Source organism: Phyllobacterium sp. SB3, assembly GCF_040009165.1.
In the GTDB taxonomy this organism is placed as follows: Bacteria; Pseudomonadota; Alphaproteobacteria; order Rhizobiales; family Rhizobiaceae; genus Phyllobacterium.
Genome location: NZ_JBDYKI010000002.1, coordinates 286,942 through 344,612, shown reverse-complemented (window position 1 = coordinate 344,612; position 57,671 = coordinate 286,942). Strand labels below are relative to the sequence as shown.

At 54.9% G+C, this 57,671-nt stretch carries 49 protein-coding genes and 4 pseudogenes (1 of these 53 running past the window's edge); 30 read left to right on the top strand and 23 right to left on the bottom strand.

The features are described 5' to 3' along the window. A protein-coding gene (locus ABKW30_RS08115) for a thiamine pyrophosphate-binding protein (protein ID WP_348598981.1) crosses the window boundary here: on the top strand, nucleotides 1-1,043 show its 3' portion. Its footprint begins 82 nt before the window's first position; the window shows 1,043 of its 1,125 coding nt (coding positions 83-1,125); the start codon falls outside the window, past its left edge; the stop codon is at nucleotides 1,041-1,043. 92 nt (nucleotides 1,044-1,135) lie between these two features. Here ABKW30_RS08115 and repC read toward each other — a convergent pair whose 3' ends face one another. The 3 genes from repC to repA form a co-directional block, all read right to left on the bottom strand. Further along, nucleotides 1,136-2,443, bottom strand: coding sequence for a plasmid replication protein RepC (repC, locus tag ABKW30_RS08110; RefSeq protein WP_348598175.1), 1,308 nt, complete (start codon nucleotides 2,441-2,443; stop codon nucleotides 1,136-1,138). A 249-nt stretch (nucleotides 2,444-2,692) separates the two neighbouring features. After that, nucleotides 2,693-3,763: a plasmid partitioning protein RepB gene (repB, locus tag ABKW30_RS08105; protein ID WP_348598173.1), complete on the bottom strand. Its 1,071-nt coding sequence runs from the start codon at nucleotides 3,761-3,763 to the stop codon at nucleotides 2,693-2,695. Between the two features lie 7 nt (nucleotides 3,764-3,770). Continuing rightward, complete coding sequence (gene repA / locus ABKW30_RS08100) at nucleotides 3,771-5,003, bottom strand: plasmid partitioning protein RepA (RefSeq protein ID WP_348598980.1); 1,233 nt, start codon at nucleotides 5,001-5,003, stop codon at nucleotides 3,771-3,773. 706 nt (nucleotides 5,004-5,709) lie between these two features. Here repA and ABKW30_RS08095 point away from each other — a divergent pair. Continuing rightward, complete coding sequence (locus tag ABKW30_RS08095; protein WP_348598171.1) at nucleotides 5,710-6,759, top strand: Fic family protein; 1,050 nt, start codon at nucleotides 5,710-5,712, stop codon at nucleotides 6,757-6,759. A gap of 387 nt (nucleotides 6,760-7,146) precedes the next feature. Here the strand turns inward: ABKW30_RS08095 and ABKW30_RS08090 are convergent. Next, nucleotides 7,147-7,988 (bottom strand): annotated as a pseudogene (locus tag ABKW30_RS08090) (IS110 family transposase); the annotation flags it as partial. Between the two features lie 459 nt (nucleotides 7,989-8,447). Here ABKW30_RS08090 and ABKW30_RS08085 point away from each other — a divergent pair. The 6 genes and pseudogenes from ABKW30_RS08085 to ABKW30_RS08060 all read left to right on the top strand — a co-directional run. Then, nucleotides 8,448-8,852 carry a DUF3088 domain-containing protein gene (locus ABKW30_RS08085; RefSeq protein ID WP_348598169.1) on the top strand — a complete coding sequence of 135 codons (405 nt, stop codon included), beginning with the start codon at nucleotides 8,448-8,450 and terminating at the stop codon, nucleotides 8,850-8,852. A 55-nt stretch (nucleotides 8,853-8,907) separates the two neighbouring features. After that, nucleotides 8,908-10,593 carry an ABC transporter substrate-binding protein gene (locus ABKW30_RS08080; RefSeq protein WP_348598168.1) on the top strand — a complete coding sequence of 562 codons (1,686 nt, stop codon included), beginning with the start codon at nucleotides 8,908-8,910 and terminating at the stop codon, nucleotides 10,591-10,593. 1 nt (nucleotide 10,594) lies between these two features. Then, a complete protein-coding gene (locus ABKW30_RS08075) occupies nucleotides 10,595-11,524 on the top strand; it encodes an ABC transporter permease (protein WP_348598166.1) in 930 nt (309 codons plus the stop codon). After that, nucleotides 11,521-12,384, top strand: coding sequence for an ABC transporter permease (locus tag ABKW30_RS08070; RefSeq protein ID WP_348598165.1), 864 nt, complete (start codon nucleotides 11,521-11,523; stop codon nucleotides 12,382-12,384). The genes ABKW30_RS08075 and ABKW30_RS08070 overlap by 4 nt, the downstream gene beginning before the upstream one ends. 31 nt (nucleotides 12,385-12,415) lie before the next feature. Next, nucleotides 12,416-14,155 (top strand): ABC transporter ATP-binding protein, encoded by a 1,740-nt coding sequence (locus ABKW30_RS08065; protein WP_348598163.1) that lies wholly within the window; start codon nucleotides 12,416-12,418, stop codon nucleotides 14,153-14,155. Between the two features lie 202 nt (nucleotides 14,156-14,357). After that, nucleotides 14,358-14,590 (top strand): annotated as a pseudogene (locus tag ABKW30_RS08060) (tyrosine-type recombinase/integrase); the annotation flags it as partial. Nucleotides 14,591-14,831: 241 nt separating this feature from the next. Here ABKW30_RS08060 and ABKW30_RS08055 read toward each other — a convergent pair. The 4 genes and pseudogenes from ABKW30_RS08055 to ABKW30_RS08040 form a co-directional block, all read right to left on the bottom strand. Beyond that, nucleotides 14,832-15,950, bottom strand: a complete 1,119-nt coding sequence (locus ABKW30_RS08055; protein ID WP_348598162.1) for an ankyrin repeat domain-containing protein — start codon at nucleotides 15,948-15,950, stop codon at nucleotides 14,832-14,834. 342 nt (nucleotides 15,951-16,292) lie between these two features. Next, nucleotides 16,293-16,901 (bottom strand): hypothetical protein, encoded by a 609-nt coding sequence (locus tag ABKW30_RS08050; RefSeq protein WP_348598161.1) that lies wholly within the window; start codon nucleotides 16,899-16,901, stop codon nucleotides 16,293-16,295. Between the two features lie 637 nt (nucleotides 16,902-17,538). Next, nucleotides 17,539-17,729 (bottom strand): annotated as a pseudogene (locus ABKW30_RS08045) (hypothetical protein); the annotation flags it as partial. 100 nt (nucleotides 17,730-17,829) lie between these two features. Beyond that, nucleotides 17,830-18,813, bottom strand: a complete 984-nt coding sequence (locus ABKW30_RS08040) for an AraC family transcriptional regulator (protein WP_348598159.1) — start codon at nucleotides 18,811-18,813, stop codon at nucleotides 17,830-17,832. A gap of 238 nt (nucleotides 18,814-19,051) precedes the next feature. On the opposite strand from ABKW30_RS08040, the gene ABKW30_RS08035 reads away from it, so the two are divergent. Next, nucleotides 19,052-21,205, top strand: a complete 2,154-nt coding sequence (locus ABKW30_RS08035) for a TonB-dependent receptor (protein ID WP_348598157.1) — start codon at nucleotides 19,052-19,054, stop codon at nucleotides 21,203-21,205. 110 nt (nucleotides 21,206-21,315) lie between these two features. Here ABKW30_RS08035 and ABKW30_RS08030 read toward each other — a convergent pair whose 3' ends face one another. The 8 genes from ABKW30_RS08030 to ABKW30_RS07995 form a co-directional block, all read right to left on the bottom strand. Continuing rightward, nucleotides 21,316-23,046 (bottom strand): ABC transporter ATP-binding protein, encoded by a 1,731-nt coding sequence (locus ABKW30_RS08030; protein ID WP_348598155.1) that lies wholly within the window; start codon nucleotides 23,044-23,046, stop codon nucleotides 21,316-21,318. Beyond that, nucleotides 23,043-25,607, bottom strand: coding sequence for an ATP-binding cassette domain-containing protein (locus ABKW30_RS08025; protein WP_348598153.1), 2,565 nt, complete (start codon nucleotides 25,605-25,607; stop codon nucleotides 23,043-23,045). The genes ABKW30_RS08030 and ABKW30_RS08025 overlap by 4 nt, the downstream gene beginning before the upstream one ends. 180 nt (nucleotides 25,608-25,787) lie before the next feature. Continuing rightward, nucleotides 25,788-26,417, bottom strand: coding sequence for an FMN-binding negative transcriptional regulator (locus tag ABKW30_RS08020; RefSeq protein WP_348598151.1), 630 nt, complete (start codon nucleotides 26,415-26,417; stop codon nucleotides 25,788-25,790). Between the two features lies 1 nt (nucleotide 26,418). Further along, a complete protein-coding gene (locus ABKW30_RS08015) occupies nucleotides 26,419-27,294 on the bottom strand; it encodes a branched-chain amino acid ABC transporter permease (protein WP_348598149.1) in 876 nt (291 codons plus the stop codon). Between the two features lie 13 nt (nucleotides 27,295-27,307). Continuing rightward, a complete protein-coding gene (locus ABKW30_RS08010) occupies nucleotides 27,308-28,012 on the bottom strand; it encodes an ABC transporter ATP-binding protein (protein WP_348598147.1) in 705 nt (234 codons plus the stop codon). Between the two features lie 20 nt (nucleotides 28,013-28,032). Continuing rightward, a complete protein-coding gene (locus ABKW30_RS08005) occupies nucleotides 28,033-29,205 on the bottom strand; it encodes an ABC transporter substrate-binding protein (RefSeq protein ID WP_348598145.1) in 1,173 nt (390 codons plus the stop codon). After that, nucleotides 29,198-31,072 (bottom strand): branched-chain amino acid ABC transporter ATP-binding protein/permease, encoded by a 1,875-nt coding sequence (locus ABKW30_RS08000; RefSeq protein WP_348598143.1) that lies wholly within the window; start codon nucleotides 31,070-31,072, stop codon nucleotides 29,198-29,200. Before ABKW30_RS08000 ends, ABKW30_RS08005 begins: the two co-directional genes overlap by 8 nt. Continuing rightward, nucleotides 31,072-32,241: an FAD-dependent oxidoreductase gene (locus ABKW30_RS07995; RefSeq protein WP_348598142.1), complete on the bottom strand. Its 1,170-nt coding sequence runs from the start codon at nucleotides 32,239-32,241 to the stop codon at nucleotides 31,072-31,074. The genes ABKW30_RS08000 and ABKW30_RS07995 overlap by 1 nt, the downstream gene beginning before the upstream one ends. A 156-nt stretch (nucleotides 32,242-32,397) precedes the next feature. On the opposite strand from ABKW30_RS07995, the gene ABKW30_RS07990 reads away from it, so the two are divergent. Genes ABKW30_RS07990 through ABKW30_RS07970 form a run of 5 tightly spaced genes read left to right on the top strand, consistent with a single transcriptional unit; the run spans nucleotide 32,398 to nucleotide 37,415 of the window. Next, nucleotides 32,398-33,348 (top strand): MurR/RpiR family transcriptional regulator, encoded by a 951-nt coding sequence (locus ABKW30_RS07990; protein ID WP_348598140.1) that lies wholly within the window; start codon nucleotides 32,398-32,400, stop codon nucleotides 33,346-33,348. A 2-nt stretch (nucleotides 33,349-33,350) separates the two neighbouring features. Beyond that, a complete protein-coding gene (locus tag ABKW30_RS07985; RefSeq protein WP_348598138.1) occupies nucleotides 33,351-33,998 on the top strand; it encodes an isochorismatase family cysteine hydrolase in 648 nt (215 codons plus the stop codon). After that, nucleotides 33,995-35,317, top strand: coding sequence for a glutamine synthetase family protein (locus ABKW30_RS07980; protein WP_348598137.1), 1,323 nt, complete (start codon nucleotides 33,995-33,997; stop codon nucleotides 35,315-35,317). The genes ABKW30_RS07985 and ABKW30_RS07980 overlap by 4 nt, the downstream gene beginning before the upstream one ends. Beyond that, nucleotides 35,317-36,096: an N-formylglutamate amidohydrolase gene (locus ABKW30_RS07975; protein WP_348598136.1), complete on the top strand. Its 780-nt coding sequence runs from the start codon at nucleotides 35,317-35,319 to the stop codon at nucleotides 36,094-36,096. The genes ABKW30_RS07980 and ABKW30_RS07975 overlap by 1 nt, the downstream gene beginning before the upstream one ends. After that, nucleotides 36,093-37,415, top strand: a complete 1,323-nt coding sequence (locus ABKW30_RS07970) for an aspartate aminotransferase family protein (protein WP_348598134.1) — start codon at nucleotides 36,093-36,095, stop codon at nucleotides 37,413-37,415. Before ABKW30_RS07975 ends, ABKW30_RS07970 begins: the two co-directional genes overlap by 4 nt. 644 nt (nucleotides 37,416-38,059) lie before the next feature. On the opposite strand, the gene ABKW30_RS07965 is transcribed toward ABKW30_RS07970, so the two are convergent. The 5 genes from ABKW30_RS07965 to ABKW30_RS07945 form a co-directional block, all read right to left on the bottom strand. Then, a complete protein-coding gene (locus ABKW30_RS07965; RefSeq protein WP_348598133.1) occupies nucleotides 38,060-38,401 on the bottom strand; it encodes a universal stress protein in 342 nt (113 codons plus the stop codon). A gap of 708 nt (nucleotides 38,402-39,109) precedes the next feature. Continuing rightward, the gene (locus ABKW30_RS07960) at nucleotides 39,110-40,822 is read right to left on the bottom strand and encodes an ATP-binding protein (protein WP_348598131.1); all 1,713 of its coding nucleotides are present in this window, start codon (nucleotides 40,820-40,822) and stop codon (nucleotides 39,110-39,112) included. Between the two features lie 86 nt (nucleotides 40,823-40,908). Then, nucleotides 40,909-41,286, bottom strand: a complete 378-nt coding sequence (locus ABKW30_RS07955) for a response regulator (protein ID WP_348598129.1) — start codon at nucleotides 41,284-41,286, stop codon at nucleotides 40,909-40,911. 83 nt (nucleotides 41,287-41,369) lie between these two features. Beyond that, a complete protein-coding gene (locus ABKW30_RS07950) occupies nucleotides 41,370-42,050 on the bottom strand; it encodes a response regulator transcription factor (RefSeq protein ID WP_348598127.1) in 681 nt (226 codons plus the stop codon). Next, nucleotides 42,047-42,727 (bottom strand): Rrf2 family transcriptional regulator, encoded by a 681-nt coding sequence (locus ABKW30_RS07945; protein ID WP_348598126.1) that lies wholly within the window; start codon nucleotides 42,725-42,727, stop codon nucleotides 42,047-42,049. The genes ABKW30_RS07950 and ABKW30_RS07945 overlap by 4 nt, the downstream gene beginning before the upstream one ends. Before the next feature lie 219 nt (nucleotides 42,728-42,946). On the opposite strand from ABKW30_RS07945, the gene ABKW30_RS07940 reads away from it, so the two are divergent. The 4 genes from ABKW30_RS07940 (at nucleotide 42,947) to ABKW30_RS07925 (ending at nucleotide 46,080) form a co-directional block, all read left to right on the top strand. Next, the gene (locus tag ABKW30_RS07940) at nucleotides 42,947-43,396 is read left to right on the top strand and encodes a carboxymuconolactone decarboxylase family protein (RefSeq protein WP_348598124.1); all 450 of its coding nucleotides are present in this window, start codon (nucleotides 42,947-42,949) and stop codon (nucleotides 43,394-43,396) included. A gap of 1,085 nt (nucleotides 43,397-44,481) precedes the next feature. Next, complete coding sequence (locus ABKW30_RS07935) at nucleotides 44,482-45,237, top strand: SDR family oxidoreductase (protein WP_348598122.1); 756 nt, start codon at nucleotides 44,482-44,484, stop codon at nucleotides 45,235-45,237. A 79-nt stretch (nucleotides 45,238-45,316) separates the two neighbouring features. Next, entirely contained in the window at nucleotides 45,317-45,730 is a 414-nt protein-coding gene (locus ABKW30_RS07930) for a cupin domain-containing protein (protein ID WP_348598120.1), read from the top strand. 128 nt (nucleotides 45,731-45,858) lie between these two features. Further along, on the top strand, nucleotides 45,859-46,080 hold the full coding sequence (locus ABKW30_RS07925; RefSeq protein WP_348598119.1) for a hypothetical protein: 222 nt from the start codon (nucleotides 45,859-45,861) through the stop codon (nucleotides 46,078-46,080). 69 nt (nucleotides 46,081-46,149) lie between these two features. On the opposite strand, the gene ABKW30_RS07920 is transcribed toward ABKW30_RS07925, so the two are convergent. After that, nucleotides 46,150-47,058: an AraC family transcriptional regulator gene (locus tag ABKW30_RS07920; RefSeq protein WP_348598118.1), complete on the bottom strand. Its 909-nt coding sequence runs from the start codon at nucleotides 47,056-47,058 to the stop codon at nucleotides 46,150-46,152. Nucleotides 47,059-47,148: 90 nt separating this feature from the next. Between ABKW30_RS07920 and ABKW30_RS07915 the strand changes: the two genes are divergently transcribed. From ABKW30_RS07915 to ABKW30_RS07900, 4 genes are all read left to right on the top strand, one after another. Further along, on the top strand, nucleotides 47,149-48,120 hold the full coding sequence (locus ABKW30_RS07915) for an SDR family NAD(P)-dependent oxidoreductase (RefSeq protein WP_348598117.1): 972 nt from the start codon (nucleotides 47,149-47,151) through the stop codon (nucleotides 48,118-48,120). A gap of 183 nt (nucleotides 48,121-48,303) precedes the next feature. Beyond that, on the top strand, nucleotides 48,304-48,546 hold the full coding sequence (locus ABKW30_RS07910; RefSeq protein ID WP_348598116.1) for a LysR family transcriptional regulator: 243 nt from the start codon (nucleotides 48,304-48,306) through the stop codon (nucleotides 48,544-48,546). A 316-nt stretch (nucleotides 48,547-48,862) separates the two neighbouring features. Beyond that, nucleotides 48,863-49,684 carry an alpha/beta hydrolase gene (locus tag ABKW30_RS07905; protein WP_348598115.1) on the top strand — a complete coding sequence of 274 codons (822 nt, stop codon included), beginning with the start codon at nucleotides 48,863-48,865 and terminating at the stop codon, nucleotides 49,682-49,684. Between the two features lie 45 nt (nucleotides 49,685-49,729). Beyond that, complete coding sequence (locus ABKW30_RS07900; protein ID WP_348598114.1) at nucleotides 49,730-50,503, top strand: alpha/beta hydrolase; 774 nt, start codon at nucleotides 49,730-49,732, stop codon at nucleotides 50,501-50,503. A 65-nt stretch (nucleotides 50,504-50,568) separates the two neighbouring features. Here the strand turns inward: ABKW30_RS07900 and ABKW30_RS07895 are convergent, their stop codons facing one another. Next, entirely contained in the window at nucleotides 50,569-51,462 is an 894-nt protein-coding gene (locus tag ABKW30_RS07895) for a LysR family transcriptional regulator (RefSeq protein WP_348598112.1), read from the bottom strand. A 96-nt stretch (nucleotides 51,463-51,558) separates the two neighbouring features. Between ABKW30_RS07895 and ABKW30_RS07890 the strand changes: the two genes are divergently transcribed. From ABKW30_RS07890 to ABKW30_RS07855, 8 genes and pseudogenes are all read left to right on the top strand, one after another. Beyond that, nucleotides 51,559-52,308 carry an SDR family oxidoreductase gene (locus ABKW30_RS07890; RefSeq protein ID WP_348598110.1) on the top strand — a complete coding sequence of 250 codons (750 nt, stop codon included), beginning with the start codon at nucleotides 51,559-51,561 and terminating at the stop codon, nucleotides 52,306-52,308. Nucleotides 52,309-53,484: 1,176 nt separating this feature from the next. Then, nucleotides 53,485-53,814, top strand: coding sequence for a hypothetical protein (locus ABKW30_RS07885; protein WP_348599018.1), 330 nt, complete (start codon nucleotides 53,485-53,487; stop codon nucleotides 53,812-53,814). Continuing rightward, nucleotides 53,711-54,082 carry a PAS domain-containing protein gene (locus ABKW30_RS07880; protein ID WP_348598979.1) on the top strand — a complete coding sequence of 124 codons (372 nt, stop codon included), beginning with the start codon at nucleotides 53,711-53,713 and terminating at the stop codon, nucleotides 54,080-54,082. The genes ABKW30_RS07885 and ABKW30_RS07880 overlap by 104 nt, the downstream gene beginning before the upstream one ends. Before the next feature lie 189 nt (nucleotides 54,083-54,271). Then, nucleotides 54,272-54,949, top strand: a complete 678-nt coding sequence (locus ABKW30_RS07875) for a polymorphic toxin type 15 domain-containing protein (protein WP_348598108.1) — start codon at nucleotides 54,272-54,274, stop codon at nucleotides 54,947-54,949. 36 nt (nucleotides 54,950-54,985) lie between these two features. Then, entirely contained in the window at nucleotides 54,986-55,645 is a 660-nt protein-coding gene (locus tag ABKW30_RS07870) for a GAD-like domain-containing protein (protein ID WP_348598106.1), read from the top strand. 48 nt (nucleotides 55,646-55,693) lie between these two features. Further along, nucleotides 55,694-55,996, top strand: coding sequence for a PAAR domain-containing protein (locus ABKW30_RS07865; protein ID WP_348598105.1), 303 nt, complete (start codon nucleotides 55,694-55,696; stop codon nucleotides 55,994-55,996). Between the two features lie 420 nt (nucleotides 55,997-56,416). Beyond that, entirely contained in the window at nucleotides 56,417-57,334 is a 918-nt protein-coding gene (locus tag ABKW30_RS07860; RefSeq protein ID WP_348598103.1) for an MBL fold metallo-hydrolase, read from the top strand. 173 nt (nucleotides 57,335-57,507) lie between these two features. Beyond that, nucleotides 57,508-57,651: pseudogene (locus tag ABKW30_RS07855) on the top strand (branched-chain amino acid ABC transporter permease); the annotation flags it as partial. Nucleotides 57,652-57,671 lie beyond the last annotated feature (20 nt).

Sequence of the window (57,671 nt, the reverse complement as noted above, 5' to 3'; positions counted from 1 at the left end):
TGCCTATCTATGATGAACTTTTCCGGCAGACCGACATCAGGCACATACTGGTACGCCACGAACAGGGTGCGGGCCACGCCGCAGAGGGCTATGCCCGTTCGACAGGCAAAGTTGGCGTCATGCTGGTAACGTCCGGACCCGGCGCGACAAATGCGGTTACTCCGCTTCAGAATGCGATGTCGGATTGCGTGCCTATCGTTTGCCTGTCCGGACAGGTGGCAACCGCGCTTATCGGTACCGACGCATTTCAGGAATGCGATACTGTTGGCATCACGCGGCCGTGCACGAAGAATAGCTGGCTTGTTACCGACGTGAGTGAACTCTCCACCACAATCCATAAAGCGTTCCGGCTGGCACGGTCGGGTCGACCTGGACCGGTACTCGTCGACATACCGAAAGATATTCTCGTCCGGACTGCCTGTTACACGCCTGTTTCCGCTGTTGCCTGGCCGGAGCACTACAATCCCCCTGAGGGTGGAACCGACAAGCGAATGGAAATCGCTCATCATGGACCATCATCAGATGAGACAATCATTGCGCGCAAGTACGCACTTGACCGGCTCTATGAACTGACCCGCGATCATGCACCGTATGTTGCCATCGATATGCATTGGCACAGGGAATGTGCTGCCCGGTTCAATCACGCCGGTCAGTCCAGTCGCTGGATAGCCCCGAGCGGATTCGGTACTATGGGATATGGCTTGCCAGCGGCGATAGGCACACAAATCGCCCATCCTGAAAGCCTGGTTATTGATATTGCCGACGCGTCATCTGTGCAAACGACAATGAAGGAACTTTCCACGGCGATTCAGTACGATGCCCCGATCAAGGTTTTCATACTGAACAACGGAAGCACGGAGTTTGGCGGGTATCTGAAGAGTCTTTATCGCTCCTGCTTGAACTCTCTACCCGATTTCGTAAAACTGGCGGAGGCTTTCGGCGCCGTTGGCATCAGGTGCGACAAGCCCGACGATCTCGACGAAACGATAGGAGAAATGCTGGCAGTAAGACGGCCTGTGCTGTTCGATTGCCGGGTTGCGTGATTTGCCGATTTCTCTGCAATATAATCGGGTAATACAATCGTGTATGCTTGTTGCCTTCCATCGCAGCCACATGCGACAAAGTGCTTGCCATATCAAGCACGCCCTTCCCCATTCAATGCCTTGATAACCGGAAGGATAGAATACTGGCCGATTTCAGCCCGGTCGGTCAGAGCCCGCAAATATCCACCCGGTGAGCGTATTTCACCAACACGTTCCAGAATTGCAGCAATCGTTATCGAGGCATTGATATCGCCCATGGCATCACGCGCTCTCTCCCATGCATCCGGCGAAACACCAAGCATCGAGCGGACCAATCCGGCCGTTTGCATCAAATCACGCCAGTCCCGAATCCCATCTCGAGCATAGTCCCGGATTTGCGGACAGGCCGCGAGCACAGCATCAAGCCGCATGGGTATCGATTTCGTTTCAAGCTTTGGCCAATCATCGGGTGTACCGACAGATTTTACAGTGCGACGGGCGCTATCCAGCCTTTGTCGTAGTTTATCGATTGCTGCCGTACGGCCTGGCACTGGTTTAGCAGGCGTTGGTTCGCCATTTCGCCTCTGGCCCTTTTCGGGGGCTCTTTCAAAATTAGGTTCTATATCTGAATTCTGAATATGGTGCTCAAAGGAAGAGTCAGTGCCGCTCATTTCTGTGTCAGATAATGTATCCAGAAATGCTTTTTCAACCTTTATACGGAGTTTGGCCAATGCTTCACAACGTGTCCTGAGGGTTTCCAGGGGCAGATGTCTGCTAACCCGTCCTGATAAAGCAGCAAGATCGTCTGCATATCCGCTCCAGTCACCGGCGCGCTCCTCACTGAGGCCTGCATCAATGGTCTTGGACACGTCACGCAAGTGAATGGTGATTTCGCTGCGGACACGGTGGATAGCACGCGCCAGATCGCGTGCCTGTGCCGCATGTGCCTCGATCTCACCAGCTCGCAGCGCCAGGGGTGACAGATCAAAGCCGAATGCATGCTCGATCTCGCCGCTTTCACCACGACGGGCATAGCGCTTGCCGTTTGGACTATCGCGGCGAATAATTAGTCCTGTCTCTACCAGAGCTGCCAGATGCCGGCGAATTGTCGCGGATGACATGCCGCGTGTGCGCAATGACAGCTCGGTATTGGACGGAAAGACGATCAACGGCGCGCTGCCATCCAGTAAAGTCTCCGGATAGAAGCTAAGCAATGCTTCAAGCACTGCAATTGTACGGTCTGAAAGGAAAAACGCTGTGCGCGCTTCGGTTAATGAACGCAGCAAAGCCCATTTTTCCGGCTGGCTTCCCCCGGTTTCATTCAGTTTTTCTCGCGCTCGCGCTGTCTTTTCCTGTACCGCAATCATGGCGTGCGACAACGATCGCCTGCCAAATGGCGACGTTGCAAAACGGTCGGTCATGTTCTTCACCTCAATTTGAGGCAATCAAAAAGTATGCCGGAACGCGTCCGACTCTTGACAAGTCAGGGTGGAAGTGATTCTCTAAAATTGCTACATTGAAGAGGGCTTCCGGGGCGGTAACGTTCTGGGGGCCTTTTTTCTTGCCGCTGTTTCCTTCTCTTTTGTCTCTAGAAACGGCTCTCGACGAACCGGCTGATCAACGCTTACTCACACTGACCGGCTTTGTGACCACGTGGACAAGTCACCACGCTATTTGTCACTTGTCCGGCTGTTGTAACGGGCGAGCAGTGTTTCAAGCTCCTCCGTCACGAAGACCGCAAACCCTTGCGGTATATGCTCGGCGAAGGTCAGGGTCTGCCTTCCCTTGTCCGAATTCAATTGTGCAATCGAGGCTGTGCCCGTGGATTTTTTATCCGCGACAGGGGTGATGTTACGCGGCGCCAGGGCGACCGGTTCAACACGTTTTAGCAACCGTTCGAAAATGCGGTTGAAGCGCGTATTGCTGTCGGCAGTGCTGAAAGGCTCCAGCGTGATTTCATTCAGGGCTGCTGCCTGCGCTTCGCTGGACTTCAGTAATTCTGCGAACCTGACCCAGCGCGGGCGGCCGATCTTCGGTGCCGGACCGATAGCCCGCACGATTGGATAAGGCACAGCAGCCGCCACCTGGAGGAAACGCGTCATCTCCGCCTTGTCGATCGACAGGGCATCCTGAACGAGCCCACGCTCAAAGCCGCGCTCGACAAGGTTGCGTGCGAAGAAGGCCCGCTCGATAAAGGAAAGATCTCGCCGCTCGGTGTTTTCCTTGCCTTGTGCCAATACAAGCTGCACATCGCTAAGCTCGCGGACAATTGCCTGCACCGGCTTGCCGATGCGCAGTGCAGCGCGCAGGCGACGATGACCATAGGCCGTCTGGTAGTAGCCCGGCTTTTCCGGGTGCGGGCGCACGAGAACCGGCACCTGCTGGCCGTTCTGACGGATGCTCTCAACCAGATTTTCAAAATCCTCATCAAGCCCGGCCGCATGACTGAGCCGGTCCTCGACGAATGAGGTTTCAACGAGCGCAGGATCAAGCTCGATCACCCGCTCGAGACCTGCAAGGCTCTCTTTAAGGCGGCGCGCATCCTCGATCTCGCGCGACATGCCACCAAGCGAGAGCCCCATGGCCTTTACCGCGCCCGATGCCGTGCGTGGCTTTTGCGTTTCGCTTGCGGCATTTGGAGCAGGCACGGATTCGACCGGCTTCTGCTCTGGCGCGGGAATGCTCTCCACGGTTCCGAACAATGCCTTGAGCTGATCCCTGCGATTATTGCCTGTCATCATCGCGCCCTCACTCCGGCCTGTTCCAGGCCTTGTAAATCAAGCCCTGGATTTCGGAGTTGACTGACGTCAGCGATTCAATTGCACGGTCATAGGTCGCGCGGGTGAAGCTGTCACGGGATACTTCATAAAGTGTCTGCTTGGTCAGACCAGCATCGGAGAAAGCCGTCGATTTGACCACCGACGAGGTCAATACACGATCTCCGAAAAGCGAACGCAGGAAGCCCGCAATCTGCTGCTGTGGCGCATCATTCGGCTCGAAGCGTGTAATCAGGTAGCGCATGAAATCGAAATTGAGTTCACCGCCAGCCTCGCGCACAACAGCGAGAAGGTCGGCGGTCATGAACAGGAACTGGCTCATCGAGGCGACGTCAAGCATTTGCGGATGAACAGTTACAAGCACCGATGTAGCAGCGCAAAGCGCCGAGAGCGTCAAAAAGCCAAGCTGCGGCGGGCAGTCGATGACCACGACATCGTAATCGTCGGACACCGTGTCGAGGGCGGCCTGCACGCGGGCGAAGAACAATTGCTGTTCGACAGTCTGTGCAGCGCCATGTTGCCGGTCCGCCAGCATTTGCGGCGTGGTATGTTCGAACTCCTGCAATTCCAGATTGCCGGGTATGAGGTCGAGGCCGTCAAAATAGGTCTTGCAAATGATATCGCGTAGCGGACGGCGTTCGCCATCATAGCGAATTGCACCGTAGAGCGTATCATTGCCGGTGAGATCCAGCTCCGGCTGATAACCAAACAGCGCTGACATCGAAGCCTGGGGATCGAGATCGACGGCCAGCACGCGGAAACCGGACATCGCCAAATGCTGCGCAAGATGCGCGCTTGTCGTGGTCTTGCCGGAACCGCCCTTGAAGTTGGTAACCGCGATGACCTGCATGTGTTCATTGGCGGTTGGATCACGATGCGGCAGATAGGTCTTTGCCTTGGCTCCGCCGGCCTCTGCCAGATGATGACGCAGCGCGTTGATTTCGGCCAGCGTATAGAGCCTGCGCCCGCCACTTCCGGTTTCCGGTTGTGGACCCTCTCCCGCGATGGAAAGCTGACGCAAATAACCGTCCGAGACTCCAATGAGTTTGGCAGCTTCGCCACTCGTAAACCTGCGCAATGCTTTCATTGCCGTTGGCGGGAAGAGCCGGTTGCGCATTGCCTGCAGCTGAGCTGAGAGCATTTCTGCATCCGCTGCGATTGCCCTGTCGGCCGACAAAGCAACAGGCAAAGAGGCATCGCCCATCAGAGTCGGGTCTTGTTGATTTGCCTGTGCTACATGCATCATAGTCAAGGTGATATCCTGTACGTCCGTTAAGTCATTTTGCAACGCTGGCAGAACATGCGCCGATTCGACATAAAAACCAACGGGGTAACGCTGGACAGAGATTTAACGCTGCAAGTCAGCACTAACACCGCCTGACCTTGGTAACGTTTATTCCACCGCAATCCCCTTAAAGCCGTAACTAGGGTGCTGAAATATACGAGTCGCGTCAAGAGCCTTATAGTTAAGGCAAATTAGCCAATTGCGCACCGGCCCTCGGTTACAGAAAAACTGTTGTGAATCGGCACCGAGAGAATGTCCTTTTTACCCTTCTCTTGGCCCGACTGCGGCCCTTGGCGTTGAAGGTCATGTTCAGGCTCCAGAAATCGACGGCAGGCGCAGCGGATCGACGGTCGAAAACGGCCGCGCAAAGATCAGAGCTGTATGCGTATCATCCTGAACATGACCCAGGTTCTTACCTGGCCGCGGGAGTCGATCGAGGAAAAATCGGATGGTTAACGGAAGCGGCTACCTTCCTCTGGCTCGTTTGCCCCTTGAACTTCAACGGGAAGGCCGAGAATCTATTCGGGTATAATCTGGCGTTTAATCTGGTCGTCTCCGGTAATCCGGTGTAATCTGGCAAATAATCTGGTTGATCAATCAGGTTCAATCCGGTATTCAATCTGGTATGATCAATACAGACACCATACATATTACGCCTGAGGTACTAACTCTCGTCGCTGAAATTGACGAATTCAAGGGGGCATGGCGCGCGTTGGGTACGCTTGCGCCAGAGCGCTTGAAAGCGTTGCGAATGATCGCGACCATTGAAAGCATTGGCTCTTCGACACGCATCGAAGGAAGCAAGCTAACCGACAGGGAAGTCGAACATCTCCTTGCCAATCTGGAAATCAAACGCTTCACAAGTCGCGACGAACAGGAAGTCGCTGGCTACGCCGAGGCGATGGAAACGATATTTCAAGCGTGGGAAGATATTCCACCAACGGAAAATCACATCAAACAACTTCATCGCGATCTTCTCCGGCACAGCTCAAAGGACGAGCGTCATCGGGGCGAATACAAGACATTGCGAAACGATGTAGGTGCCTTTGATAAGGAGGGAAAAATGATCGGGGTTGTCTTCGAGACGGCCACACCCTTCGACACGCCACGACGGATGCAAGAGCTTGTCACTTGGCTGAAGGACGCGCGTGAGCTTGGTCGTCTACATCCACTAATAATTGTTGCCGTGTTTACCGTCGTATTCTTGGAAATCCATCCTTTCCAGGACGGAAACGGTCGCCTCAGCCGGATATTGACCACGTTGCTGCTCCTCCAAGCCGGATACGCTTATGTGCCATACTCTTCTTTGGAAAGCGTGGTTGAGAACAGCAAAGAAGGCTACTACTTGGCACTACGCCAGACTCAAAAGACCATTCGAACCGAAACCCCTAATTGGCAACCATGGCTCCTTTTCTTCTTTCGCGCCCTACAACAACAAAAGCGCCGCCTTGCGGCAAAGGTCGAACGGGAGAAGACTGCTCTAGCCGTCCTTCCAGAATTGGCACTCAAAATCCTTGATTATGCGCGTGACCATGGCCGCGTCACATCGCGTGACATGGTGCGCGAAGCTGGCGCGAGTCCTAATACGCTTAAAGCCACGTTTACGTCCCTGGTAACGAAAGGAATGCTTGTGCGTAATGGAGGCGGTCGTTCGACTTGGTACGCGCTACCCTGAATAGCCGACACTGGGGAAATTTGAGCGATAATGTCACTTCAGTTCAGAGACATAAATCCCTTTTGGTGGTTTTTGCTACCTCACATGGGAATATTTGAGTCAAGAGTATATTGAGCACCGGTTGCCATCTGGCGAAGTTTAATTAGATCCATGGTCCGAGCCCGTTGCATGATACGGTCTGCAAGCAAACCTATCCACCTCACATACGGTCGCCGCTCGCAGCGGCCGCACCAAAATCCCGCTTGCGGCGGTCGGGCTCAGGAGACGGAACCATTCTAATTCTCGGCTTGTAAAGCCATAGTAGCAAGCGGTCCGTCGCCTGGATCCACCAGGACTGATCGGGTCCTGGAAGATTGCAGAATTCGACGTATGTATTGTCAGATGGTCTTTCATCACAGCACCTTCGATGACGACACCGGCGGTCACATATTTCCACAGGGCAACCAGCAATTTTCGCGCCAGTGCCACGATCGCACTCTTCTTCATGCGGCCGCCGTTGGATTGGACCCGCGCTGTAAACCAGAGACTGAGCGCTGATTTCGGTTGATGGCGCAACCATAGCCAAGACAGTTGTACCATTGTAGTGCGCAGTCGTGGATTGCCTGCCTTCGACACGCCTTGTTCGTGATCAATGGTTCCGCTCTGCCAGGGCGTCGGTGCCAGCCCAGCATAGGCAGCAACCTGTCGCCGGTTGTCAAAATGGCGGAACAGCCCTTCGGTCCACAGAATAGCTGCAATTCCAGACCAATGCCTTTGATATCGCACAACATTGCCGCAGCCGGGGTCAGTGTTGCCACCGCGCTATCCTTTTGCGCTGTCAGTAGTGTATTCCGCTCGTTCTCCACCGTGGTAATTTGCTCAAGCAACAGTTCGAGCCGCTCAAGTTCACGAGTCACTTGCGCCTTGAGGTGTGCTGGTAAAGGACGGCCATCGCCTGTTTGAAGTTCGTCCAGTCGTTTGCGCCGGTCTTTACGCAGCGGTTCGTAATCGCTGATGCCTTGGGCAAAGAGTAGACCTTTGATACGATTGACATGTTCGATGCGCTCCGCGATCAGGACCTTGCGCTCCCGACAGATGCGGCGGCGATCTTCTTCCTCTGGACTTGGCGCTTTGACCATAGCGCACACACGCGGTTCCCCCCGCTTGAAAGCCAGCAGCGCTCTTACCAAAGCCTCACCATCCAACTTGTCCGTCTTCGCTCGCCGGCGCCTTCGCGAGATTGCAAGGGTACGGCCGGACAATCCTCATCTCAAAAGGATGATGATCTTCGTCAGTGAACAAAATCCCCGCCTGGGCCGGTAGGCACCACATTTTATTTATCGGGAATTATTGAGAAGAAACTGTGCTCTATTTCAGCTGCTCCTGGGCCCGGAAGATTGTCAACACGCTGGACATCCCGCAAATCAGTCTTGCAGACACACGGCGAAAAATCATTGCCTATATACGAATGACTCTCCTTATTTTCTAGTATTCAGGCATGATCTGAAATGCATTTTCTTCACTAAGCAGAATGTTCCGAATATCGTTATCAAACCATCGAACAATTCGTTTTGCCTTCATCAGTAATTTTTGAAGGCAACAATGAAGAATGAGAAAAACATCCAGCCTAATGCGGCTGGGAAAGTCACGAACTGAACTATTGATCGGTTTTGTGCTATAGAAAGCGCAATTTTACTATCGGCGGAGCTATGTCAAAACAGCATCTAGATGTTCCAAAAATTGTCCGGCAAAATGAAAGCTCCAGCGACGTTCATAAAGACCGGATCTTTCTGCTGGATCGCGAATTCGACGATCCAAAACTTCCGTCAAAACGCTACTTTTGCCCATACAGCAATCAGATAGAGGGAGTGCTTGCAAGCTTCCCGCATTTGCAGAGCCGCATCGAGGTCGTGAGGCTACCCTTTCGGCGCCCCCGGCAGACGGTCATTGATCTGCTGGGTGAAGACAATCAAGGCCTTCCGGTGCTGATTTTTGGTAATTCAACCCTTCCGCCGGATGATGCCAAGGTGGCGGGAAACCAACATTTCATCGCCGATACAAGACGCATTCTCGAGTTGCTCGCAGAGCGTCACGACATTCCCTGGCCGCACTGAGGCGGCAGCCAGTCACAATTTTCCGCGCGGCTTCCAGTCTGAAACGAGAAAAACTATGCCAATCCTTGTCCCGAATACCGAGAACTTTGTTGCAGCACCATCCCGCACTCAACCAGGCGGGTGGCTTGCCGCTGCTTCCAGGTATACTAAACTATTGTTGCTGTCATTGGTTCTGGTCAACGCACATGGCGCCTTGGCACAGACCACCGTATCCGTGCCTGCCGCCCAGCCATTGAGCGGCGGCACATTGAGTGTGGGATTGGGAACCGATACGGCAATAATCGACCCTTCAATCACCGGCAGCTCCATAACCGCAGTGATTACGCGAAACATCGTGGATTCACTCGTTGGTCAGGCCGAGGACAATAGTTTCACGCCCTGGCTCGCCGAGCGCTGGGAGATAAATGGCGATCATACGCAGTACACGTTTCATCTTCGCAAGGACGTGACGTTCAGCGATGGCACTCCGTTTGATGCCGAAGCGGTAAAGTATAATTTTGACCGTATTCTCGACCCTAAAACGACCTCAGCCTATGCCAAATCCCTGCTGGGCCCAGTCGAATCCATTGTGGTGTCAGATCCGGATACCGTGGTGATCCGGTACTCGAAATCATTCTCACCCCTGCTGCAGGGATTGAGCCTGCCTTATCTGGGTATCCAGTCGCCGACCTACCTGAAGAACACTCCAAGCACCACCAATACCGTTGTCGGTTCTGGTCCGTTCATCCTCGACAGTTTTGTCAAAGGCAGCGGCAGCACGCTCTCAAAAAGACAGGACTACAATTGGGGACCGGGTTATGCGGCCCACAAAGGTGCAGCATATCTCGACAGCATTGTTTTCAAGCTGCTGCCTGAAGCATCCGTCCGGCTGGGTGCCTTGAACAGCGGGCAGCTTGATGCCATCGACAATGTCCCGCCGGCAAACTACCGGTCGGTACAAGCAAATGACAAACTTCAGGTCGTTACACGGGAAAATCCGGGCGTTAATACCGCATTCTTCCTGAATACATCGCGGGGTCCCTTTGAAGACGTAAAGCTCCGTCAGGCATTTCAAAGCGCAGTGGATGTCAAATCGGCTGTACAGGCCGCCTATTTTGGCAGCCTGAAACCCGCGGACAATATCTTCGGGCCATCGACACTTTATTATGATCCGGCAGTCGCTTCACTGTGGGGTTATGATGTCGAGAAAGCCAACCGTCTGCTTGACGAGGCTGGCTGGAAAGTGCGTGACACCGATGGTTACCGCACGAAGGATGGCAAGCGGCTGACTGTACGCTACGTCTATGATTCAGCGGACAAGAGCGCTGAAGAGATCACACTGGCACAAGCCGTCCAGTTTCAGGTGAAGCAGGCGGGTTTCGATCTCCAGCTGGTGCCGGTGGACGACGGCAGCTACACGGCTGCCTTGGAAAGCAATGATTATGATATCAATTCCTTCTGGTACGTCCGTGCAGAACCGGACATCCTAAGAACTGTTTTCCACTCGATCTATGCACCGCCTGCCGGTGCCAATTCCAGCCGTACCAAGAGTCTGGACGACCTTTTGACGCGCGCCGTCGGTGCCTCAGACGAAGAGCGCCGCGAACTATACGCAAAGGCACAAAAAGAGATCATCACAGAAGCGTATGCGGTGCCCTTATATGTGGCTGCCTATCAGCTGGGAGCATCGAAGAAACTGCAGGGCATAAGCTGGGCGACCAATGCCAAGCCGAATTTCTACGATGCCTGGTTTGAGCGCTAGAATGATCCGGCCTGCAATACAGCGTGCGGGCATCGTTTTCGGGGTGCTGTGGGGGGCGGCTACAATCGCCTTCCTTGCCGTAAAGCTTATCCCGGGTGATCCGGTTGCGATCTTGAGTGGCGGGCAGAACATCGTGGATGCGGCGCAACGCGCTGCCATCAGCGAGCACTTCGGGCTGGATCGTCCGCTTATTGTTCAATATGTGAACTATCTTGGCCATGCGCTGACCGGTGATTTTGGTGTGAGCTACCAATACCGGCAATCCGTAACCGAGGTGATCGCAGAGGCTCTTGGACCGACCCTGCAACTTGCCGGAAGTGCAATGGCTGTTGCGCTGCTTTTTGCCGTTGCGATCTCCCTTGTAACAGCTGGCCGCCACCAGAAGCTCCGGGCTCTTGCAGTTGGATTTGAACTCGTGATCCTTAGCACTCCGGTTTACTGGATCGGAATTGTGCTTCTCAGCCTGTTCAGTTTTCACTGGCAATGGTTTCCGGTGACCGGCAATGATGGTCTTCGTGCATTGATACTGCCGGTGATTGCACTGAGCCTGCCGCTGGCCGCCTTACTGGCGCAGGTACTCAGGGATGGACTGGAGGAAGCTCTCGTTCAACCGTTTGCACTGACCGTTCGCGCACGCGGCGTGAGTGAAACCGTCCTCATATTGAGACACGGTCTGCGCCATGCGGCGCTCGCTTCAATCACCCTTAGCGGCACATTGCTGGCAAGTGTGCTTGGCGGCTCCATACTTACTGAAACTGTTTTCGGACGCTCCGGCATAGGTCAGATAACGCTTCAGGCCATCAAGACTCACGACATGCCGCTTGTTCTCGGGCTGGTCATGTTTTCTGCCCTCATCTTCGTTGTCGTCAACCTGATCATTGATGGGCTTTACCTCCTTATAGATCCAAGATTGCGGAAAGCGGGGGCATGAGTGCCGAAACAAGCCGGGTGCTGACGCGCCGCGTCACGAAATCTGAATCCAGCAGTTGGTGGGGCCCTTCAACGCTCGTTCCATGGGTCCTTATCCCATTGCTTGTCATTGCAACTTTCGCGCCCGGCCTTCTTGCACCCGGTCACCCTGATGCAGTGAATGTCAATGCGGTTTTTCGTGCGCCTGATTATTTGAACTGGTTCGGCACCGATCAATTGGGGCGCGATGTTTATACCCGGGTCATCCATGGTACTGCCCAGTCTCTTACCATCGGCATCGGCGCGACACTGATAGCGTGTCTCGGCGGCATCACGCTCGGTACAATTTCAGCACTCGCACCGCGCCCTGTTCGCCGCGTTCTCGTGCGCCTTTTCGATATCCTTCTCGCCTTTCCGGAGTTGCTGCTTGCTCTGCTGGTGATTGCAGTACTGGGCCGCGGCCCAGTCAACACATTGCTGGCAGTCGGCCTGGCAGGCATTGCCGGATATGCCCGTGTCGTTCGGGCACAGGTTCTTCAGGTCAGTCAGGCCGGCTATGTGGAACATGCCGTCACGATAGGCGAAGCACGCTTCAGAATTATATTTGAGCATATAGTGCCCAACACAATCCGCCCTCTCCTCGTGCTGGCGACGATCAATGTAGGTAGCTCTGTGCTGGCCGCATCCGCCCTCAGTTTTCTGGGGCTCGGGGTGATTCCACCGTCGGCCGAATGGGGCGCGTTATTGGCGGACGGGCGAAATTTCCTCGACATTGCACCATGGGTCAGCCTGTTCCCCGCCTCCGTAGTGGCGCTGTCGGTTATCTCAATCACGCTTTTCGGAAGACGTCTTCATTCAATCCTGAACACGGGAAAAGGGTGAACTTCCCCAACCTTGAGATGGAATTATTGTAATGGCCGATGCATTAACTTTAGGGAAAGCCGATTTGTCCCGCGTGGTCGCTGCCGGTTCAGAGCGGCATTCTGCTGGCGCTACGGCAAAGCGCACCCCTGTTCTGCATGTCGAGGGACTGAATGTTTCATTTGGGCTGGTCGAGGCGGTCAGGAATGTTTCGCTCGATGTTTTTCCCGGAGAAGTGCTCGCACTTGTTGGTGAGTCCGGTTCCGGTAAGTCCGTAACCGCCCGGACCCTTGTCGGATTGCCGGGAAAAGGGGCATATGTCGAAGCCGGTGCGATTTCCCTTCACGACCATACAGGCAGCCTGCTGGATCTGCGCAGTCAAAATTCCGGAGGATGGCGGCGGATAAGAGGACGGCATATTGGTCTGGTGCTTCAGGATGCGCTGAGTTCACTTGATCCCTTGCGTAAAATCGGGCTGGAGGTTGCCGAGCCAATCACCACCCACGGCCTTTTCCCGCGAACGCAGATTGCCGACCGTGTAAACACATTGCTGACCTCGGTGGGCATACCGGACCCGCAGCATCGTGCCGCACAATATCCTCACGAATTATCCGGCGGATTACGGCAGCGTGCATTGATCGCCTCGGCATTGGCCGGTGAACCAAAATTGCTTATCGCTGATGAGCCGACGACTGCGCTCGATGTGACCCTGCAAAGGCAGGTGCTCGCAGTCTTTGCAGATCTGGCTCGTGCCGGCCACGCTATATTGCTTATAACCCACGATCTGGCGGTCGTCGCACAGATTGCCGATCGCATTGCCGTGATGCGATCGGGGGAAATTGTTGAAACCGGGTACACACGGAATATACTGCTCAATCCGTGTCACCCGTATACCAGGAGTCTGCTGGCTGCTATTCCTTCAGGAGCGACGCGTGGTCAACGGCTGTCCCTGAAACATGATGCTCCAATTCCGAAGCCGCATGATACAAATCCAGATGCGTCCGGAAAAAAATTGCTTGAGGTGCGTGGCGTCTCACTGGCCTATAAATATCCCGATGGCAGTCTTTTGAAGGCAGTAGATGATGTGTCACTCGACCTTCGCGATGGTGAAACCCTCGGTATTGTCGGCGAGTCCGGTTCGGGCAAGACAACACTGGGCAAACTGATATTGGGACTTCGCCGGCCGGACGACGGAGATATCCTGTTTCAGGCGCAACTATGGAGTGCCCTTCCCGATTCTGAAAGAAGATCAAGACGGGCGCATATCCAGACAATAACGCAGGACCCGCTCGGTTCCTTCGATCCAAGGTTCACGGTCGAACGCATCATTTCGCAGCCGCTGCGCGTCTGGTCGAAGTCTGACGGCGCGGCGCGGCGTCATCGCATAACAGAATTGCTGAACCTTGTTGGTCTTGATCCGGCACTTGCCCGAAGAAGACCTGCCGAACTGTCTGGAGGGCAGAGACAGCGCGTATCCATTGCACAGGCCCTTGCCTCCAACCCGGCATTACTGGTTTGTGACGAACCCGTTTCCGCTCTTGATGTGACAACGCAGGCGCAGATCCTCGATCTGTTGACCGACCTGCAGCAGCGTCTGGGACTAGCCATGATTTTCATTTCGCATGATCTCGGCGTCGTCCAGCACATCAGCCATCGCATAGCCGTGATGAAAGACGGCGTCATCGTGGAAAGCGGCAGCGTTCAGCACGTATTTGATGCTCCCAGGTCCGAGTATACGCGCAAATTGCTCAACGCCCTTCCGCGCCTTCCATCACCATCGAACCGTAAATGAGTTCGCTTAGAAAATGGCTGCGGGTAAGCGCTGATCTTTGAAACAATTATCGCGACCTTTGCCGATTGGAAGAACTGCCTGCGTTGTGATCCTTCCAATCAAAACTATCCTTGTCATATCGAACCATGAAGGAACATTCATTTGGCAAAGATCTATGACCACTTTTCTGAACTGACGGGGAATACGCCACTCATTGAACTTCGATGACTACGCCTTTCCCAGCCGGGTCGGTCATGTCGATTATCTCAGCACTCGCCAATATGCCAGATTGGTCTATGAGTGGGGGCCACGACGCGAAGACTATGGCACGCACTCGCTCCGACGCACCACGGCGGCGATGATCTACAAAGCGGCAGGTAATCGTCTGCGATTCAGATCCTGCTCGGACATACCAGGATCGGGAACACCGTTAGGTGTCTGGGTGCGGACATCTAGCGGAGCGTATAGAGATTCGAGCGAACGGCTTTGCGCCCTCCCGCGAAGCGGGTTCGTGCATGGGTGGGAAGCGGTCAGTCAGCTTTCGGGATGACAGAAGATGGAAGCGATCTTCCGGTGTCGCAAAAATCTGTCGCGCAAGTCAGACTTTCACACCTGATTTTTTGCGACGGAAATTCCTCAGAAATATCTGTGACTTTGATCGGCAATTGCACTGATTACCAGCGCTATGTGGGCACTGTTAACGGCTGTATGAAGGTGTCGGGAGTGCGGCTGGCTTCGGGTTCAGCGCCACCCACCCGACGGCCAACTCGCATAACCGCCGAGTATCCCCGTATTTCCGCTTCACCTCACTGACAATTGTTGCCGCCTCTTTCAAATCAGACGGTGGCAGAGGCTTACCGGAGCCGAGGTGTGTCAGTAGCGCGTCCGCCATATGTTTAAATTCTGCATCCCAGTTTATGCCGCCATTGCCATCAAGCTCCCTGGCAATGCGTCCTGAAATACGGACGACTTCCCCTTGCACGGTGTTAGCCGCTCCGCTTGAAGGGACCAGCAACTCCCACAATTCCTGATGCCGATCCTCCCATTTGGCTGCCTTCGCTACAATGGATGACTTGCCATCATACATGCTCCGGCGTGGTATAGGTGGGACACCGAACAAGGTATTGAGTTTGTCGAGTGCAGCACCGGTCGCGTCTCGCGTGTCTGGATTGAAGCCGTTGCGGTGAAACTCGAAGTTCGTCGCGATGCGCCCCACAAAATCCAGCATTTTCGAGGAAATTCGATCATCACCTTTCTGACCTCGTCCCAGAAAACGTGAGGCGAACGAGCGGAGGCCTGTCTGATGGTGCGACTGTGCGGGCAACAATAGTTCTGCAATTTCAGCAATCTGTTGGATTTTCGTGTTACTGCATTGTTGAAGTGCAAACTCCAATGGGGTCAGGCCAGTATTGTTGGTGGCATCAATGCGGGCACCGTGCTCAAGCAAAATCCGGGTGGTTTGAACGTTACCCACTGAAGCAGCTTTATGAAGCGGAGTATCCCCCCTGCTATCGCTGCTGTTCACATCCGCGCCCAATTCCACCAAGATATCGATCTTTCCCTGCCAATGACCTGCACGAACGTGCAAGGGTGTTTCACCATAGTTGTCAGTCGCTGAAACATCCGCGCCGTTTGCGATCAGCCATCGCGCAACGTCATCCGGAAGCTCATTGAAAGCCAAGGCCGTTCTCTTGAAGACACCTTCTCGCGCGTTCACGACGCATGTCTCAAATACAGACTTGATCACGTTGGAATCGCCGATCTTCAGCAATTCCTCGAAATCCTTCGGCAGCGTCTTCTTCTTTGCTTTCGTCATCCTACAGACTCCATTGCGAAAAATATTGAAATCGCCCAAAGCTATCCGGATAGCTGGTCAATTCGTCTTATAGAGGGCTGCTCCGTTATGACGTAAGCCCCCGCAATCTGACGGCCCAAGGTTCGACAGACGGTCGGTCGCAACATCAAAAACACCTCGGCAAGATCGCTGATTGAATAGTCGCCAGTGTCGTACATTCGGCGCAGTTCCTTTTGCTGACGTTCGGAGAGCTTCGGCTTTTGCCGCGCAGCTGTCCCTTCGAACGGGCGAGTGCCATTCCCTCGCGCGTCCGCATACGGATCAGGTCGGCCTCGGAAATCAACGACACCCCCATCCTCTGAGCTAATCAAAAGAAAACGTCACGAACTGGTCGAGTTCGTCCGCCGGTCGGTAAGGCTCGCGACGGAGCGTTACCGAGCGTTCCTTGAAATCTGGGGCCGCCTCCGACACCGTACGGACCTCACCATTCGATGAGGTGGTGCTGAACCGGTAGAGCGAAACTGCAATATTGTCGAAAGCCGCCTCGTCAGAGCGGTATCGGCCCGGAGCCTCATTCGTGCGCTCGAACAATCTCAGCACTTCCAGAGCACTGCGCGAAAAAATAAGTGTGCCCTTGAAATTTGTCTCCTTATGTCGTGCCTCGACGGTGACCCCCTCGAGCTGGCCGTCTCGATATTCGAGCAAGATCGGCGTTCGTCCCGTGGTCAAGTTCTGCGTTGCAAGATTGGTTTGTTCGCGCGCAGCCCGTCTCACGGCCGCAATCGTATCCGCCGACATGGTTGCGCCGTACTGGGCTATTACGTCTTCCCCATCAGTCGCGACGTCAGCATGAGACATCAGCGGACTTGGCATGCCATAAAGGGATGCCATTGAGGAGACAGCCTCCGGCGATAGGCCGAAAGCAAGACGGCCGATCCCCTTATGCGGAGCAATAAGCCAATCATCGTTCATACTATAGCCTCGGGAGTTAAGTGGATCAGCGACAGCAACGGACCGCACTATCAACAGCGCAGACAAAAGGACCGTTCGTATATATCGAATCGCTGGCACGGAATTCCCCAAAACATGCGACATTTCCCCCAGTATATCAATGGCAGGTTTTTGGCGCTGTGCACAGGTCAATGAACGGCCGACATTGAGGCCGAAGCTGATAGCCGGTTGTCAGCTGAATGCCAAAGCTGGTGGCTCCGGCACATTGATAGCCGCGTCCGTGAACAGGTTCGGAAACAGGCGCTCCCGGTAGTCGAGCGCAAACGCAATTCGAACGGGTGATTTCGGCTATCTGATTTCAGGAAGCCCTGTTTGGCCAGATTGTTCAGTGTGTTCCTCGCGGTTCGTTCTGCAGTTCGACTGTAAGATCAGCCAACCCCACAGAGATGCTGTCCTCAAAAAATAAGGGTTCGATGCGTGCGGGTATATCGAGTATTCTTTGCCGATCTTGTTTGCCGGTGTCGCACTGGCGCTTAATGGTCTTCTTCTATCTGTGCGATGCTGCAAAGAGGCTTGGGCAAGCTTAAACACACGGCTCTAAAAACGCGATCATCTTGCTGGCTAGTGGAGCCGAGAACTCAGATCTAAAAACAATGCATCACACCAAAGTGCTATCCATCACGGGAGCAGTTTCGATTGCCCTTGCTATCACGTCGGAAGGAAGAGCGAGACGAACATTGTCATCACAGGCCTCAACTTCAAAATCGGCAGAGTCTCCAGCCCGGCAACAGATCAGCTCAAGTTGCCAATGGCCCTGCCAGCTCCCGGGACTGGCAAGGGAGATGACGGATGCGAGTTCCAGGGGCGAGACGGGGAATCAGGGAAACGCCATGAAGGCAGAGAGCTGTCACGACGGTTGACATACCAATCGTCAAGTCAGGGAGCGACGTCAATGACCAACATCTCCTGTGGGAGGATGGCCAAAGTGCCGGCGATAGGCTGCCGTAAATGCCGCCGCGTTTGAGAATCCAACCCGATTGCCCGCTTCGGCAATTCTCAAGCCGTGCTCGAGAATGAGAATACGACTCATCTTCAGTCTTTGCGTTCGCACATAACCAAAGATCGTCGTTCCGAAAACCGCTTTGAAGTTAGCCTGCAGCGTCGTGACATTCACGCCCACCTGCTTTGCCAGATTGAGTGATTTCGGGGGGTCTGTCAGCGACCGGTCCAGAATCTCGCGGGCGTGATGGGCACGATCATATTGGAGCCGACCGATATTTTGAACGATTCTTCGCTCATCACGCAACGCAATAGCAACCTCGAGAATAAACCGCAGAGCATGACTTTCATGGTAAAGGGTCCGAAGCTTTCCTCCATATGGATGGCTCAGGACATCTTCTGCTATTTCAATGATTTTCTGGCTCCAGGGCAGGTTCGCAGCGTGAAAGCCGGGGTTCAGGAAATCCTGTATCGGTGCAAGATCCTCGCCATCGAGCATATCACCGAAGCGCTCGAAGAAGACAGGTTTTACCGTAATTCCGAATGCGCGTGTCCGTTGGCCCGTCCGCCATGGCCGTCTGCAAACCGTCGGCTCACCGAACCCGATAATCGCAGCATGCTTTGGCTCATGCACTACCGGTGCATATCCGTCTACATGCATCGGCTCACTCTTACCGTCCAGCAGTACGGCGCAGACGAGCGAGCGTTCCATACCGACACTGAATGCGCTGTCTGCCAGATAAGTAATGTCATACCCTGACATCAGCAAGCCAGGCTGCACTTCCTCGGCTTTGAGTGAACCGGACATGGTCGCCGTATCGAGACCTGGATTCACATCCGGCTGACAATCGACAGTGATGGAGCGTTCTGCCGCGGCCCGCAGCAGATCTGACAAGGAGAACTCGCCAGTAATGTCCGAGGCAATTTTGCCCATGATTGTTCTCTCTCTTACAGACGAACCGCGATGCAATACTGCCGGGTCAGAAAATAAACCACCAATTCCCCTTATCGCGATAGTTTTGTTTGGTACTGCGATGCTCAGCGGATTGCGGCCAATTTCGTCACTCGTTAATACATGAATACTTTAGTCATATTTCATGCTGCTGGCGAGTCCTTATCTCGCCGGTACGCTACGGATTGCGGGGCGCAATATGGGGAATGGAAAATTCAGGGTGTCAGTGTCTTGTGGCCTGGCAGTTGTCGGGCTGCCTGTACTGGCATTGACGGGTGGTGCGGTTGCACAGGAAGGTACAACTGCCGACAACTCGATTGTACTGGATACTGTTGTGATTACCGGGCGCAAACGAACCGAGGTTGAAGAAAAAGCACCTGTGAGTGCAACCATCATCGGTTCGGAAGAAATTCCTGCTTCAGCGCTCGACGCAGGTGCCGCGATCACCCGGCAAGCACCCAACACGAATTTTATCGACTATACCCGGTTTGGAGAAACCTTCATCAATATACGTGGTGTCTCGACACTTGGCAGTCCCCTCAATTCGCTTGACTCGACAGTGGGCTACTCGATTGACGGTGTGCCTACCAGTGTCGGTGGCTTTGCCGCTCCGCTGCTCGACGTGGAACAAATCGAAGTATTGCGTGGACCCCAAGGCACAACCTTTGGCCGAAACGCTCTTGCCGGCGCAGTCAATGTCGTTAACCGGCATGCGGATGGCGAACGCGAATTGCGGGTTGATACCGAGGTCGGCAGCAATGGTCATGCATTCATTCAGGGTACTGCAGGTGGATGGCTCATGCCTGACACAGTGGCCGGTCGCGCTGCAATACGGCTACAGAAATACGACGGCGACATCCGCAATCCCTTCCTGGGCGAGCATCTCGGGGATGCGAAGCTGGGGGCTGCCCGGGGCACGCTCAGGTTTACGCCGGACGATACACTGACCATCGACGTGACCGGCAGCTATAGCCGCGACGAACGCGCAAATCCCGCGTATCTGCGCTTCGACATTCCCGGCTTTCCGATCAGCGGTGAAGACGTGCGCCCGGAGAATGAGCGAACCATCAGCCAGGGCACGATTACTATCCGCAAGGAATTCGACAAGTTCTCTTTCACCTCCACGACAAGCTATCAGGATATCGGTATTTATAATTACGGTGATTTCACCGATGCCTTCATCTTCGGCGGTGCAGCGGGTGTTCCACCCGAATTCATGCTCAATCCTTTAAATGACAAGATCGCAACCAAAGAGGATGAGCGAATCTTCACGCAGGAATTCCGTCTGAACTCTGCAGACGCCGCCGACTGGCAGTGGGTCGTTGGCGCGAGTTATCTGCATTCAGATTATAATTTTGATCGCGTCACCGGGACAGATTTCTTTCCGACCCTCAACGGGGTATTCGATAACGATGTCGTCAGTGATACCTATGCCGCCTTCGGCGACGTCACGGTGCCTCTCGGAGAAGGTTGGGAAGTCTCGGGCGGTCTGCGGGTTTCGCGCGACCGGCAGACATTCGACGGCAATTATGTATCAAACGGCTATCCGGGAACCCTGCCCTTCTTTACCCAAAGCGGTGAGATCAGCGATACGTATGTGACAGGCCGCGCCGCGCTGTCTTATCAATGGAGCGATGATGTGATGAGCTATGGCTCGATCGCACGCGGCTACTCCTCGGGCGGCTTTGAGAAGACGGGACAATATGCACCATTCGGCATTGCTTCACCGCCATTCCGGCCAGCCAGGGGCTGGACTTACGAGCTCGGCACCAAAGCGACCGTGGCTGACCGTGTGATGCTGCGCGGAGCTGTTTTCTACAACGACATTTCCGATGGCCAGCTTAGCGGCTTCGATGTAAGCACGCTGCAGGTGTTCATGACCAATCAGGATTTCCGCAGCTATGGCGTAGAACTTGGTGGCTCGGTTGAATTGACCGATGGCCTGGAGTTGGTGGGTGGCCTCGGCTATACGAAATCAGAGATGGTGCACGTCACACCGCAATCCATGCTTCCGGGAGCGCGCGAGGGAAATGCCGTACCTCAGGTTCCGGAATGGACTGCCAACATCGGCCTGAACTATAAGTTGCCGGGCTCGACCGTGGGCGTTTCCGGCGATTTCGCGGCAAACGTCAATTACCGGTATACCGGAACCCGTTTTTCGGATCTGGCCAATCTGGAGAAGATGGATGCCTACCACATTGTCAATGCACGCATAGGCTGGGACAGCGGAAAATTCGGAATTCATGCCTTTGTTAATAATCTGCTGGACGAACGTCCGCTCTCATATTCATTCAATTTCGCGCCGGATGTGAAGGGCGTTTATGTTGCCGGACGCGGCCGCGTTTTCGGGATAGGCGCTACAATGAAGTGGTAGATCTTGTGTAAAGACGGGTTCAAAAATAGAACTCGAATATAACGCCGGTGCAGCAACAAGTTCGCATTGGCGTTGTTGTTTTGTCAGCGGAATGCAAGACCTCGGTAGAATCAAGCAACCTGTATGGGTTCTGTCCTGGCAGTTTCCAACTTCCAGATCCGGGCAGCGCGTCGGCTCCCCCAATAGCGCGCAAAATATCCGCCCTCTGCTATCAGCGTTTCACGGGGACCAGCCTCGACGATCCTGCCGTTCTCGACGAAAACGATATGATCGGCATGAGCAATGGTTTCAACGCGGTGCGCCACGATAAGAACTGTGTGAGAGCTCAATCTTTGCAAGGCTGCCGTAATCGCCGCTTCATTGGCTGTATCGAGCGAACTTGTCGCTTCATCAAGCAGCAGGACCGGCGCGTTTTTGAGCAGTGCGCGAGCAATACTTACCCGTTGTCTCTCGCCGCCGGAAAGATTGCTGCCTCCCTCTCCAACGGCCGCATCCCAGCCGCCCAGCCGTTCAATAATTTCCTCGACTCCGGCAACGCGTCCAGCCTCACGAACCTGTTCGTCGCTCGCGTCCGGGTGGGCTATGCGAATATTGTCCGCAATGCTTCCCTCAAAGAGCTGGACGTTCTGGAATACGATGGCCAGTTGCTCCATTAAAGTTCCGGGCAGATAATCGCGCACATCCTGACCGCATACGCAAACCTCTCCGGCATCGACTTCATGAAACCTCGCGACCAAAGACAGGATAGTGCTTTTACCTGCACCGGATGGGCCGATAATGGCAGTTGTAGTTCCCGCCTCCACTGCGAACGAGATGTCTTCGAGTATTCTCTTGCCGACCTGTCCAAAGCTCACATTGCGGAATTCTATCGTAGCCGGCCCCGGCTGCGCATCTCTCTCAGGCTTGTGCAACAGGGGCGCGGCAAATATGTCAGCTGTTCTTTTCCATGCTCCCCTTGCCGTTTCGAGGGCCGGAAACAAGTTCGAGAGAACAGTGAAGGGCTCTAGATACCGGGTGATTGCAACGATCAGGGCCACCGACTGTACAGCATCTATTCGACCCGTTGCAAAAGAGGTCGCAAGTGCCGCGATCATCGCCACGAGGACCAATTGCATTGACAGCGAGAAAACGAGCGTACCGGGTACCGTAAACCAGAGCATGCGCAAGCCCGTATGTCGCTGGCTGTCAATAGCTGCACCAAGGGGTGTTCCGTCAAGGCCTGTTCTTCCTGCGGATCGTAGAACTGCCTGTGCACTGGCAAACTCGTCGGTGCGCTCGGCCACCTCTTCGGCAGCTGTGGAAAAGTCCGCTTCGGCACGCCGCATCAGCCGGGCACCCAGCACAAGCGAACCTAACAATAGGGGCACACCGCACAGCGCCACGACACCCAGCGGCCATGCAATGAAAAGCAGCCCCAGGCCGATCATGGCGGGCAGAACAATCGAAATGCCGATCTGACCGCCAAGGTTGACAAAGGCAGGGAAGAGTTCCGGCACGGCCCCGGCCAGCGCGGTCTTGGCTTCGGCTTGCTGCCTGGCGCCAAGCCAGCCAATCGGCACGGCCAGAAGATGATCAATCAATTTATCATTTATATTGCGTACAGCGTCAAACCCCAGATCAAAGGCCAGAATGACCAGCCTCCACTCCGCGGCCCATCCGGCCGCAACCACAGCAGTGAGATAGCCGAGCCAGGGAACGGCAGCACCAGGACCTGAAGAGAAAAGCGCCGAGAGCAAGGGGATCAGCAGCAGGGCAGCCATTGCGCGCATTGCTGCAGAAAAGAGAACGAGGACAATATAGACAGGGACATATCGCCTTGAGCTGGAGGATAAAATCGTCATGCCCTGTTTTCCGATCCGGCGTGCCACAGCTTACGATAAAGGCCGGGCGTGGTCATTAATTCCTCATGCCGCCCGCGCTGGACAATGCGCCCTGCCTCCAGGACTGCAATGAAATCGGCATGTATTACGGTATGCAGCCTGTGCGCAACGACAAGGACGGTGCGATGCCGGGTCAATGCACTCAGCGCTTCCTGAATGAGATGTTCGGATTCCGGATCGGCAAAAGCAGTTGCTTCATCGAGGATGAGAACCGCCGGATCGGCGAGCAGCAACCGGGCAATCGAGAGACGTTGTGCCTCTCCCCCCGAAAGATGTGCATCTTCGCCAACAACACTGTCATAGCCCCGCGGCGACGATAAAATCCTGTCATGTATACGGGCGGCACGAGCTGCCGCCTCGATATCCGCAATGGTGGCATCGGGTCGAGCAAGGCTAATATTCTCCCGGAGGCTGGCACGAATGAGCCTCACATCCTGAAAGACAAAACCTATGTTTCTTTGCAGAGCCTCAGGCCGCAATTCGCGAATGTCGATTTCTCCGTCACTGCCCGAAAGCAAAATCGCACCGCCCGTAACATCATGAAAGCGGCCGGGCAATGCAGCCAGCGTAGACTTCCCGGCACCACTTGGACCAACAAGTGCGGTCAGCGTTCCCGGCTCAAGATCAAGCGTAATGCCGTGAAGCACAGGCTTTCGCGAACGGTACCCGAAGGACACATCGCGGAAGCGCAGCGCAATGCGTCCCTGCGGCAAATCCCGGATCGACCGGCTATGGTCCAGTTCAGTCTCCTCGAGCAGAACCCCGATCCGGCTGGCAGCGGCCCGCGCGTCCCGCCACGGCACAAAACCATAGGCAACCGCCATGATCTGGCTTCCAAAGGCCGCGCCGAGAAACAGGAAGGGCAGCAGTTCCGCTGACGTCATTCCGTCCGTTGATATACGCCATATTCCACCAGCCAGGATCAGCAGCGTAAATGTGGGCGGCTGGATGGCCAGTTGTGAAAGCACTTTGCGACCGGCCATAGGGCGTTGCCAGCCATTCAGGAAATCCGCCTGGCCGGCAAGAACCTGACGTAACTGACGCCCGTCTCCGCCAAACACCCGGACCACCGGAAGTGCTCCGGCAAAGGCTCCGGCGGCGGCCTGCGTCCTGTTTTTCCACTCTGCCACCTTGGCGAGATTGTCACCATTGCCGCGCAGCATCATGCTGAATATGATCACGAAAGCCAGCAATGGCAGGAACAGCACGCCTGCCAACGCGGCATCGACAGTGAACAGATAGCCAATAACCGCCAGGGGCGTTACCGCTCCTGCCACAATGTCCGGCACAGCATGTGTCACCGCATAATGGAGGCGCCCCGCATCGTCCTGCACTGCCTGCCGGACAGTCGCCGTATTGCGGTCTGAAAACCATCCGAGTGGCAGTCGTGCGAGCTTTGAGACAATTGACCGCCGCAAGTCACGCCCGAAACGCGCGTCAACAGCATGGAGCCAGAGCAATAACGCCGTTGACAGGCCGGCGGCGCTGCCGAACAGTACCAGAGTGGCTATTACCGGTATCCGGTAGTCACTCCAGGAGGACTGGCCTTCCAGAAGTTTGCGGCCGATCTCGGCCAGCAGGATAAAAGGGACAAGCTGCAGCAGGGACACCATTGCCTGCAATATTCCGGCAACACGCAGTTTCCAGCGCAAGGATGCGAGCAGTTCTTTTCCACGCTGCGAGCGCCAGCGTGCTGATAATACAGGTGGCCGGGAGGTTGGCAATTCCGGCATGGCCGGAGCAGGTTTGACAGCAGAATTCTCGGCGACGTCCTTGCCACTATTCTTCTTCAGCCGCATGGCCTTGCCGCGCATCCAATACGCCCGATGCTGAATATCGACCAGAGGGAAGCCGTGCTGTTGGTTGAGCGTAAGCCTGATATGCTTGACCATACCGGATTCGCCAGCCAGCCAGGCATGCCAGTTCGACCAGTCCCTGACGGGGATAGCTGCAGCTAACGCTTCCGGGTTCCCCGGCGCTAGCCAGTTTACATGTGCACCCGGATGATCCGTAACCGGAATTGTTTCGTCACCCGGGGAAACTGCCTGAATAACCACGACAATCTCTGCTTCATCCGGCAATATTTCAAGAATGCTGTTAATGGCCGGTATTGCCGATGGGTCGCCTATCAACAGATAGCCTTCAGGATCGGGCTCCGGGACCTCAAATTTTGTATAGGAGATATAGGACGCGGTAATCGTATCCCCCGGCTTCGCGGCTGCAGCCCAGCTTGCCGCGGGACCGGCCGGGTGGTGCATCACGAAATCAAGCGTGACTTCTCCCGTCTTCGGGTCGGGATCTATGAGCGTGTAGCCACGCTGATGGACCTTGCCGGAACCATCCGGGTCCGGCGCCCATAATCTCAGGAAGCTCGCCGTCGGCGTAGAACGGCCGTCAATCATCGTCGGTGCATGAAGACGGATGCGCCGGAAACCCGGCGTTACATCGTGAGTCCAAACAACTGTCATAACGTGATCTGTTGCCCCGAAGGCTTTCATCACCGCCCTGTCGAAGCTGCTCATCTTGATCAACTTGCCTTTTTGGAAAGTGCGCCAACGGGGCCAGGTAATTTAAACGGCCGTTCTGCGCAATTTGCATCTCGCATTCTCATACGTTGGAGCAGACGGGCTTTGCAATTGTCTGACTATGGCCGCAATCAGCAAAACTATCGCGAGACGAAAAACATCACTTGCCCGTCAGCATCATGATTTGCGGTGTGCGTTGCTACGCTCCATGAGATTCGACAACTCCGGGTCGATACCATCAAGCGCTTCAATTGCAGAGCGCGTATCATAGAGCCGCTCGTCCTGACCCATCTTGAATTTCGCATCGAGGCGATCAACCGGAACTTCAAAGCCGATAATATACGGCAAACGCCTCCCCATGCCGCCAGCTCCAAGCTCCTTCAATTGCCAGCGCTTCTCGCGACCTTTCTCAAGAATATCGACAAGTTGTATGAGGTGGCGCACGAGCCCGGCCTCATCGAGCAAAACCGGCCGTCCATGCGCATGAACAACCGCAAAATTCCAGGTGGGAGCACTGTCGCGGACAGGCTGCGCCGGATACCAGGACGAAGAAATATAACCATGCGGTCCGTGAAAAATGACCAATGTGGGCAGTCCTTCCAGGATCAGGCTGCTATGTTCGTTTGCCCTGGCAAGATGGGTGATCAGCGTACCGTGCGCGCCGCGCGTTTTGTCGAGTATTATCGGCAGATGCGAGGCGACAGGACCATCCGGACCATTGGTCACAACTGTTGCGAACATTGCCCTCTCGATCAGCTCGAAGATATTCTCACGGGAAAGAGCGGAAAATTCGGGTTTTGTGTACATGTCAGCTTCTTTGCGCCTGAATAGCCGGGATAAGGCCATTGGGCCGGACAAGGAGGATGAGGACTACGCCGGAAAGCACCATCGCGTCCTTGAACGGAGCAAGCGCTGGCGGCAGCGAAGCCTGCAGTGCAACCTCGATGATCCCGAGAAGCAGGCCGCCTGCAACTGCGCCCGGCAGGCTGCCCAAGCCGCCGACGACCGCTGCAATGAAGGCTTTGAGCACAGGCGTGAAACCCATCATCGGGTCAACGGAAGCACGTTGTGCCACCCACAGCATGGCAGCCAGACCTGCGAGCAGTCCCGACAAGACAAAGGCCGTGGCGATGATGCGGCTGGCGGGTATTCCCATCAGCCGCACCACATCGAAGTCCTGCGCGGCGGCGCGCATGGCTGTACCTGTGACAGATTTGCGCAGAAATAACTCCAGAGCGAGAAGGGCGACGATCGAAACACTGATGGAAATAGCCGGACCGACGCCGACCGTCATATCACCGAAGGAAAAGGCACCCGTCATCCAGCCCGGCATGGCGATAGCTTGCGGGCGCGCGGAAATTCCGTTTTGCAGCACGACTTTCAGCAGGCTTGAAACTGCAAAGCTGGTGAGGAGCAGGCTGGTTACGCTTGCTCCGCGCATCGGGCGGAAAGCCACGCGTTCCATAAGAAGCGCAGCAATGGCCGCGCTGCACAGAGCCACCATCACCGCAAGCGGAAACGGACAGCCCAGGAGAAGCATTGCCAGCAGTGAATAACCTGAAATGGTCATCAGCTCGCCATGGGCAAAATTGATGAGGCCGACGATGGAGAATACGATGGCGAGGCCGAGGGCCAGCAAGGCGTAGACACCGCCCAGACTGATGGCGTTGATAACCTGCTGCATTATCATCTTTTTTCTATGCTCCGAGATAGGCCTGCCTCACGAGATCGGAATCTGCCAGTTCCCTTGCGGTGCCGGACAGCACGATCTCGCCATTGGCCAGAACAGTTGCATGATCTGCAATTTCCAGAGCCAGAGCGACGTTCTGCTCAACCAGCAAAACCGTCAGCCCCGTGCGCCGCAAATCCGCAATGAGATCAAAAACGACGTCGATCATCTGTGGCGCAAGACCCAGTGATGGTTCGTCCAGCAGCAATAATTTCGGCTTCGACATCAAGGCGCGGGCAATTGCCAGCATCTGCTGCTCGCCGCCGGAAAGGTTGCCGCCCTTAACCCGCAGGTAACGGCGCAAGACGGGAAACAAATCCAGCATTTCCTCCTGCCGCTGCTTCGCCTCTTGAGCGGGCAGATGCATTGCCCCGCCAAGCCGCAAATTATCTGCAACGGTGAGCGCCGGGAATATGCGCCGCCCCTCCGGAACCAAAGCCATGCCCTTGCGGGCGATGAGCTCGGCAGCCATTCCCGTAATGTCCTGCCCGTCGAGGACGACTTTGCCCGCTACGGCAGGTATCAGACCTGCAATAGCTCCCAGTGTCGAACTCTTGCCTGCCCCGTTGGCACCGACAAGCGCAACGATCTGGTTTCTGGCAATGGCGAGATCGACACGGCGAACCGCCTCGACCTCCCCATACCTGATCTCCAGTTTCTCCACCGTCAGCATGTCATTTTCCTGCACAGCACTCACAAGGGAGCTGGAACATCGTCAGCAGCAGGTGTGACTGCATCTACATATTTCGGCTCACCGCCCTCGTACCGCATCAGCACCACCGCGCGCAGCGGCATGCCCGTGGTTCCTGCATAGGTAATCTTGCCGGTTACGCCCTCGAAATCCTTCAGCCCGGCTATTGCGGTACGGATAGCTGCCGGATCGGCCGATCCGGCAGCGGTGACCGCTGCATCGATAATATAGCCGATCTCGTAGCCATTGACCTCATAGGTGGATTCCGGCGCATGACCGGCACTTTTCGTGAAGGCATCGTTGAAGCCTTCAAGCTTGCTGCCGGGCAAGGCATAGCCCGCCGCCGTAAAAATCACGCCATCGACCAAACTGCCCAATCCCTTGATCGTCGGCGTGCCAATGGCATCAGCGCCATAAACGGGAATTGTCACACCGGCAGCTCTCAGCTGCTGTATGAAGGCCGGGAAATCCGGCTCATAGGCCGATGTCATGATGACATCGGGTTTTTCGGCCAGATTCTTGATCTTCGTAACCTCTGCCGAAAAGTCCGGCTGGTTCATGGTGAAGGTGCCGCGCCCTGTGACCTTGCCACCTTTCTTCTCGAACACCTGACCGAAATATTCCGGAAGATTGAGATAGGTGGCATCGGGGGACGTAAGCAGATAGGCCGACTTCTTGCCTTCCTTGATGGCAAATTCGGCGATGGCGGCAGCCTGGATATTATCCGCCGGATAACTGCCAAACATCACATCGCCGACAGCACCGGGCAGAACCGGTGCCGATCCGCACAATGTGATTGTCGGTATGCCCAGCGGCTGGGTAAGCTGGCCCGCTGAAATCGACGGATCTGCATCACAGGGTGTAATCATGACCCTGGCACCGGCATCGATAAGTTCCTGCGCTACGGTCGCCGTCTGGGCGGTATCGGAGCGGGTATCCTTTATCAGCAGTTTTACCGGGTATTTTCCCGCCATCCCGCCCTTGGCATTGATCTCGTCGATTGCCATGCGGAAACCGGCAAGCGCAGGTTGGTCGAAGGGTGCCAGACCGCCGGTCTGGGCAGTGGCTGCACCGATGATGATATCCTCGGCGCGAGCGGAGGCAGAGCCGGCAACCGCGATGCCGAAGATGGCCGCTGTCAGGAGTGCACGTCTTGCATGTAACAGGTCAGACATTGTGATAAATCCCCTTGTTTTTCTTGGTTTCAGCTATGTTTTGGCTTTGGTTGCGAATGCTGCGGCTGCCGAGATAAGCTGCGATGACTGCCGGATTGTTCTGCACCTCGACGGGCGAGCCATCGGCGATGACCCTCCCGTGATCGATCACGACGATGCGTTCGCACAGGTTCATCACCAGCCGCATATCATGCTCGATCAATATGATGCCAAGTTTTCGCTCGGAGCGAACCGCTGCGAGAATGGCAATCAACTCTGCCGTTTCCACCGCATTCATCCCTGCCGCCGGCTCGTCAAGCAGCAGATAACGCGGCTTCAGGGCCAGGGCCCGTGCTACTTCCAGACGCCGTCTCAATCCATAGGCGAGACCTGCCGCATGTCGTTGCGCATGGTCTTGCAGACCCATCCGCGTGAGTTCCGCCATTGCTGCCGCCTCGGCAGCCATAAGCGAAGGCTCGACCTGACGTGCGGCGACAACGACATTTTCCATGACGGTCATGTTCGGGAAGATGCGGATATTCTGGAATGTACGGGCAATTCCCGCGCGCGCAAAACCAAAAGTCTCGGGAGGCGTTTGCTGCAACCCGATATGGACACTGCCGGAACTTGGAACGACATCGCCTGCCATCATGTTGATAAATGTCGTCTTGCCGGCTCCGTTGGGGCCGATAATGCCGGTGATCATGTCCGGACGAAATTCCAGTGTAATATCTTCGACAGCAACAACTCCGGCGTAGCGGCGCGTCAGGTTGCTTGAACCGATAGCCGTCACGCCCGTTGGTTCGGCCGGCGTCGGGTTCGGGGTGACCTGAACGAATTTCGGGAAGCGTTTGAGTATGTTTAGCTCGCCCTTGCCAAGCAGACCTTCCGGGCGCTTCCAGATAATCAGAATGATGATGACTGCCAGTGCGCCCTGCGTGAGGCCGAAAAGTGCTGGCAGGTCAAATCCAAAAAGAGTGCCTCCGCCTTCGAAGCGCCGGATGACTTCAATGATGATCGTGGTCACGACCACGCCTGCAAAAGCGCCCAGTGAGGAATTCATGCCGCCGACAATGAGCATGGCAAGCAGGGTAAAGCTTAACTCGAAGTAGAAATCCTTGGGTGAGAACGCACCGAGAAACTGGGCGAGCGCTGCGCCTGCCGCCATGGATATGACGACGCTGGTGACCCAGGCGCAAAGGTAGGCAATGCGATGATTTACCCCGACAGCCGCAGCTCCGCGTTCGTCATTGGCGGCGGCCCGAGCTGCCAGACCAAGCGGTAACTCGCGGAAAATCCGGGCCACGCCAAGCGCGATGACAGCAAGCAGGGTTGCAGTCCACAATCCAACATCGCGTGGCACACCATAGAATGGCTGGCTGCCGCGTGTGATCTCCCGGCCACCCACGAGCAGCGTGTAGATTATGATCAGCAAGGCGAGCGTTGCGATGGATGCACTGGAGCCCGAAAGCCGCAATAATGGCATTCCGGTAATCAGGCCGACAATGATTGCAACCAGCAGAACGATCGCCAATGCCGTAAAGAACGGCAGGTGATAACCCGCCAGTATGGAAGGAAGCTCCTTCAGTGCAGTGCGTTGCAACGCTTCCGGCATGGTGAGGATGCCAGTCATATAAGCGCCGAGCCCGAGAAAACCCGAATGACCAAAGGAAACAATGCTGGTATTGCCGGAAAATATCTGCAGGCCCACGACGGCTGTCAGCATGATTGCGGCATAGGTTACCACGCGTTGCGATGCTGGCCCCGCGAATAATTGGGAGAGCGTTGAAACAAGAAGGATCGCAAGCGCCATTATCAGAACATCGGCCCAGGCAACCTTGAGCGCGGCGGGAATGGCAAAGCTCTTGCTTGCGCCCGTTCTTTCCATCAGGCCGCGCCTCCAAAACGTTCCGGCGAAAACGGTTTCAGCAAACTCTCATCGGCGCGGATCAGGAGCTCTGCAAGCGCCTCCCCTACGGCAGGTCCGGTCTTGAAACCATGGCCGGATGAACCTGCAGATATGTAGAGGCCCTCTATACCTGGCATTTTGCCGATGATCGGCAGATCATCCGGGCTCATATCGTAAAGGCCCGCATAGCCGGGACGAATGCCAAGATCGAGCATGGCCGGAACACGGGTCGTAAACGTTTTTAGTATCTCGACCGATTCAGCCTCTTCCACGCCCTCCATGTAATGATCGGGATCCGTAACCGAACGTGGCCGCTCCGCAGTTTCATGACGCAAGCCGGTCCCCCCGCCGGCCCAGCTGCCAGCCAGAATGACACCGTCATTGTCAGGACGCGCATAATTGCAATTGATGTCGTCGCACCAGGCGAATGGCATGATGCTTCGTGCCTTTCCGCCCGCGTCCAGCACTGCCATGGGATGGCGCTCTACATGCAGCGGCAATTGCAATCCTGCCGTGGCAAGCAGTGCTCGCGTCCATGGACCGGCCGCCATGATGATATTGCCGGCATTCAATGTGGTTCCGTCTTCAAGAACTACGCCTGTGACTTTGCCGTTCCGAACGGCCAGCGACTTTACCGAGGTGTTCTGCAACAGCGTTGCTCCCTCGTTTCGAGCACCATTTGCCAGCGCATTGGTTGCACCGAATGCATCGGCATAGCCAAATTCCGGCTCCCAAAGCGCAAGTGCCACCCGGTCATCGGAGAAGGCCGGAACAGCGGATGTGAACTCCTGCGGCGAAAGCGTTTCTATCTGGCCGCCCTGCCCGCGAATGCGCTCTGCGGCTCCAGTCCATGCAGCACTGCTGTCTTCTCCGCATACCCACATCATGCCGACTTGCGTGACAAAACTGTTGCCGTTGGCGATTTCGGGAAGCCCGACAAGTATCTCACGTCCGCGCAGGGCAAGACGGGACAATTCCGGCATCAGATAGAAGGCATGCAGCAGGGCCGATGACTTGCCTGTCGGGCCGCCTGCCGGATGAACACGGTCAACAAGCGTCGTCGATAATCCGGACCGGGCGAGGAAGTAGGCGGCGCTCGACCCCACGATACCGGCACCAATAATCAGTACATCGCTGCTTGTGCTCATTGTCTGTTCCCCGAGCCTTGTTGCTGCATTGCCCCAAATGGTAAGGCCAGAAAATAACCAATGTCAATATCTCTTCATAGTTGACCTAAAATAAAATATCTGTAATTTTATCTTCAACACATCAACCTGCTGCAGCGACCTGGGGAGGCCAAACGATTGAGCATAAGGGATTTGCTTCTGCGCGGGGACGCCGCCTTCACGCCTTCCGAAGAAAAGATCGTTCAGCTGTTGCTGACAGACTATCCGACATCCGGATTGGGCACGGCGACAAGCCTTGCGAGAAAGGCTGGAGTAAGCGATCCAACGGTGGTCCGGCTGGTCATGAAACTGGGATTTGACGGTTTTCCGGATTTCCAGTCGAAGCTGCTCGCCGAGGTTGAATCCCGCCTGCATTCGCCGCTCCTGATGATGGAAGCCAAGCGCCACGATCACACCGGAACAGGCAAGGACGACGGTCCGGCGCTGTCTTACATGCGTTCGGTAATGGACAGTCTCGACAAGGCGATGTCTACCACACCTGCCTCGACATATGACCGGGCCACAAGGCTCGTTACGGAGTCAAAGGGTCGGGTCATCCTCCTTGGCGGGCGTTTCAGCCGCCATGTTGCCGGAATGCTTGCAGGCTATCTCGTGCAGTTCCGCCCGGGAATAGTCGAGCTGGGGGCCATATCGGCGACTGCCTTCGATACACTGATCGATGTCGACAGGCGCGATGTGCTGATCGTCTTCGATTACCGGCGTTATCAGCTCGATGTGGTTGCCTTTGCCGAACAGGCCGCAAGCCGCGGCGTTCGCATTGTGCTGTTCACTGATCCGTGGCTGTCCCCGATCGCGCAATATGCCGAAGTGACAATCGTCAGCCCGCTTGAAGTTGCCTCGCCTTATGACACGCTTGCACCCGCCATCGCCCAGGTAGAGGCACTTGTCGCCAACATGCTCTCCAATATGAATGACGCGACGCGCAATCGCATTGAACGGCTTGAGGACATCCGGCGCGATAATGCCGTGACACTCGACAATGCCCGCGCGCTGGCCCGGCTGGCAAAATCGCCGAAAGCCGATAGCCGCAATTTTCCCGGACCAAAAACATCCAGGCAGGAGCAGTGAACATGACGAAGAGTACCATCCGCCGCGACGCACCCTATGTGGCTGGCGAAACCGCATTGCTGCTCGTCGACCTGCAACGGGTATGGCTCGAACCGGGTTTGGATGCCTCACATCCGGAGCGCGGACCGGACCATTATTTCTACAGGCAGACGGCCGGCCAGACGATCCCCAACAACGAACGCTTGCTGGCTGCTGCACGCGCCAGCGGCGTCGAGGTCTTGCACACGATCATCCAGAGCCTGACGGAAGACGGCCGCGATTGTTCGCTGGATCACAAGTTGACGCCGATCCATATAGCTCCCAGCAGGCCCGAAGGGCTGCCGGTCGCAGCGCTGGCACCGGCCGGCGACGAGATCATGCTGCCAAAAACATCATCCGGCGTCTTCAACTCCACGAATATCGACTACGTATTGAAGAATCTCGGCATCAGGCAGTTGATTATTACCGGCATCATGACGGACCAGTGCGTCGACATGGCCGTGCGCGATGCAGCCGATCGCGGATATCTGGTGACCTGCGTCTCCGATGCCTGCGCATCGGCAACCCGGGAGCGTCACGATACTGCGCTGAAGGCCTTTGGCGGATATTGCTGGGTCAGCGATACCGATACGGTGGTCGAGCGCCTGTCCAATCTGGAGCGCAACAAATGACCCCGGCCTGGGAACCGCTTGTTTCAATCGTAACCACCGACCTTGCGGCAATAACACGTGGCCGGTCGGTGACGGAAAGCAAGCTCGAAAGGCTTGCGGCGACCGGCATTGGCTGGCTACAGGCAAACCTGTCCCTGACGCCGTTCAATGCCATCGCCGATCCCAATCCATGGGGTTCGTCGGGAGATTTGCGTATACTGCCCGATATGGGCGCTCGCTTCCGCACCGGAAAAACGGGCTCGGCGACACCTTTTGATCTGGTTTTTGGCGATATCGTCCAGCTGGACGGCACACCATGGCTGGGCTGCACCCGCACGATGTTGCGGGATGCTCTTGCCGCTTTGAAAAAGGCCACCGGACTGTCGGTTATTGCGACATTCGAACACGAGTTTCAGATTTTTGATGGCGGGTTCCCGTCATCGCATTCATTGTCCTTCGAGGCATTGCGCCGCGCCGATCCATTTGCTCCGCAACTGATGGCGGCACTGGAAGAAGCAGGGATCGCGCCCGAAGTGATTATTGCCGAATTTGGTGAGGACCAGTTCGAAGTCACCCATGCGCCGACAGATGCCCTCAATGCAGCTGACCGTGCTGTGGCCATACGCGAAATTACGCGCGAAACGGCCCGCAATACCGGATGGCGAGCAAGTTTCGCTCCGAAGACTGCCCCTTTGGCAGTGGGCAATGGCGTGCATATCCACTTCAGCTTCATTGACAGCGAGGGAAATCCCGCGACCTACGATCCAGCGAGACCGGGACGGCTTTCGGCAAAAGCCGGGGCTTTCTGTGCAGGTGTCCTGCGGCATCTGCCAGCGCTGACGCCAATGACGGCAGCAAGTGTTTCGTCCTACTACCGACTGAAACCGCATAGCTGGAGTTCATCCTATACCTGGCTTGCCGATCAGGACCGCGAAGCAACATTGCGCATTTGTCCAACGGTCTCGATCGGTGGCCGCGATCCTGCCCGGCAGTTCAACATCGAATACCGCGCGGCGGATGCAACGGGCAATCCCTACCTGTCACTGGCAGTGATCATCCGTGCGGGACTCGAAGGCTTGAACGCGAACCTGCCAACGCCGCCGCTGGTAACTGGCGACCCATCGGTCATGGACGAAACCGCGCTCAAATCCCTTGGCCTCGTACGCCTTCCGGAAACGCTGGATGCTGCTCTTGATGCACTGCTGGCAGACCGGATTGTGACGGGATGGTTCGCGCCGGAATTCATCGAAACTTTCGCCGGAGTGAAAAAGGCAGAAATCGAAAAGTTCGCCGACAAGCCTGCCGACGAGGTATGCGATACATACCGGAAGCTTTACTGATGGATATCGCCACTCCCAAACCTGTTCCCCCCATGGATTGGCCGGACCCGGTCGAGGTCGTCAATGAATCCGGCCTGTCCGATATTGTCCTCACATGCGAGCATGCCTCGAACCATATTCCGGCGGAATATCGCAGCCTTGGTGTCTCTGCACCGGATCTTCAGCGTCACATCGCCTGGGACATTGGCGTAGCCGGGATCACGCGTTCGCTTGCAGCCCTGCTGGATGCACCGGCGTTCCTTGGCACCTATTCGCGTCTGCTGATTGATCTCAACCGGCCGCTCGACAGCGGCTCCAGCATTCCTCAGCGTTCCGAGAGTACCGATATACCCGGCAATCTACGCCTTGATCCGCTGGAGCGTCAGCGCCGCGCCGATGCGATTTTCCATCCTTTTCATGACTGTATCAGCGCTCATCTCGACAAGCGCGAAAAGGCCGGCAGGCGCAGCCGTATCGTTGGCATACATTCGTTCACACCTGTATTCTACGGAAAGCAGAGGCCGTGGCATGCGGGCGTCCTTTGTGGCAAATCCCGTGACTATGCGGAAAGTATCGTTGCCAGCCTGCGCGAAGATACATCCCTGACCGTTGACCTCAACGTCCCCTATGTGATCGATCGCAATGACGACTATGCCGTTCCGGTGCATGGCGAGGATCGAAACTACCCGGCAATTCTCATTGAAGTGCGCCAGGACCTTCTCGCTGATGCGGACGGTATTTCCCTCTGGACGGAAAAACTCTTCGCAGCTCTGAGAAAAAGCGGAGATGCGGGTAAATGAGCACCACCGGCCCATCACTGCGTGAAAGAGATGCGCATGCGATTGCGCAAATCGGCCGGTTGCGGTTTTCTCCGCTGAGTCTTGTTGGCGGTGCCGGAAACAGATTGATTGAGGAAGGCGGAAGGTCGGTACTTGACCTGTCCGGTTCTGCCGGAGCGGCAATTCTTGGCTATAGCCACCCGGCTATTGTCGAAGCCGTCGAGAAATCTGTTCGCAGCATGGCCGGCGCCAGTCTTCTGCTTTACCCGAATGAACCTGCGGTATCGCTTGCGGAAGAGCTGCTGCGCATTACGCCGGGCAAGGGCGAGCGCCGCGTATGGTTTGGCCATTCCGGATCTGACGCCAATGATTGTGCAGTCAGGGTTCTGGCCGCTGCAACAAAACGCCCGAGGTTCATCTCATTCATCGGCTCCTATCATGGCAACCTTTCCGGTTCGATGGGAATAAGCGGTCACACGGCCATGACCCATACCCTGCCCCGGCCGGGTCTTCTGCTTCTGCCCTTTCCGGATACCTTCCGTCCGCAATTCTCTGCCGAAGCGGTGCTGGCACTGCTCGACTACCAATTCGAAACGACGTGCCCGCCTGAGCAGGTCGCGGCAATCTTCCTGGAACCCATCCTGTCCGATGGCGGCATTATTCTGCCTCCGCCGGGGTTTCTATCGGCCTTGCAAGAGCGATGCGGACGCCACGGGATTATGGTCGTCGTGGATGAGGTAAAGCTCGGACTGGCGCGAAGCGGCCTGACGCATTGTTTCCAGCATGAAGGCCTCGAGCCGGATATGATTGTTTTCGGAAAATCGCTTGGCGGGGGATTGCCGCTGTCCGCCGTGGTCGGTCCGCAGCGCATAATGGATCATGCTCCGGCATTTGCCCTGCAGACAACGGCCGGAAACCCGGTGGCTACATCCGCAGGCAGAGCAGTTCTCGCCGCGATAGAAACAGAGAAACTCGCTGAGCGTGCCAGTTCCACAGGCGCGCTGTTTTCGGACGGGCTCTGCGCTCTGGCGGCTAAATATCCAATTATCGGCGACGTGCGCGGCCGCGGCCTCGCTGTGGGTATCGATCTGGTAGTCGATCCGAAAAACAGGACACCCGTTCCGGCCTCGACAACGGCGAAGATCATCTACCGCGGATATGAACTTGGCGCAGCTTTCAGTTATGTCGGGCTAAAAGCAAATGTCCTTGAGTTCATGCCGCCGCTCACATTGACCGAGAAGGAGGCCTGTGAAGGCATTGATATTGTCGACAGGGCAATTGGTGATGTGCTTGATGGCAAGGTAAGCGATGAATCGGTTGCACCGTTTATCATGTGGTAGTCGGCGAAACCGGGTAAAGGGTAGAGTCGTGGTTCCAGTGGCTGGTATGTTTTGCGCTTTCGAGTCACGGGAGATCGCGCCCCGCATCGGCCCTTGATGCAGAAAATCAGGATATAATCCTCGTCCCGTTAAGGAACATAGCCCATAGAGCAAATCTGGCGATCAACGCAATCACGCCGGCAGTCGCTGGCTCTGTAATTTCGATGTAGGATGCAAGTGGTGGCGAAGGAGAGCTGCGATCCCCGGTTCGACAGCTGCCGGAGATCGTTGCAGCAAAGACCGGATGGTCTTCCTGGTGACAATGCTACTGACGTGGGGAAGCACAGGCATACCAACCAAAGCAAACTATTGAAGAGCAGAGAAATCAGCAGCACACTCATTGACTTCAACCTTTCACGATATTGCTCCCTGGATCAACAAATGCGGCAGCCGACCACTGAGCTGGTTAAAAGGAGGGCCGCCTGCGAGAAGGCGGCCCTAACCGGACCAAAGTCCGTAAGCGGTATGGAGGGGAGGACACCGCTTTATCGAAATATAGCTCAATGAACTTCTGGCCGTAATTATACGTCAGTCCTGGTTAAGGTAGCTAAAGGATTACAACGCCTATATTTGGTGCGCGTGTTGCGGTGCCCGGGACCTGGCAGTCAGTGGCCAACCAAAAGTGGAATTGTTGGGTCATCGAGCAGCCAATCCGTCACACCACCAAAGATTTTTTCCTTGATCCTGGAATGACTGTAAGCACCGATAACGGGCAAGTCGGCTTTATTCCTGAGAGCGGCACTTTTCTGTGTTTCCGCGACTGGAGTTCCATTTGAATAAAGTTGTTCCACCTGCACATTCGCGCCATGCCGACTTGGGTAGGTTGCAAGGTCTGCGCCGGGTTCAGCCCCATATCCTGAGTTTTTTTCCGAATCTGCAATGGCAATCGTAACTGACTGCGCTGTTGTGAGAAACGGGAGGGAATCCGGGTGCTCCGTGTGCCTCACGACTTGCATTCCACGCCAGCAGAATGTGGTCGCCAATTCCAGGCTGAGTCCAATCCGCAGGAATGATCAACAACGGAACGCCAGTGGCGAACAACAGTTTCTCGGGGGGGACCAACTCTGAACTGGCGTACTGCCAAGGTTACCGACGATAATGAGATCCGCATGTAACGAATGAAGCTCTGCAGAATCTACATGCTCATTATCTTCAATAATTCAAAGCTCATCGTCTCGCGTGCAGTCGCGGTCTGAAACTGTTGGTTTGCAGAGTTCGAAGCCAAGGTGTTTTCGATATTGCTCCGGTCTATAAGATGCCGAATGGCAGCCTCCCTACGAACGCAGGTATCGTGGCGGCTGTAAATCAAGCCTGAGGGTGTGGGATATATACCTGTGAGCAAAGGTCCACTGCGTAGCGTGTGCGTGCATCTCCGGATGGTGAGAAGTCAACGAACACAACGATTGTTTTAAACGTCATATGTGTTTCCTGACCAATTGGTCTGCCGATTCCGGATTTGCCGTCAATTTGCATCACGATCTTTACGGAATACATCGTGTGTCTCATGTCATCAATGTTACCGAGACAAACACCTGACTGATGGCCTGGTTCGTTGCCGTAAGCATTGAAAAGGCATGCTGGAAGATTGAGCAACAAGATGAGGAATTATATTATACGTGAGACTGAATGATCCCGTACTTAAGGACAGGACGGGTTCAGAACCCATCAGCGGCCGGTATCATCCCGGAGTCGACAGCCAATGGTATCGAAAAGGAGAATACAGCACCACCTTGCGGGTGATTGTGTGCAGATATCTGCCCACCATGAGCCTTGATGATGGATTGGCATATTGCGAGTCCAATTCCGAGCCCACCTTCTTTCGTGGTGAAGAACCCGTCAAATATCTTATCCATGTGATCGTGTTGTATCCCCGTTCCGGTATCTCTGGCCGAAAAGGCAACCCGGCCATTCTCAATGACATTGGTTTCCAGGTGTATTTCGCGATGGATATTTGACGCATCTCTCATCGCCTGAATGCTGTTGACCATCAGATTGACGATAACCTGTTGCAACTGAATGCGATCGCCTCTGATTGCCGGCAGGTCGGCTTGCAGTTTCATTTTAACCGCAACATTCTTCTCTTCGCTTTCGTGGCGAAGGAACACGACGCATTGGCGCACGATATCATTGAGATCAAGAGCGACAGGACTGGCAGTGCGCTTGTCTGCCATGTCCTGAATCCTGCCTATTATATCGTTTGCACGTTGAGCGCTCTCTATGACACGCGATGTCAGGCGGTCCACCTTTTCCAGATTTGGTTCATCGCGCCTGAGATAACGCAAGCTGGTTTGTGCATTCATCAAGATCGCCGAGAGCGGCTGTTTTATCTCATGAGCGATTGATGTCGTCATTTCTCCCAAAGTCGAAAGTCTTGCCGCATGGGAAAGATCCGATTCGACTTTTCGCAACTTGCTTTCGGCTTCCAGCTTTGGGGTATTGTCGATCATCATAAGGATCGTCGTGTCGAGGCGTTCACCGGGGACAGGGAATGTCATTAACAACAAAACATCAAGTACCCGGCCGTCAAACGTTCTGACTTTCAACTCTTCGACGTGGTTTCTGGCACCTGACGCGTGAGCGAGCATAACTCGTTTGTCTGCACCCGGGGTGGTTGAAAACAGGTATTTAACCGACCCTATGAAATCCGAGCGATGCTTGCCACCGAACAGAACCATTGCTTCGTTATTGACGTCAAATACCTGCACAATGTCGTGCGTCAGTTCGACTATTTCCGGGTGTTGATCTGAATATGCTGCCATGTCGGTAACGCCGCCCGCTCTCAGACGGTCAAAGATACGGCCAGCTGGACGGGCATCAATTTGCCAGACAGGAATGGGAAGCGAAGAAATCAGATTCCGGTAGCGGTTTTGGCTTGCTTCGAGTTCGATAACCGCCCGCGGCGTGTTCAGCACAGCGCTGACACGGACGAAGACGGTATCTGAACATCTCGGATCAAACGCTCTCCATCCTGTCAAGACGACTTGCTGCAATTGGTCGACCACCGGAATCTCCCGAGTGACCGGACCTGTATGGTTGCTGGAAACGATAGTGGTGAGCAAGTCACCGAGTGCGGCACGCGATTGCTCCGGCCACAGACTGGTGATGGGCCGGTCTATAATGCGGTCCCGCTCGGCCGGCAGGCAAAATAATCGAATGGCCTCATCGTTGGCATCCACGATCTGTACAGTGGCAAGCAGCATGTCCAGGTGATCTGGCTGCCATTCCTGGCCATCATCGGGATTCTTTGGATCCATATCTTTGAGCAAAGCACGTGCACGTGCAATGCCGAGTTGCCAATAAGCAATTGGCCTGCTCTCCGGCTCCTGGGGCTTTTGCATTGCCCCGTCAGGAAAATCGACTGCTTTCAATGGCGACCTCTTTGTCAAGCGATGGCCGATCGCGAAAACAAGCTGGTTGAAATTGCTTTGGCACTTTGACGGGCTCCGTTTCGCAGTCAGACCGATCCTCGATTGAGAGCCGAAACGATATGCCTGTAAAGAACCTCGTCGTTGATCGGCTTGCCCAGAAAAGCGATCGCTCCGGATCGGAGCGCTTGTGATCTCGCTTCAGAAGCCGATTGGGCGGACATGAAGATTATGGGCAGTTGTGGGTTGGTGGAGACGAGTCTCTTCTGCAACTCCAGCCCGTTCATGCCCTTCATGTTCAAATCCGTAATCAGACAATCGAATGCCCCATTCACATTTGCAGTAAGGAAGTCATCGGGCTGCTCGAATGTCTCGCATTGAAAGCCGAGAACTTCCAGTAGTTCGGCAAGCGCTTCGCAGATTCCTATGTCGTCGTCGACGACTGCAATGGTGGGTGAAGGGGTCAATTCGAAGACTTTCGCATGCCGTACTCTCGTCACAGGGTTTAAGTATCTGCCCGGTGACGGCTTTATCAAACCTATACGAAGGTTTAGGCTGGATAGTCATGGCGTATATCCGCAGGTATGGACTGCCAAGCGCGCACAAGATGGGTAACGAATGGTGTTTTCATCTTTCGCATCACACTGCTGCGATGAAGTTTCACGGTAATTTCTGAAATGTTGAGCTCAAACGCAATCTGTTTGCTCAAAGCACCCTTCACTACAGCTTCCATTACCTGCCGTTCGCGTGGTGTTAGAGTCGCGTAAAGTGCAATGTTGGCATTGGCCGTTGCTTGCTGGGCGCGCTTTTCCCTATCGATTTCAATGGCGGTGTTGACAGCATCCAACAATGTCTGGTCCCGAACAGGCTTTGTTAAAAACTCTAGTGCTCCTGCCTTCATCGCCTGAACTGTCATCGGTATGTCGCCGTGTCCAGTAAGGAAGATAATGGAGGCGGAAATTCCGTTTGTGGCAAGATAATTCTGGAAATCCAGTCCGCTCGCGCCTGGCATGCGGACATCAAGTATGATGCAACCTGGCCGCCCGAGAACCTCGGCATTCATAAGTGCTTGCGTCGATGCGAATCCAATGGCCTCAATGCCAACGGACTCCAGCAACTCGCATATTGAAAATCGAACAGCGTCGTCATCGTCGACTACCAGAACTGTCGCTTGCGGCTCGCGCCGGGTTTCAATGGTGCCAACAGCATTCTCCGAAGAACTTATGCTCATTTCATCCTCCTGCGTGCAGCAGCTGTACCTTTTAGGCTGCCGGGTCCGATCGGTCCGCGCGCCTTTTTCCTCGAACTGTTTTTAACGGCTGAAATACGTGTAACTTCCCTGGTCGTTGCGCGATTATCGAGCCAATCACCGACCTCTTCGCCAAACTCGGCAGGTGCCCGAAAGCTGAATGCATTGGAAAGGTCTTCGAGTGTCGTTCGGGCCATCTCTGCCCGCATGCTTTTCTCTGCCCGAAGCATAACTGCATGGATGCCGCATACACCACGGGTCATCCAGGTCGGCGCATCGCCCCCGAACAAAACGCATTTCGTGCGCACTTCCTTGCAGTCAAAAACCTTCTTTCGCCCATCAACGGCATCGACGATTTCAAGAACGGATATGTCCTGTGGATTTTTTGAAAGCCGGTAGCCACCATTGATGCCACTCGTGGAAACAACCAGCCCGGCCTTCTCCAGCTTTGGCATGATCCTGGCCATCAAAGCGGCTGGAACTCCCTGCAACTCGGCAAGATCACGGCTACTCACAGGCTTTGCCCGTGGTTTGATCAGCCAGACCATGCAATGAATTCCATACTCGACGGCAACGCCGTAGAGGCTCGGTGATCGCGCAGTGCCTTCTGCAACGGCCACTTCCGTTACCTTTCCGGACTTGGTTCGCAGTGCTTTCATAACACCTCTAATACACGTTCGTGTTATAAATTTCCATATGCCGCCTCTAATCAATAGTCGTTATCGGCCTGAACAGATCAGCCGGGAGTATCAACAGGATAATCGAGCACAGGAACCTAAACGAAAGCACGGTTCAAATGACAACCCGGTATGATAGCGGCAGCCACCGGTGAAGCTCATGATGGATGCATTCGATGCTTTTAAAGAAGGATAGTAACGATGCCTCGCTTCATGCCTTTCAAAACTGCCCCGCTCCTTGTCAAAGCACTATTGGATCTTGAAAACGCTATCAGCGGAGGTGGACTCGAGCGCGGCCTGGGTGAACTCGTCAAGCTACGGGCTTCCCAAATTAATGGCTGTGCTTACTGCATCCATATGCATGTAAGTGAAGCACGTTCACAAGGTGAAACCGAGATGCGTTTATTCATGCTCGATGCGTGGCAGGAATCCCCGCTTTATACAGATAGAGAGAGAGCCGCTCTTGCGTGGACGGAATCGTTGACACTCGTGGCTGACACCCGGGTTCCGGACGTAGTTTACGAACTGGTGAAAGAGCAGTTCAATGAAACCGAACTCGTTTACTTGACTGTGCTGATTGGCGCGATCAACCTTTGGAACCGGCTGCAGATTTCTGCACGGGCAAGCCATTCGGTGCACACCGCAGCTTGATATTGCCATCACCTGGCTGGACATTATACCTGCCGGAACGGAGTAAATGATGCTCGCTGACGCACCTATAGAAAATAACCTGCTCCATCGTCGCTTCGAAATGCCGATAGCCGGTGACCTTGTTGCAGCGGTATAGTTGTAGTCCACGTCTAGACTGAAGTTCCATTCCGGTATTCTGGTGAAGGCATCGGCGCGATGTTGGCTAAAGGTGTATTTGACCTGATACGTCAGAGTGGGCGCAAGGTGTGGCCTGCTTGCAGCTTCATGGTCAGGTTCGCCAACTGTTATCCGGAATATCAGGATTTGGTCGTCACCCAGGATTGCGCAATCGGCCCCCTCGTGGTTGTTCCGAACACGTCCCTCGACGTTTCACCGTACATGACAGCAAATTTGCCGGCCCGGTGAGCGCCAGTCAGATTGATGCTTTTGTTCGAATAGGGCTGCGTCGAATGCAAATTCAGCTCGAAACGAATGATCCCCAAGCCCCGCTGCACGCCTTTCGCCCTTCGGAGTCAAAACCTCTGCGTCACTTGTCTAAACTTTAGAATATGGCAGCTAACCCAGTTGATTAGATCAATGCAACTTCCGCACGATAGAACGAAGTCCTCTCTCCCGTCATTGTCATTGCGATCACTTTGATCCCCTCAATCCCAAAACGATGGAGATGAGTATGACACAACGTGTAAATCATGCAGAGCGATTGCAAGACCTTTTCGGAAACTCCACTGAGTTGCTGGTTGATATCCGCGAAAGAACAATCGAAGAACCGAACCGATTACAGCAGAGTGGCTGCATTTCTTGTTCAAAGTACACTCCAACCTGCCTGTCGAACGCGAACTGCGCAATGACGGGTTGGCAAGAACAATTCGACACCGTCAATTCCTCGCTGTCGAACAGGCTTGGCATGGATCAACATCTCCGGGACGGAAATCTCGGATCTCAGCGTGGATGTCGCGATGCTCCAGGCTCTGCAGTCACCAGGTTCGGCCTGGATAAAACCGATCTCAATTAAGCGATTAACCACCCAGCGATCATGCTCCCGGAAACGTAACGCGGAGGCGCAGGCCTCGACAAGGAGAATTGAAATGAAAATAGTTGTTATTGGCGGGACCGGCCTTATTGGATCAAAGACTGTTGCACGCTTGAGAGAGCGAGGGCACGACGTACTTGCGGCTTCTCCAAACTCGGGCGTGAACACGGTTACTGGAGAGGGACTTCAAGAAGCGCTGACTGGTGCAGACGTTGTACTTGACCTCGCCAACTCTCCGTCATTCGAAGACAAAGCCGTGCTCGAATTCTTCGAAACTGCAGGGCGGAATCTTCTTGCTGCTGAAGCCAAAGCAGGAGTGAGGCATCACATTGCGCTATCGGTAGTAGGAACGGAACGCTTGCAGGAAAGCGGTTATTTCCGCGGCAAGCTTGCTCAGGAGCGACTTATCAAAGCATCGCCAACGCCGTATACAATCGTACATTCGACGCAGTTTATGGAATTCTTGAAGGGCATCGCCGATTCAGGAACGACCGGTACGACCGTTCATCTCTCGCCTGCGTATGTTCAGCCTATCGCATCTGACGACGTTGCTGATGCGATGACGGATATCGCGCTCGGAAAACCTCTCAACGGGACGGTAGAGATTGCCGGTCCCGAGCGCATTCGCCTCAGTGACCTTGTTGGCAAGTATCTGGAAGCAACCAATGATCCGCGGACTATCGAGGCTGACGCCGCCGCGCGGTATTTTGGTGCCGAATTGAATGATCGGTCGCTTGTGCCTGATGAGGGTGCACGCTTGGGAACAATCGGCTTTGAGGAATGGTTCCGCCACTCCCGGCAAGCAAAATGATCCGCAATCAATACTTGTGAGGTGACCTCCAATTAATCGGTCATCTCGCCTGGTTCCAAATCAATTTAAGGAAACCCAAATGCTTAGAACCATCTTGGCATCCACTGCGATGATTGTTTTTGTCGTTGCCAACGCCGCCGCTCACGAGTCAGACAAAGCTTCGAACGTCAAGCTTGTCTATGATCGTAAACTTCCGAATGTACCGGGGAAAAGTCTGAAAGGAGTATTGGTTGAATACGAACCAGGCGGATATTCGGCAGCGCACACGCACCCAAGTTCAGCTTTCATTTACGCAACCGTTCTTGAAGGAGCTATAAAAAGTCAAGTCAACGACGGGCCTGTCAAGGTCTACTTCGCTGGCGAAAGCTTCTCTGAATATCCCGGTGACCGCCACGGCGTCAGCGAGAACGCAAGCTCAAAAGAACGTGCCCGGCTTCTGGCCGTGTTTGTTGTTGACACCAATGAACAGGAACTCGTTCTGCCGTACAAATAAGAGCGACGAGAGCGGTTGGTCGGATATGCATATCGGCCTGTTTACCTCTGCGGTGATGACCTTGCCAATTATTCGTGCCGGCTGCATTGTCTCGGCCGGCACTCTTCATCGCCCTGGCGGGAGTTCTGTTGGCAGAGAGCATTTTGCCAAACGATGTAGATCTTGGTCGGATCTCGGCGCTGGACACAGTGACAGAAGGCACAGACGTTGATCTGGCTGGCACGCAGCTTGACCAGATGCAGAAACTTCGGCTCTGGTGTGCTTGTCTTGATCGCGGCTTCCAGCAAGAACAGCGACTTGAAGCCGGCTTGGCGTGTTTGAAATGGTCTGTCATGTGGCAGGCAAGTTAGTCTCCTTGAAGGTCCGATACCGTAATGACGGAACTGCCGGGCAGAATGTGACATGGTCCGCAGAAAAAATCAGGCGGCCCGCGAGGCTTGTCGCGGGGTGGTGCCGGTCACCCGGCGGAAGGCCACGCCGAAAGAGCTTTCCGAGGCATAGCCCAGATCCGCGGCCACCGCAGCGACCGGGACTCCCGGCTGGGTCAGCGCCCGACGCGCCAAAACCATTCGCCAATGTAGCAGATAATCCATGGGCGCGCGGCCCACGGCCTGCCGGAACCGAGCCGAGAACTGTGACCGCGACAGATGGCTGATCGCTGCCAGATCCTCCAACCGCCATGCCCGACCTGGATCACGGTGTATCGCTCCAAGCGCCGGGCCGATGCGCGGATCGGAAAGCGCCGCCAGCCACCCCTTGCCGCCGCCCTCGGGCAGGGCGCGGATCAACTCGATGAACACTATTTGCATGATCTGTGTCGCCATAGCGGCTGATCCGGGCACTGCGGCGCGACCCTCCTCCTCCAGCCGGTCGAGCAGCCAGCCGATCCGCAGCGCCACCGGACTACCGGCCGGAATCACCGTTACCGGCGGCAGCGCCTCGACCAGCAGTGCCGCTGCAGGCGGCAGGTCCATGCGCCCACCGAGGCAAAGGAAATCTGGCCCCGGCCCTGCGTCCAGTCGCGCGATGAGGCCGTCCTTGCAATCTGCAAAAACCTCTTCTGCCGGGCGTGCCTGACGGTCGAGGTCGGTGCCAATAGTAAACGATAGTCCCGGCGCCGCCAGAAAGCAGTCGCCGGTGTGCAGTTGCCAGCGCCGTCCCTCCATCTCGAGCGCACAATCACCCTGACGGATCACGTTGCATTTCAGCGTCGGGAGGGGCGGAACCCGCACGGCCCACCGGCCCCGCGCCTTCAGCCCGGTCGAGACGGCGGCTTGCACACCGGCCAGGCGCAACAGTTGGGAAAGCGGGTCATCGGGCAGCGACATCGGATGATCTCAACAGAACTCAGGATATTCGAGTATAGATTATCCGCCCATCTCGCGCCATCTCTGTCATAGCAAAACAGGAGACAACAGATGAACCCGATGCAAAAGCCGCTAGGCACTCCCCACACTCCCTTCACCACAGCCGAGGAAGTCGCCCGCGGCATCGACCTTTCCGGCAAGACAGCCATCATCACTGGCGGGGCCTCTGGCCTCGGGCTGGAGACCGTGCGCGTGCTGGCAGGGCTCGGTGCCCGGATCATCGTTCCGGCGCGCAACACAGCCGCGGCGCGCGAGGCTCTGTCGGGGATCGCCGGGGTCGAAATTGCGGCGATGGAGCTGACCGATCCGTCCTCAATCCGCGCCTTTGCAAATGCGTTCCTCGCCGGTGACGAGCCACTGCATCTACTGATCCTCAGCGCCGGGATCATGGCTACGCCGCTCTTCCGCGACCCCGACGGGCGCGAGGGCCAGTTCGCCACCAACCATCTCGGCCATTTCCGGCTGACCGCCGCTCTCTGGCCAGCGCTGAAGGCGGCCAACGAGGCTCGGGTCGTGGTGCTTTCCTCACGCGGTCATCTGCTGCCGGGTTTCGACCTGACGGATCTGGATTTCATACGCCGTCCCTACGACAAGGTCGCTGCCTATGCCCAGTCGAAGACTGCCAACGCCCTCTTCGCTCTGGCACTGGATTCCAGGGGACGAAACCATGGCATCCGCTCCTATTCGGTGCATCCCGGCTCAATCCTCGGCAATCTGGCAAAACATGCCAGCCGTGATGAGCTGGAAGCTTACGGCGCATTGAATCCTGACGGAACGCCGCTGATCGACCCGGCCAATGACAAGAAAAATTTCGCGCAAGGCGCGGCCACAATGGTCTGGTGCGCCACTGCACCGGAGCTGGCTCGTATCGGGGGGGTATATTGCGAGGACAGCGACATCGCCCCGATCGAAACAGAAGGCAGATTCGGCGTCCGCCCTTATTCCGCTGATCCGGAGTTGGCCGAGGCGCTGTGGACGGAAACCCTCCGACTGACAGGCGAGGTGCCGCAGCGCTTCATGTGAGCGGGTTTGAACGCACGCCGGAGAACGGAGGCACACGCTCCCGGCGAATTCCCGAATGCGTTTCTCGTCGAGTTGAAGAGACATGTGTTGCCTTGATCTCCAGGAAGCAGGGCATGAACAACGCGGAGGCGGATCCGTCCTGATATCAATAGGGAACAGGCACTGCCAGTCGAGTACTTCTGATTGAGTAGTGGTCGAATCCCGATGATTGCGCTGGTCCGGATGCTTGCCGTTGCGGAATATCTCGGCTTCCATCGTGCTACGCTGGCGTTCGGCACCAGCCAGTCGAGCGTCAGCATCCGGATCAAGGCGCTTGAGACAAATCCCTGTGCCATCCTCTTTGATCGCAATACGCGCGGCGTTCTATTATCCGGCACGAGCGGCCGGATAAAGCTGCTCTATTTCAATTCTCCTTGCAGATTCTGAACTTTGGTATGAGCCATGCAAACCAATGGATGGGATGTTTGTAACCGGAACCGGCGCTAGTGTTTTGGTGCGTGCCGTGTCCACCGAACACAGATGCGGAACGCAGGGTATTCCTGCAGCTCAGTCCGCGCGTTCGGCCCGCGGTGAAGGAGATTTCGTAATGACCGGACCTCTATCTTTTCGACCGACTGAAGTGTCTCGCAGGGAGGCGCTGCTTTTAGGAGCGTTCGGAATGTTTTCTCTCCCTTCGTCGGCAATGAGTGCGCCCGATTCAACCCTTGTCAATTCCAATAGCCAGCACGAAAGAGCACAAGTCATGAGCACTATCAGGACCAAAGACGGTACAGAAATATTCTACAAGGATTGGGGCAAGGGTCAGCCGATTGTCTTCCATCATGGCTGGCCGCTCTCAGGTGACGACTGGGATACACAAATGCTCTATTTTTTAGACAAGGGTTTCCGAGTCATCGCCCATGATCGTCGCGGACACGGGAAATCCAGTCAGACCGCAACAGGGAATGACATGGATACCTATGCTGCGGACTTTGCGGAATTGGCAGCATCGCTCGATTTGCGCGACGTTGTTCATGTTGGCCATTCAACGGGTGGCGGCGAGGCCGCTCGGTATGTCGCAAAATATGGAAAAGGTCGTGTAGCCAAACTCGTTCTGATCGGAGCCGTTCCTCCAATTATGGTAAAAACGGCTGCCAACCCTGGCGGCCTGCCAATTGACGTATTGAATGGGTTGCGCGCACAATTATCAAACGGGCGCTCCCAGTTTTTCTGGGACTTTCCCGTACCCTTCTATGGCTTCAATCGTGAAGGGTCAAAAATATCAGATCCACTGCGCCTCAACTGGTGGCGACAAGGGATGATGGGAAGCGCCAAGGCCCAGTACGATTGCATCAAGGCATTTTCGGAGACGGATTTTACCGACGATCTGAAGAACATCGAAGTGCCAACGCTCGTAATGCACGGTGATGACGACCAGATCGTGCCCGTTGACGATTCCGCACTACTATCGGTGAAGCTTCTGAAGCAGGGCAGCCTCAAAATCTACAAGGGCTTTCCACACGGTATGTGCGCGACCCATGCCGAAACGATCAATCCCGACCTTCTGGATTTTATCAAAAGCTGAACACGGCTACATCATTGTTCAAAGAAAAATGAAGAGAGTTGTTTTATGAAAACCTTCCTTTCCGGCTTGATCACAGCGGCACTTGTCAACGCCTCCGCGGCTTTTGCAGCAGACAACAAGCCCACCATTGTTTTGGTTCACGGAGCATTTGCCGATGCATCAAGCTGGACTGGAGTTATTGAGCGGTTGGAGAAGGATGGCTATTCTGTCGTAGCTGCATCGAATCCACTTCGCAGCGTTAAAGGTGATGCTGAATACATTGCGCGGATCGTCGCCTCGATCAAGACTTCCGTGGTTCTCGTTGGCCATTCATACGGCGGTAATGTCATCAGTGAGGCGGCAACCTCGGCAGACAATGTAAAGTCGCTTGTTTATGTCGCGGCTTTTGCTCCTGATGTGGGGGAGACCGCCGCAAGCCTTTCCTCACAGTTTCCAGGAAGCACCTTGAGTGCAGCGCTTGGCACGCCCGTCGATCTGCCGGGTGGTGAGTCTGATCTTTATATTATTCGGGATAAATTCCATCTGCAGTTCGCCGCAGATCTGAACGAAAGCCAAGCGCGGCTGATGGCGGCCGGGCAACGGCCGATCACCGCTGGCGCTTTGAATGAATCGGCGACAAAGGCTGCCTGGAAAAGCAAGCCCAGCTGGTTCGTTTACGGTGATGCGGACAAAAACATTCCGGCAAAGACATTGGGGTGGATGGCCGCGCGCGCCAACGCAAGAGAGACTGTTGTTGTCAAGGGCGCTTCACACGTTGTGATGACATCGCATCCGGACGTTGTAACCAGGATAATTGAAGAAGCAGCTTCGGTAGATTGATGCGTGGCATCCATCAGCTCGAATCCGCACGATGCAGGGCGTATGGGTCGAGATAGATAGGGACATCAGTGCGTGAAACTCCTTGTCTGCGCCTGGACAAAGTCGCACAACAACCGAACCCGATTGGGAACGGTTTTGCCAAAAGCGTGAATTGCGCTGAAGGGCAAAGACGGCAAAGGTTCGTTGTGAAGAATTTGGATTAGTTTGCCATCGCGCAAGTCGTCGGCGACAACGCAGTTCATAAGATGAGCCACTCCCATGCCTTCGAGAGCTGCGGCCCGCAGACCATAGGCGGAGTCACAAGCGACCCGTCCATGGGTAACGATGGTTTCGCCATTTGAAAATCGCACTGAATGTGACTGGCCACCGGCCAAATATTGCGCGAATGGAAGGTTCCGAAGGTCATCTATCTCCTGTGGAATTCGCTGATCTGCGAGGAACGCGGGTGATGCAACGAGTACCATTCGGATATTCGCCAACCGCCGGATCATAAGCTCGCCGTGGCTCATTTCTCCTACGCGGAAGACGACATCATAATTCTCTCTTACGAGATCGACGTAGCGGTCGGTAATGCCGATTTCCATATGTAAAAGGGGATATCGTTTGGCAAATTCAGCCATGAGAGGCGTCATAAGAAAGCGCGCGATTTCACTGGGAATACTTATACGAAGCCTTCCTGCCAGCTCAGCTTCCGGCTGAAGAGGTTCGGCTGAAGCATCGATCTCTTTGAGAAGTGGTGCAATCCTGTCGAAGAAGGCCTGTCCATCCGGGGTCAGCTGCAAGGCTCTTGTAGATCGTAGAAACAGCCTTGCACCGAGATGTTTTTCCAAGCGCGCGACAGCCTTCGACACAACAGATGGACTCGTTCCCAAGTCACGGGCGGCCGTCGTGAAGGTACCCGACTCGACGGTTCGCACGAACGCCAAAAGCCCGGAGGCCTCAGTCAGCAGACTCACCATTCAAACCTCCAGGGAATATGTCATGTTCGTCATGCCCCTCTAATAACGCAAGTTCATCAACAATATCTCTGCTGCGACAACAAGGAGAACTAAATAATGGAAAGTCTCGCGGGCAAAGTGGCCGTCATTACGGGCGGCAACAGCGGCATAGGAATGGCTACAGCACAACTGTTTGCAAAAGAAGGCGCGCAGGTGATCATCACCGGTCGTCGCCAAGATGCAATAGATGCAGCATTAAAGAAGATAGGTTCGAATGCCATCGGAATTTGCGGAGATATCGCTGATTTGGCCCATCACCGGCAAATTGCAAAAGAGGTAGAACTCGAGTTTGGCCGCGTGGACATCTATATGGCGAACGCCGGTTACATAAACATCAAAAAGTCTCATGCTGTCACGCTTGAGGATTACGACCGCCACTTTGCGATTAATACACGCGGAGTCTTCTTTGGCGTGCAGGCAATAACACCCTTGCTAAGTGATGGCGGGAACATCCTCCTGACAAGTTCAATGGCGGCAACGAAGGTACTTGACGGACATACAGTATATGCGGGATCGAAAGCGGCAATTGCAGCATTTGCACGTAACTGGGCGTTAGAGCTTAAAGCGCGAAAGATCCGTGTAAACGTCTTGAGTCCCGGGCCGGTCGAGACCGCCATTCTGACAAAATTGGGTATTGGAGAAGCCGAGAGGCCGGGCTTTACCCAGATGATGGCCGAAATGATCCCTGCAGGCAGGCTCGGTGAATCAGAGGAACTTGCGCGTGCGGCATTATTTCTGGCGTCTTCCTCAGGAAGTTTCATCAATGGGGTCGAATTGATCGTTGATGGCGGCATGGCTCTGACATGACCCGGCTTGCGATTGGCTCACACAGTTACGCCGTTTGACTTCACCTGGTGAGGCCCACCCGGCATTCATGAACGCATGTAATTCCGGGTGGATTGTTTGGGTCTGGTCTGAGCTATTCAAAAACATCGTTGGAGGTCTCTGCATTCTTCAATGATGCGGCGTTGGACGCATCATTGCCAAGGGAGCAGTGCAGGCATTATCCTATATTCATTATGTACCGTAGCGGACAATCCAGGTCGGATATCCATGAGCGCTAATAAAGGAAATACCGTGCCAACAAGTGCAAAAGCTATCCTTCTGATTTGTACTGTGATGATAAGCTGTCAATGCACACGTGCATTTGCAGAAGATACTGATGCGGTCCGCAATGCTACACTTAACAGGATCGTGCGAGGGGAAGGTAAACCGGGTGAAACGGTGACATCAAAAAATGGCGAGGTAATTTATCTGGTTTTGGAGGGCGGCATAGTGGAGGTCAGGAACACACGTTACGGTACATCTCAACGGTACAGCGTTGTTAAAAAATCGGACAACAGCCGCAATTGAATCTGGTACACGGTTGGTGCCAAATTTGGCTCCTTGAAAAGGTTGATAGGTTACATGGTACACAGCAAAAGTCAGAGTGTTCGGACGATAGGAAGTTCAAGTTAGGTGAGTATCTCGGCTCGAACGTTTTTGAAATCCGGGTTCGCTTGACCTCGTGTCCGAAAAACCGCCAGCAGACCGAGATTTTGAAATTAACGCTGACTCCAGCGTAAAAGCGAACGAGATATCCGTTCATGAATATTGTGTCATTGGTGAAGCGGGCAGAGAGCTGCAGCCCATCTATTCATCCTTCATGGATGGGCGTGGAAGTCGCCATTTATCACGAAAGCCAGAGATGAAGACGTCCTGCCAGCGGCAGCACCTATACTCGAGAATAGGTGTTTTCTTGCTTGATCCCGGATAAACTATAATCACAGGAATGCCTGGTCCCTGCGCGGGCGTGGGGATTATAAGACATGATGGGATGGGCCGGATTATGAGCGTAAATACCCGAATATTAATGTCCATTGCCACGCGACGTACATGCCGGTCCGGGTTTGGCTGGTCCGGCTAGAGCAACTGAGCATAATGGCCCTGTTCCCTCCGAAACGCTCATCGCTTGCAATCTTGACATCTATGACCGGAGTGGCCGTGGCGTGGATAGCAGACACGCCTTTCGGCCTGTTGGCGCCGGCTGCTGTTTCATTTCTCTATGTACGCGACCGGACAATTCCGAAGCTTTATGTGAGCTTGGGGATCGCTTTTGCCTTCTTGCTGCTTGCAGCGATGTTTGCTGCGGGCAGTGCGCGAGATCTTCTGTTGTCGTGGGCAGCGTTCTTCGTTCTGGCCTTCTGCATCGGTATCATTGTTGCAAACAGTGTTGCCGGTGTCGACAGCCTGGTACATCAACGCGTTGCTCGGACGAGCAATCAGCCCTGCCTCCCTCTGGAATGTTGGGTGCGAAACGCCCGAATCTCTTGAACTCATTCATCCGGATGACAGGCACGCGGCGACACAGGCCGCTGCCCGCGCATTCTGGACAGGGGTGCCGCAAGTCATGAAATATCGGCGGCGTCAGCCCGATGGCAGCTATTCCTGGGTCGATATCCGTACAACGCCGGAATATGGCGTGAGCGTCGACATCAACGATCTGATGACGGATAAAGAGCAGCCGATGACGATGGCGTCCGACTCCTTCAACGAATCCGGCAGCGAAGCAGTTCGGGTGGCGAAGGTAATCGAGCGATAATGGGGTCGGGTCGTGAGCGGGGCATTGGAGACCGTACTGGGAACCGGCGGCAGTATTGTTGGCGGTGCCGGGGGTGCCGGATTGGGTACATTGCTGTGCGGGCCTGTTTGCGGATACATAGGCCGGGCTCTAGGCTCTCAAGCTGGTAAATTGGCGGGTCGTGCAGCAGCCGGATGGATCGCCAACCAAATGGAGCAGGCAGACGTCAATGCCGAAGCAGAGACGAAGGCAACTGAAGCAGCAATACCCTGTGCAACTTGCGCCAAGATAAAGTGCTTTACACCGCCGAAAGGCAGTGATGAGAAAAAAACAAAAGAGTTTGCGGATCAGTTAAAAGAACAGCAAGACGCGATTAACGAAATCCCTCCCGAGAAGTTGGTCGAAAACCTAGATAATTATGCCAATGTAGGACGTGGACCAGGTGATGCGCGAGCAAGGCAAAACATCAGAGACAAGTTTCTGGAAGAACGCACCGCTGACTTGAATGCAAAAAACCTTTCGAAAGGTAAGAAGGCTAAAGAAGCACTCAGTGCAGCCGAGGCTGAGGCTGCCCGGGAAGCGAGTACTCTCGATGCCATTCATACACCTGATTTGGGCGCTGGAGGTGATGGTACATTCTCGTCTAGAAACAGCGGTATGGGCAATCGCTCTGTCAACCGTTCCATCGGATCGCAATGGGGCAAGGACAGCCGCCTTGATGCCTTGAAGGAACATGCAAACGATGCAAAGAGGCAAGGTAAGAAAACCAATGTCAAGCTTGAAATTTGCCCTGACAAGAGCGGGAAAAAAGATGGCGGGGCCGAACCGGATTCTCCAGTCAAGGTTGAGCCGGGAGTCGGTGATGGGAGCAATGGCTATGGCGTATGATACACTTTTCCGATACGGCAACCGAAGGACACAAACATGGCACTGAATGATAATTTCCAATTTATCGTTGAGCGCTTTGGTCGGCCGGAGGGTTATGCCCATCAGCCATTGCCAACCGATCCAGACATTACTGCTTACCAGGATGTTGTGCCCCCTTCCTTGCTCGAGTTTTGGAAGGAGTGTGGATATGGAAGGGTTCTTGACGGCTATTTCCAGTTTTGCGACCCTGCGAGCTACCAGCCTCTAGTCGATCAGATATTTGAAGGCGATGCGGATTTTGACCCCAAACTGATTTGCCCGGTTGGGTTTTCTGCCTTTGGCAGACTACTGCTTTGGCATAGAGAGTTTTTCACTATCAAGGTCGATCTGGTGAACTTGGAAATGTCGTGTAAATATTTTTCCAATAAAAATGCGGAAAAGTACGACGCTGACATTGTCATAGCGAGCGCTCTCAATAGTCTGGACGCCAAAGCCAACGATGAAAATGATGAGAATGGAAAGCCACTATTCAAGCGTACGCTAGCAAAGCTTGGAAGTTTGCCACTGGACAACATTTATGGTTTCAAACCAGCCTTAGCGCTGGGCGGGTCGCCCATTTTAAAAAATCTAGTCATCTACAGCGCATTTGAGCATATGAGCCTTTTGTCACAGCTCGGTGAAATCCAGTTAAGGGACTATTCCCAACCACCCGGATGAAAACTGAGGGATAGGGATATCATCAAACACGTTGGAGTTTTAACAATCATGCCTGGTAGCGCTGTTTCATTAAAAGGCCATATGCATACTTGCCCCATGGTTGATCCGGGGCCAAAACCCCATGTCGGTGGACCGGTAATTTCAACAACCCAGAACTTCGTCAAGGTCAATGGCATTCCGATGGCAACGGTTGGTTCCAAATGCCTCTGCAGTGGGGTGCCGACAACAGCCGCCATCACCGGCGGTTCTTCCGTGGCGAAGATAAATGGTCGGAAGATCGCACGCATCACAGATAGCTGTGAGCATGGTGGAAAACTAATCCAAGGCGTGAATTGGTTGACGTTCGAATAGATGCCAGTCAACTAATATCGCTTTGTTCTCGATAGTTATTCATCAATAGCTGTCCGTGTCGCGCTTTGTTTAAGAGCGAGGCTTAATGATCTTTTGGAAGCTGTTGGGTCGGATGCACGGTCAATGCAGCGGGAGTGAAAACTCGTTAAACAGTCATAAAAGACTTCACTCCAGCGGCAGCTTTTTTCCATTTTATTGATAACAAGTGCTGCCCGAAGCATTTTAAGAAAAATACCATTATATTTCAATGTCTTATATGGCTTTCCACCCCTCACCTACCCACATTTTCCCTCCATGGTGGTGATTCAACCCATACCGAAGTATGGCCCATACTACCTCTCAACCCAAATTGACCCCGGACAGGCCTCGACCTAGCGTTGCCTATGTCGTGTGTAATGCGGCGGCCAAAAGGAGGCTAAGATGAACATAGAATATACCCCACAACCGAGTGGATCGGGTCCCGATGAGCTGGTGCCATCACGTTACGCGCAGCGAGTCGGAGATATAGACGTGCTTATAATCAGCGACGGTGTTCTGCCGCTCCCAACAGCGATGATGGGCCACAACGCTGATCCGGTGGTTCGGGCGACCTGGATGAAGGACATGTTCCTGCCGCCGGACGCCTTCGACTGGCCACTTAACGCAGTAGTGGTGCGTAGCGGCAAGCAAACCATTCTTGTCGATGCTGGACTGGGCCTGGACCCGGACCTGCACCTGCCGCGGGCTGGCCAGTTGGTCAAGCGACTGGAGGCCGCGGAAATCGATCTTGCATCCGTGACCGACGTGGTGCTTACCCACTTGCATATGGATCACATCGGCGGACTTCTCGTCGAGGGCGTGAAAGACCAACTGCGTTCTGACCTGAAAATCCATGTGGCGGCTGCGGAGGTCAAGTTCTGGGAAGCACCGGATTTCTCACACACTAAAATGCCAGAGGGATTCCCCGACGCGCTTCGGGCGACTGCCAAGCGGTTCTTGAATGAATACCGCAGCCAGCTTCGGCTGTTCGATGACGAGTATGAGTTGGCACCAGGGGTAGTAGCCCGTCGTACTGGTGGACATACGCCCGGACACTGCGTGATCCGTGTAGCGTCTGGCGGGGAAGGACTGACGTTTGCCGGTGACGCAGTATTTCCTGTTGGTTTTGACCAGCCAGATTGGCACAACGGCTTTGAGCACGACCCGGAAGATGCCGCTCGCGTCCGCATTGAACTTTTGCGTGAGCTGGCGACGACCGGTGAACTGCTGGTGGCCACTCACCTGCCATTTCCTTCAGTCGGTCGGGTGGCTCTTGCCGGCAAAGCTTTCCGTTGGGTCCCTGTCTTTTGGGATTACTGACTGCTCAACAGGTTGGTTGCACCAGGGCGCGTTTCTTTCACTTCAATGGCCCGCGCCCTGGTGCCGTGAAGGCCTCCCCGCGATCAGCCACTTGCCAGTGCGGAAGACCCAGTGGGTAATGGCTCCAGAATGGCAAACCAAATAAACCAATTCAGGCTGGCGATTGGTGGCAGGTCGGTGGAATCGGTACGATTTACGGCCCGTTCATCGGCGCCTGGGTGACGGTTATCCAGGGAGCGCTTTTCGTTCTTGTTATCCTGCTCTTCCGAAGAGGTGTTGTCGGCGAGATAAACGCCAAGCTGAGACTTCGGCTGTAGAGTCGATCCGCGGATGAACA

Bases quoted from the DNA above. Each gene is read 5' to 3' on its own strand.
- ABKW30_RS07860 (WP_348598103.1), top strand. From the start codon at position 56,417: ATGAACATAGAATATACCCCACAACCGAGTGGATCGGGTCCCGATGAG.
- ABKW30_RS08025 (WP_348598153.1), bottom strand. From the start codon at position 25,607: ATGAGCAGCTTCGACAGGGCGGTGATGAAAGCCTTCGGGGCAACAGAT.
- ABKW30_RS08040 (WP_348598159.1), bottom strand. From the start codon at position 18,813: ATGGGCAAAATTGCCTCGGACATTACTGGCGAGTTCTCCTTGTCAGAT.
- ABKW30_RS07980 (WP_348598137.1), top strand. From the start codon at position 33,995: ATGACCCCGGCCTGGGAACCGCTTGTTTCAATCGTAACCACCGACCTT.
- ABKW30_RS07890 (WP_348598110.1), top strand. From the start codon at position 51,559: ATGGAAAGTCTCGCGGGCAAAGTGGCCGTCATTACGGGCGGCAACAGC.
- ABKW30_RS07865 (WP_348598105.1), top strand. From the start codon at position 55,694: ATGCCTGGTAGCGCTGTTTCATTAAAAGGCCATATGCATACTTGCCCC.
- ABKW30_RS08080 (WP_348598168.1), top strand. From the start codon at position 8,908: ATGCCAATCCTTGTCCCGAATACCGAGAACTTTGTTGCAGCACCATCC.
- ABKW30_RS07975 (WP_348598136.1), top strand. From the start codon at position 35,317: ATGGATATCGCCACTCCCAAACCTGTTCCCCCCATGGATTGGCCGGAC.
- ABKW30_RS07875 (WP_348598108.1), top strand. From the start codon at position 54,272: ATGGAGCAGGCAGACGTCAATGCCGAAGCAGAGACGAAGGCAACTGAA.
- repB (WP_348598173.1), bottom strand. From the start codon at position 3,763: ATGATGACAGGCAATAATCGCAGGGATCAGCTCAAGGCATTGTTCGGA.
- ABKW30_RS07950 (WP_348598127.1), bottom strand. From the start codon at position 42,050: ATGAGCATAAGTTCTTCGGAGAATGCTGTTGGCACCATTGAAACCCGG.
- ABKW30_RS08020 (WP_348598151.1), bottom strand. From the start codon at position 26,417: ATGTACACAAAACCCGAATTTTCCGCTCTTTCCCGTGAGAATATCTTC.
- ABKW30_RS08030 (WP_348598155.1), bottom strand. From the start codon at position 23,046: ATGACGATTTTATCCTCCAGCTCAAGGCGATATGTCCCTGTCTATATT.
- ABKW30_RS07970 (WP_348598134.1), top strand. From the start codon at position 36,093: ATGAGCACCACCGGCCCATCACTGCGTGAAAGAGATGCGCATGCGATT.
- ABKW30_RS07995 (WP_348598142.1), bottom strand. From the start codon at position 32,241: ATGAGCACAAGCAGCGATGTACTGATTATTGGTGCCGGTATCGTGGGG.
- ABKW30_RS08095 (WP_348598171.1), top strand. From the start codon at position 5,710: ATGATCAATACAGACACCATACATATTACGCCTGAGGTACTAACTCTC.
- ABKW30_RS08015 (WP_348598149.1), bottom strand. From the start codon at position 27,294: ATGCAGCAGGTTATCAACGCCATCAGTCTGGGCGGTGTCTACGCCTTG.
- ABKW30_RS07935 (WP_348598122.1), top strand. From the start codon at position 44,482: ATGAAAATAGTTGTTATTGGCGGGACCGGCCTTATTGGATCAAAGACT.
- ABKW30_RS07915 (WP_348598117.1), top strand. From the start codon at position 47,149: ATGAACCCGATGCAAAAGCCGCTAGGCACTCCCCACACTCCCTTCACC.
- ABKW30_RS07895 (WP_348598112.1), bottom strand. From the start codon at position 51,462: ATGGTGAGTCTGCTGACTGAGGCCTCCGGGCTTTTGGCGTTCGTGCGA.
- repC (WP_348598175.1), bottom strand. From the start codon at position 2,443: ATGACCGACCGTTTTGCAACGTCGCCATTTGGCAGGCGATCGTTGTCG.
- ABKW30_RS08055 (WP_348598162.1), bottom strand. From the start codon at position 15,950: ATGACGAAAGCAAAGAAGAAGACGCTGCCGAAGGATTTCGAGGAATTG.
- ABKW30_RS07985 (WP_348598138.1), top strand. From the start codon at position 33,351: ATGACGAAGAGTACCATCCGCCGCGACGCACCCTATGTGGCTGGCGAA.
- ABKW30_RS08075 (WP_348598166.1), top strand. From the start codon at position 10,595: ATGATCCGGCCTGCAATACAGCGTGCGGGCATCGTTTTCGGGGTGCTG.
- ABKW30_RS08085 (WP_348598169.1), top strand. From the start codon at position 8,448: ATGTCAAAACAGCATCTAGATGTTCCAAAAATTGTCCGGCAAAATGAA.
- ABKW30_RS07930 (WP_348598120.1), top strand. From the start codon at position 45,317: ATGCTTAGAACCATCTTGGCATCCACTGCGATGATTGTTTTTGTCGTT.
- ABKW30_RS08050 (WP_348598161.1), bottom strand. From the start codon at position 16,901: ATGAACGATGATTGGCTTATTGCTCCGCATAAGGGGATCGGCCGTCTT.
- ABKW30_RS08000 (WP_348598143.1), bottom strand. From the start codon at position 31,072: ATGGAAAGAACGGGCGCAAGCAAGAGCTTTGCCATTCCCGCCGCGCTC.
- ABKW30_RS07905 (WP_348598115.1), top strand. From the start codon at position 48,863: ATGAGCACTATCAGGACCAAAGACGGTACAGAAATATTCTACAAGGAT.
- ABKW30_RS07900 (WP_348598114.1), top strand. From the start codon at position 49,730: ATGAAAACCTTCCTTTCCGGCTTGATCACAGCGGCACTTGTCAACGCC.
- ABKW30_RS08005 (WP_348598145.1), bottom strand. From the start codon at position 29,205: ATGTCTGACCTGTTACATGCAAGACGTGCACTCCTGACAGCGGCCATC.
- ABKW30_RS08065 (WP_348598163.1), top strand. From the start codon at position 12,416: ATGGCCGATGCATTAACTTTAGGGAAAGCCGATTTGTCCCGCGTGGTC.
- ABKW30_RS07945 (WP_348598126.1), bottom strand. From the start codon at position 42,727: ATGAAAGCACTGCGAACCAAGTCCGGAAAGGTAACGGAAGTGGCCGTT.
- ABKW30_RS07870 (WP_348598106.1), top strand. From the start codon at position 54,986: ATGGCACTGAATGATAATTTCCAATTTATCGTTGAGCGCTTTGGTCGG.
- ABKW30_RS07940 (WP_348598124.1), top strand. From the start codon at position 42,947: ATGCCTCGCTTCATGCCTTTCAAAACTGCCCCGCTCCTTGTCAAAGCA.
- ABKW30_RS07920 (WP_348598118.1), bottom strand. From the start codon at position 47,058: ATGTCGCTGCCCGATGACCCGCTTTCCCAACTGTTGCGCCTGGCCGGT.
- ABKW30_RS08010 (WP_348598147.1), bottom strand. From the start codon at position 28,012: ATGCTGACGGTGGAGAAACTGGAGATCAGGTATGGGGAGGTCGAGGCG.
- repA (WP_348598980.1), bottom strand. From the start codon at position 5,003: ATGGGCGATGCCTCTTTGCCTGTTGCTTTGTCGGCCGACAGGGCAATC.
- ABKW30_RS08070 (WP_348598165.1), top strand. From the start codon at position 11,521: ATGAGTGCCGAAACAAGCCGGGTGCTGACGCGCCGCGTCACGAAATCT.